The 56,807-nt window shown below is 73.3% G+C and carries 53 protein-coding genes and 1 pseudogene (1 of these 54 running past the window's edge); 38 read left to right on the forward strand and 16 right to left on the reverse strand.

Annotated elements, in window-relative coordinates:
• Together ABZ883_RS15625 and ABZ883_RS15630 are read left to right on the forward strand one after the other, a co-directional pair.
• Positions 1–457 (forward strand): annotated as a pseudogene (locus ABZ883_RS15625) (hypothetical protein); the annotation flags it as partial.
• Between the two features lie 23 nt (positions 458–480).
• Entirely contained in the window at positions 481–1,353 is an 873-nt protein-coding gene (locus tag ABZ883_RS15630) for a hypothetical protein (protein ID WP_360906480.1), read from the forward strand.
• A gap of 59 nt (positions 1,354–1,412) precedes the next feature.
• Here the strand turns inward: ABZ883_RS15630 and ABZ883_RS15635 are convergent, their stop codons facing one another.
• Positions 1,413–2,702 (reverse strand): DUF1015 domain-containing protein, encoded by a 1,290-nt coding sequence (locus ABZ883_RS15635; protein WP_360906169.1) that lies wholly within the window; start codon positions 2,700–2,702, stop codon positions 1,413–1,415.
• A 72-nt stretch (positions 2,703–2,774) separates the two neighbouring features.
• On the opposite strand from ABZ883_RS15635, the gene ABZ883_RS15640 reads away from it, so the two are divergent.
• Positions 2,775–3,806: an HAD-IIA family hydrolase gene (locus tag ABZ883_RS15640; RefSeq protein WP_360906170.1), complete on the forward strand. Its 1,032-nt coding sequence runs from the start codon at positions 2,775–2,777 to the stop codon at positions 3,804–3,806.
• Between the two features lie 18 nt (positions 3,807–3,824).
• Here ABZ883_RS15640 and ABZ883_RS15645 read toward each other — a convergent pair whose 3' ends face one another.
• Positions 3,825–4,172: an SCP2 sterol-binding domain-containing protein gene (locus ABZ883_RS15645; RefSeq protein WP_360906171.1), complete on the reverse strand. Its 348-nt coding sequence runs from the start codon at positions 4,170–4,172 to the stop codon at positions 3,825–3,827.
• Positions 4,173–4,320: 148 nt separating this feature from the next.
• Between ABZ883_RS15645 and ABZ883_RS15650 the strand changes: the two genes are divergently transcribed.
• From ABZ883_RS15650 to ABZ883_RS15675, 6 genes are all read left to right on the forward strand, one after another.
• Complete coding sequence (locus ABZ883_RS15650; protein WP_360906172.1) at positions 4,321–5,313, forward strand: histone; 993 nt, start codon at positions 4,321–4,323, stop codon at positions 5,311–5,313.
• A gap of 19 nt (positions 5,314–5,332) precedes the next feature.
• Positions 5,333–5,536, forward strand: coding sequence for a hypothetical protein (locus ABZ883_RS15655; RefSeq protein WP_360906482.1), 204 nt, complete (start codon positions 5,333–5,335; stop codon positions 5,534–5,536).
• A 7-nt stretch (positions 5,537–5,543) separates the two neighbouring features.
• Positions 5,544–6,350 (forward strand): TlyA family RNA methyltransferase, encoded by an 807-nt coding sequence (locus ABZ883_RS15660; protein WP_360906173.1) that lies wholly within the window; start codon positions 5,544–5,546, stop codon positions 6,348–6,350.
• Positions 6,347–7,267, forward strand: coding sequence for an NAD kinase (locus ABZ883_RS15665; protein ID WP_360906174.1), 921 nt, complete (start codon positions 6,347–6,349; stop codon positions 7,265–7,267). Before ABZ883_RS15660 ends, ABZ883_RS15665 begins: the two co-directional genes overlap by 4 nt.
• A 38-nt stretch (positions 7,268–7,305) precedes the next feature.
• Positions 7,306–9,048, forward strand: a complete 1,743-nt coding sequence (recN, locus tag ABZ883_RS15670) for a DNA repair protein RecN (RefSeq protein WP_360906175.1) — start codon at positions 7,306–7,308, stop codon at positions 9,046–9,048.
• Positions 9,049–10,392: 1,344 nt separating this feature from the next.
• The gene (locus ABZ883_RS15675) at positions 10,393–11,529 is read left to right on the forward strand and encodes a glycosyltransferase family 4 protein (RefSeq protein WP_360906176.1); all 1,137 of its coding nucleotides are present in this window, start codon (positions 10,393–10,395) and stop codon (positions 11,527–11,529) included.
• Positions 11,530–11,569: 40 nt separating this feature from the next.
• Here the strand turns inward: ABZ883_RS15675 and ABZ883_RS15680 are convergent, their stop codons facing one another.
• Both ABZ883_RS15680 and ABZ883_RS15685 read right to left on the reverse strand, forming a co-directional pair.
• Positions 11,570–12,160 (reverse strand): hypothetical protein, encoded by a 591-nt coding sequence (locus ABZ883_RS15680; protein WP_360906177.1) that lies wholly within the window; start codon positions 12,158–12,160, stop codon positions 11,570–11,572.
• Between the two features lie 144 nt (positions 12,161–12,304).
• Positions 12,305–14,113, reverse strand: a complete 1,809-nt coding sequence (locus ABZ883_RS15685; protein ID WP_360906178.1) for a glycoside hydrolase family 15 protein — start codon at positions 14,111–14,113, stop codon at positions 12,305–12,307.
• Between the two features lie 400 nt (positions 14,114–14,513).
• Between ABZ883_RS15685 and ABZ883_RS15690 the strand changes: the two genes are divergently transcribed.
• The 11 genes from ABZ883_RS15690 to ABZ883_RS15740 all read left to right on the forward strand — a co-directional run bounded on the left by ABZ883_RS15690 (position 14,514) and on the right by ABZ883_RS15740 (position 27,618).
• The gene (locus ABZ883_RS15690; protein ID WP_360906179.1) at positions 14,514–16,166 is read left to right on the forward strand and encodes a CTP synthase; all 1,653 of its coding nucleotides are present in this window, start codon (positions 14,514–14,516) and stop codon (positions 16,164–16,166) included.
• A gap of 66 nt (positions 16,167–16,232) precedes the next feature.
• Entirely contained in the window at positions 16,233–16,856 is a 624-nt protein-coding gene (locus tag ABZ883_RS15695) for an NUDIX hydrolase (protein WP_360906180.1), read from the forward strand.
• A 168-nt stretch (positions 16,857–17,024) separates the two neighbouring features.
• Complete coding sequence (locus ABZ883_RS15700) at positions 17,025–19,304, forward strand: NB-ARC domain-containing protein (RefSeq protein ID WP_360906181.1); 2,280 nt, start codon at positions 17,025–17,027, stop codon at positions 19,302–19,304.
• A gap of 288 nt (positions 19,305–19,592) precedes the next feature.
• Positions 19,593–20,708 carry an alanine dehydrogenase gene (gene ald, locus ABZ883_RS15705; RefSeq protein ID WP_360906484.1) on the forward strand — a complete coding sequence of 372 codons (1,116 nt, stop codon included), beginning with the start codon at positions 19,593–19,595 and terminating at the stop codon, positions 20,706–20,708.
• Positions 20,709–21,073: 365 nt separating this feature from the next.
• On the forward strand, positions 21,074–22,156 hold the full coding sequence (locus ABZ883_RS15710; protein WP_360906182.1) for a ParA family protein: 1,083 nt from the start codon (positions 21,074–21,076) through the stop codon (positions 22,154–22,156).
• Complete coding sequence (locus ABZ883_RS15715) at positions 22,141–22,788, forward strand: hypothetical protein (RefSeq protein ID WP_360906183.1); 648 nt, start codon at positions 22,141–22,143, stop codon at positions 22,786–22,788. The genes ABZ883_RS15710 and ABZ883_RS15715 overlap by 16 nt, the downstream gene beginning before the upstream one ends.
• A 60-nt stretch (positions 22,789–22,848) precedes the next feature.
• A complete protein-coding gene (locus tag ABZ883_RS15720; protein ID WP_360906184.1) occupies positions 22,849–24,006 on the forward strand; it encodes a segregation/condensation protein A in 1,158 nt (385 codons plus the stop codon).
• Positions 23,999–24,658 (forward strand): SMC-Scp complex subunit ScpB, encoded by a 660-nt coding sequence (gene scpB, locus ABZ883_RS15725; protein ID WP_360906185.1) that lies wholly within the window; start codon positions 23,999–24,001, stop codon positions 24,656–24,658. Before ABZ883_RS15720 ends, scpB begins: the two co-directional genes overlap by 8 nt.
• Complete coding sequence (locus tag ABZ883_RS15730; RefSeq protein ID WP_360906186.1) at positions 24,658–25,725, forward strand: pseudouridine synthase; 1,068 nt, start codon at positions 24,658–24,660, stop codon at positions 25,723–25,725. Before scpB ends, ABZ883_RS15730 begins: the two co-directional genes overlap by 1 nt.
• Before the next feature lie 106 nt (positions 25,726–25,831).
• On the forward strand, positions 25,832–26,608 hold the full coding sequence (locus ABZ883_RS15735; RefSeq protein ID WP_360906187.1) for a nucleotidyltransferase domain-containing protein: 777 nt from the start codon (positions 25,832–25,834) through the stop codon (positions 26,606–26,608).
• Between the two features lie 20 nt (positions 26,609–26,628).
• Positions 26,629–27,618, forward strand: coding sequence for an ADP-ribosylglycohydrolase family protein (locus ABZ883_RS15740; RefSeq protein WP_360906486.1), 990 nt, complete (start codon positions 26,629–26,631; stop codon positions 27,616–27,618).
• Here the strand turns inward: ABZ883_RS15740 and ABZ883_RS15745 are convergent.
• From ABZ883_RS15745 to ABZ883_RS15765, 5 genes are all read right to left on the reverse strand, one after another.
• Positions 27,577–28,287, reverse strand: coding sequence for a nucleotidyltransferase domain-containing protein (locus ABZ883_RS15745; RefSeq protein ID WP_360906188.1), 711 nt, complete (start codon positions 28,285–28,287; stop codon positions 27,577–27,579). The two genes, ABZ883_RS15740 and ABZ883_RS15745, sit on opposite strands and share 42 nt — an antisense overlap.
• A gap of 18 nt (positions 28,288–28,305) precedes the next feature.
• Entirely contained in the window at positions 28,306–28,704 is a 399-nt protein-coding gene (locus ABZ883_RS15750; RefSeq protein ID WP_360906189.1) for a Rieske (2Fe-2S) protein, read from the reverse strand.
• Positions 28,701–29,297: a DUF6529 family protein gene (locus ABZ883_RS15755; protein ID WP_360906190.1), complete on the reverse strand. Its 597-nt coding sequence runs from the start codon at positions 29,295–29,297 to the stop codon at positions 28,701–28,703. Before ABZ883_RS15755 ends, ABZ883_RS15750 begins: the two co-directional genes overlap by 4 nt.
• A gap of 67 nt (positions 29,298–29,364) precedes the next feature.
• Positions 29,365–30,024, reverse strand: coding sequence for a hypothetical protein (locus ABZ883_RS15760; protein ID WP_360906191.1), 660 nt, complete (start codon positions 30,022–30,024; stop codon positions 29,365–29,367).
• A gap of 88 nt (positions 30,025–30,112) precedes the next feature.
• On the reverse strand, positions 30,113–30,475 hold the full coding sequence (locus ABZ883_RS15765) for a DUF952 domain-containing protein (RefSeq protein WP_360906192.1): 363 nt from the start codon (positions 30,473–30,475) through the stop codon (positions 30,113–30,115).
• Between the two features lie 110 nt (positions 30,476–30,585).
• On the opposite strand from ABZ883_RS15765, the gene aroH reads away from it, so the two are divergent.
• The 5 genes from aroH to der all read left to right on the forward strand — a co-directional run bounded on the left by aroH (position 30,586) and on the right by der (position 35,043).
• A complete protein-coding gene (gene aroH, locus ABZ883_RS15770) occupies positions 30,586–30,948 on the forward strand; it encodes a chorismate mutase (RefSeq protein WP_360906193.1) in 363 nt (120 codons plus the stop codon).
• On the forward strand, positions 30,945–32,030 hold the full coding sequence (locus tag ABZ883_RS15775; RefSeq protein WP_360906194.1) for a prephenate dehydrogenase: 1,086 nt from the start codon (positions 30,945–30,947) through the stop codon (positions 32,028–32,030). The genes aroH and ABZ883_RS15775 overlap by 4 nt, the downstream gene beginning before the upstream one ends.
• 146 nt (positions 32,031–32,176) lie before the next feature.
• Positions 32,177–32,854, forward strand: a complete 678-nt coding sequence (gene cmk / locus ABZ883_RS15780; protein ID WP_360906488.1) for a (d)CMP kinase — start codon at positions 32,177–32,179, stop codon at positions 32,852–32,854.
• Positions 32,851–33,510, forward strand: a complete 660-nt coding sequence (locus ABZ883_RS15785; protein ID WP_360906195.1) for a lysophospholipid acyltransferase family protein — start codon at positions 32,851–32,853, stop codon at positions 33,508–33,510. The genes cmk and ABZ883_RS15785 overlap by 4 nt, the downstream gene beginning before the upstream one ends.
• Positions 33,511–33,585: 75 nt before the next feature.
• Entirely contained in the window at positions 33,586–35,043 is a 1,458-nt protein-coding gene (gene der, locus ABZ883_RS15790) for a ribosome biogenesis GTPase Der (protein ID WP_360906196.1), read from the forward strand.
• 21 nt (positions 35,044–35,064) lie between these two features.
• Here der and ABZ883_RS15795 read toward each other — a convergent pair whose 3' ends face one another.
• Entirely contained in the window at positions 35,065–35,316 is a 252-nt protein-coding gene (locus ABZ883_RS15795; RefSeq protein ID WP_360906197.1) for a hypothetical protein, read from the reverse strand.
• Between the two features lie 177 nt (positions 35,317–35,493).
• A complete protein-coding gene (locus ABZ883_RS15800) occupies positions 35,494–36,279 on the reverse strand; it encodes a hypothetical protein (RefSeq protein ID WP_360906198.1) in 786 nt (261 codons plus the stop codon).
• A gap of 540 nt (positions 36,280–36,819) precedes the next feature.
• Between ABZ883_RS15800 and ABZ883_RS15805 the strand changes: the two genes are divergently transcribed.
• On the forward strand, positions 36,820–37,470 hold the full coding sequence (locus ABZ883_RS15805) for a transglycosylase family protein (RefSeq protein ID WP_360906199.1): 651 nt from the start codon (positions 36,820–36,822) through the stop codon (positions 37,468–37,470).
• A gap of 116 nt (positions 37,471–37,586) precedes the next feature.
• Positions 37,587–38,093, forward strand: coding sequence for a transglycosylase family protein (locus ABZ883_RS15810; protein WP_360906200.1), 507 nt, complete (start codon positions 37,587–37,589; stop codon positions 38,091–38,093).
• A gap of 173 nt (positions 38,094–38,266) precedes the next feature.
• Here the strand turns inward: ABZ883_RS15810 and ctaD are convergent, their stop codons facing one another.
• Positions 38,267–39,934 (reverse strand): cytochrome c oxidase subunit I, encoded by a 1,668-nt coding sequence (gene ctaD / locus ABZ883_RS15815; RefSeq protein ID WP_360906201.1) that lies wholly within the window; start codon positions 39,932–39,934, stop codon positions 38,267–38,269.
• 242 nt (positions 39,935–40,176) lie between these two features.
• Here ctaD and ABZ883_RS15820 point away from each other — a divergent pair, with 242 nt between their 5' ends.
• The 3 genes from ABZ883_RS15820 to ABZ883_RS15830 all read left to right on the forward strand — a co-directional run bounded on the left by ABZ883_RS15820 (position 40,177) and on the right by ABZ883_RS15830 (position 41,929).
• Positions 40,177–41,091: a bifunctional DNA primase/polymerase gene (locus ABZ883_RS15820; RefSeq protein ID WP_360906202.1), complete on the forward strand. Its 915-nt coding sequence runs from the start codon at positions 40,177–40,179 to the stop codon at positions 41,089–41,091.
• A gap of 4 nt (positions 41,092–41,095) precedes the next feature.
• Positions 41,096–41,485: a DUF779 domain-containing protein gene (locus ABZ883_RS15825; RefSeq protein WP_360906203.1), complete on the forward strand. Its 390-nt coding sequence runs from the start codon at positions 41,096–41,098 to the stop codon at positions 41,483–41,485.
• A 219-nt stretch (positions 41,486–41,704) separates the two neighbouring features.
• Positions 41,705–41,929, forward strand: coding sequence for an I78 family peptidase inhibitor (locus tag ABZ883_RS15830; RefSeq protein ID WP_360906204.1), 225 nt, complete (start codon positions 41,705–41,707; stop codon positions 41,927–41,929).
• Positions 41,930–42,039: 110 nt separating this feature from the next.
• Here ABZ883_RS15830 and ABZ883_RS15835 read toward each other — a convergent pair whose 3' ends face one another.
• Positions 42,040–42,984 (reverse strand): phosphatase PAP2 family protein, encoded by a 945-nt coding sequence (locus ABZ883_RS15835; RefSeq protein WP_360906205.1) that lies wholly within the window; start codon positions 42,982–42,984, stop codon positions 42,040–42,042.
• Positions 42,985–43,551: 567 nt separating this feature from the next.
• Between ABZ883_RS15835 and ABZ883_RS15840 the strand changes: the two genes are divergently transcribed.
• Both ABZ883_RS15840 and ABZ883_RS15845 read left to right on the forward strand, forming a co-directional pair.
• Entirely contained in the window at positions 43,552–45,183 is a 1,632-nt protein-coding gene (locus ABZ883_RS15840) for an MFS transporter (RefSeq protein ID WP_360906206.1), read from the forward strand.
• A 79-nt stretch (positions 45,184–45,262) separates the two neighbouring features.
• Positions 45,263–46,447 carry an acyl-CoA dehydrogenase family protein gene (locus ABZ883_RS15845; RefSeq protein ID WP_360906207.1) on the forward strand — a complete coding sequence of 395 codons (1,185 nt, stop codon included), beginning with the start codon at positions 45,263–45,265 and terminating at the stop codon, positions 46,445–46,447.
• Between the two features lie 34 nt (positions 46,448–46,481).
• On the opposite strand, the gene ABZ883_RS15850 is transcribed toward ABZ883_RS15845, so the two are convergent.
• Positions 46,482–46,931: a cell division protein SepF gene (locus ABZ883_RS15850; RefSeq protein ID WP_360906208.1), complete on the reverse strand. Its 450-nt coding sequence runs from the start codon at positions 46,929–46,931 to the stop codon at positions 46,482–46,484.
• A 294-nt stretch (positions 46,932–47,225) separates the two neighbouring features.
• Between ABZ883_RS15850 and ABZ883_RS15855 the strand changes: the two genes are divergently transcribed.
• The 3 genes from ABZ883_RS15855 (at position 47,226) to ABZ883_RS15865 (ending at position 51,016) form a co-directional block, all read left to right on the forward strand.
• Positions 47,226–48,449: a DUF5685 family protein gene (locus ABZ883_RS15855; RefSeq protein ID WP_360906209.1), complete on the forward strand. Its 1,224-nt coding sequence runs from the start codon at positions 47,226–47,228 to the stop codon at positions 48,447–48,449.
• Between the two features lie 489 nt (positions 48,450–48,938).
• Positions 48,939–50,000, forward strand: coding sequence for a S1 family peptidase (locus ABZ883_RS15860; RefSeq protein WP_360906210.1), 1,062 nt, complete (start codon positions 48,939–48,941; stop codon positions 49,998–50,000).
• 125 nt (positions 50,001–50,125) lie between these two features.
• Positions 50,126–51,016: a S1 family peptidase gene (locus tag ABZ883_RS15865; RefSeq protein WP_360906211.1), complete on the forward strand. Its 891-nt coding sequence runs from the start codon at positions 50,126–50,128 to the stop codon at positions 51,014–51,016.
• Here ABZ883_RS15865 and ABZ883_RS15870 read toward each other — a convergent pair.
• On the reverse strand, positions 51,010–52,143 hold the full coding sequence (locus tag ABZ883_RS15870) for a winged helix DNA-binding domain-containing protein (RefSeq protein ID WP_360906212.1): 1,134 nt from the start codon (positions 52,141–52,143) through the stop codon (positions 51,010–51,012). The genes ABZ883_RS15865 and ABZ883_RS15870 overlap by 7 nt on opposite strands.
• A gap of 61 nt (positions 52,144–52,204) precedes the next feature.
• Between ABZ883_RS15870 and ABZ883_RS15875 the strand changes: the two genes are divergently transcribed.
• Entirely contained in the window at positions 52,205–53,167 is a 963-nt protein-coding gene (locus ABZ883_RS15875; RefSeq protein ID WP_360906213.1) for a YafY family protein, read from the forward strand.
• Between the two features lies 1 nt (position 53,168).
• On the opposite strand, the gene ABZ883_RS15880 is transcribed toward ABZ883_RS15875, so the two are convergent.
• Positions 53,169–54,698 carry an alpha/beta hydrolase gene (locus ABZ883_RS15880; RefSeq protein WP_360906214.1) on the reverse strand — a complete coding sequence of 510 codons (1,530 nt, stop codon included), beginning with the start codon at positions 54,696–54,698 and terminating at the stop codon, positions 53,169–53,171.
• 98 nt (positions 54,699–54,796) lie between these two features.
• Here ABZ883_RS15880 and ABZ883_RS15885 point away from each other — a divergent pair, with 98 nt between their 5' ends.
• Positions 54,797–55,717 (forward strand): MerR family transcriptional regulator, encoded by a 921-nt coding sequence (locus ABZ883_RS15885; RefSeq protein ID WP_360906215.1) that lies wholly within the window; start codon positions 54,797–54,799, stop codon positions 55,715–55,717.
• Between the two features lie 759 nt (positions 55,718–56,476).
• Positions 56,477–56,807, forward strand: partial view of a slipin family protein gene (locus ABZ883_RS15890; RefSeq protein ID WP_360906490.1) — the beginning only. 575 nt of this gene lie beyond the right edge of the window; 331 of the gene's 906 nt are visible here — the first part of the coding sequence; the start codon lies at positions 56,477–56,479; its stop codon lies beyond the right edge, outside the window.

Here is a 56,807-nt window from a genome sequence, read left to right on the forward strand (position 1 = left end):
GATCGGCGTGATGAGCGTCCGCGTTACGACCGTCCCCGTGAGGACCGGCCGCGTCAGGACCGTCCCGGTGACGACCGTGGCGGGTTCCGCCGCGACGACCGTCCGCGTTACGACCGTCCTCGTGAGGACCGTCCTCGTGAGGACCGTCCTCGTGAGGACCGGCCGCGTGAGGACCGGCCGCGTGATGATCGTGGTGGGTTCCGTCGTGACGATCGGCGTGATGAGCGTCCGCGTTACGACCGTCCCCGTGAGGACCGGCCGCGTCAGGACCGTCCCGGTGACGACCGTGGCGGGTTCCGCCGCGACGACCGTCCGCGCGGTCCGCGCAGGGACGACGACCGCGGTGGCCGGCGTCCGTCCGTGCAGGGGCGGGGCCGGTTCGCGGACACGCGGGGCCGTGACGACCGTCGTGAGGAGCGGGAGCCGATCAAGCGGCTGCCGATCCCGGAGGACGTGACGGGGCAGGAGATCGACCCGAGCGTGCGGCAGGAGCTCATGAGCCTGCCGAAGACGCTGGCGGACGACGTGGCGCGCAACCTGGTGATGGTGGCCCGGCTGCTGGACGAGGACCCGGACGCGGCCTACGCGTACTCCCGTGTGGCGCTGCGGCTCGCGTCGCGTGTCGCCGCCGTGCGTGAGGCGGCCGGTTTTGCGTCGTACGCGACGGAGCGGTACTCCGAGGCGCTGGCCGAGTTCCGGACCTGCCGACGGATGACGGGCACGGTCGACCTGTGGCCGGTCATGGCGGACTGCGAGCGCGGTCTGGGCCGCCCGGAGCGCGCGCTGGAGATGGCGGGCGCCCCCGAGGTGCACAAGCTGGACCGCGCCGGCCAGGTGGAGATGCGTCTGGTGGCCGCCGGTGCCCGGCGCGACATGGGCCAGAACGAGGCCGCGGTCGTCACGCTGCAGAGCTCCGAGCTGGCGTCGAACGCCGTTCACCCGTGGACGGCACGGCTGCGCTACGCGTACGCCGACGCCCTGCTCTCGGTGCACCGTGAGGACGAGGCCCGCGAGTGGTTCGCCAAGGCGGTGGAGGCCGACCACACCGGAAGCACGGACGCCTCCGACCGACTGGCGCAGTTGGACGGCGTGGCGTTCGTGGACGTTCTGGACGACGACGACGACAACAACGACGACGACCAGGCCGTCCCCGAGGACGACGCGGATGAGCTGTCCGGTGCCCGTGCGGACGACGAGGACGAGGACGACGACGAGGACGACGAGGAGTCTGCGTCGGACGAGCGTCCCGCCGCTCCGGCTGAGGAGCCCGAGGTCGACCTGACCGACGAGGCCGATCCGTCGGCGTTCCTGGAGAACCCGTTCAAGGAGCCCTCGCGCGACACCGAGGACTGACGGACAACGAGAAGGGCGGCACCCGCGCGATGCGGGTGCCGCCCTTCGGCGTTTGTCCGTCAGGCCGGCGTGCCGTCCGGCTCCAGACTGCGCAGGACCAGGCCGGAGGCCGGCTTGGGCCCGAACGAGGTCGACTTGCGCGGCATCGTGACACCCTGGCGGGCGAGTTCGTGGACAACGCTCTCGCGCACCGGGTGGATGAGCACAGCGGTGCCGCCCAGGCGTTCGGCGTGCGCCACGGCCGCTTCGGTGTCGTGGATGTACTGGATGTGCTCGGGGCCGTCGGGGACCTCCCACACGCGGTCGAGCAGCAGGCTGTGCAGCACGGTCGCGTCCAGTCGCCGCCATGCCTCGGGGCGGTCGTGCGGGACGGTCAGGGCGGTCAGGTCCGGGTCGGGCCGGTCCAGCAGGTGGAAGCCGTTGTCGCCGCTCAGGACGAAGGCGTTGCCCTCGGCCGCGGCGTCCTCCAGGGCGGCCAGGGCCTGTGGGAGGGCGTGCGGCAGCTCGCGGACCCGGAAGGCCTTGCGCGCGGCCTCCAGGGCCTGGGCGACGGGCAGTTGGGGCAGCACGCGGTGGATCGCGCGGACCCGCAGCGGGTAGCGGGCGGTGTCGACGAGCAGGACGAGTCCGTAGTCCCAGGGGCTCGGGCCGTTCTGTTCGGCCTGGAGCCGCAGGTAGGTGGCCCAGCGGTGATGGCCGTCGGCGATGAGCGCCTGGTGGTGCGAGAGGTCGTCCCGGACGGCCGCGATGGCGTCGTCGTCGGTGATCGCCCACAGGCGGTGCCGGATGCCGTCCTCGGTGGTCGTGGCGAGCAGCGGGGCGTCCTGGACGGTGTGTTCGACGATCCGGCCGGCGGGCCCTTCGCCGCCGCGGTACGACAGCAGCAGCGGTTCGAGGTTCGCGGCCGTGGCGCGCATGAGGGCGGCGCGGTCGGCGACCGGGCCCGGCATGACGTCCTCGTGGGGGAGGACGACGCGCTCCTCGGGCGGGGTCAGCCGCAGGGCGCCGATGAGTCCCCGTTGCAGGTGCCCGCCGTCGCGCTGCTCGTAGACGTACAGGGCGGGGGAGGGGTCCAGGGCGAGGACGCCGTCCTTCTGCCACTGGGACAGCGTGGAGGCCGCCTTGAGATGCCGGCCGTCCGGGGGCTCGGCACTGGGCAGGATGAGCCGCACGACATTGTGGGGGTCGGCGGTCTCCAGGTGCCGCTGTCCCTCGGGCCGGACGACGACGTCGTACGGTGGCGAGGTGACCGCGGCCAGGCTGCCGACCCGCTCGGGGACGTAGCGGAGCGCGCGGAACGGCGCGAGCCGCAAACCACCACCCGGTGCAGCGGATCCGGAAATACTCATCCGGGAATGCTACGCGGGTCATGTGCGCGGGGAGCGCCGAGTGATCGACAACATACGAGGAGCGACAGCCCGATGACGACCCACCGGATCGTGCCGGACGGCAGCGAACGGCCCCTGGACCAGGCGTACGACACGGCGCTGCTCGACCTCGACGGGGTCGTGTACGCGGGCGGCGACGCCATCGCGCACGCGGTCGACTCGCTCGGCGCGGCGCGCGGCCACGGCATGCACCTGGCGTACGTCACCAACAACGCGGCCCGCACCCCGCAGGCCGTCGCGGAGCACCTGACCCGGCTGGGCGTGCCCGCGGAGGCGTCGGAGGTCATCACCTCGGCGCAGGCGGTGGCCCGCCTGATCGCCGACCAGGTGCCCAGCGGGGCGCGGGTGCTGACGATCGGGGGCGAGGGACTGGCGGAGGCGCTGCGCGAGCGCGGACTGCGTCCCGTGGACTCCGCCGACGACGACCCCGCGGCGGTCGTCCAGGGCTACTCGCCCAAGGTCGGCTGGGAACAGCTCGCCGAGGCCGCGTACGCGGTCAACCGGGGCGTGCCGTGGTTCGCGTCCAACACCGACCTGACGATCCCGACCGCGCGCGGTACGGCGCCCGGCAACGGCGCGCTCGTGGAGGTCGTGCGGATCGCCACCGGCGCGACACCGCAGATCGCCGGCAAGCCGCTGCCCCCGATGCACCGCGAGACCGTCATCCGGACGGGGGCCGAGCGGCCGTTGGTGGTGGGCGACCGGCTCGACACCGACATCGAGGGCGCGCACGCAGGCGGCGTCGACTCGCTGCTGGTCCTCACCGGGGTCACCACACCGGCGCAGTTGCTCGCGGCGCCGCCCCGGCACCGGCCGACGTACGTGGACGCGGACCTGCGCGGGCTGCTGGCGCCGCAGCCCGAGGTGGCGGCGGCCGGCGGCGAGGGGGCGTACCGCTGCGGCGGCTGGACGGCACTCGCGGGCGACGGCGAGCTGCTGCTGGACGGGCAGGGCGGACCCATGGACGGGCTGCGGGCGCTGTGCGCGGCAGCGTGGACCACGGCGGGCGGCGGATCGTGCACCTTGGACGCGGAAAAGGCACTGGCCCGGCTGGGCCTGAGCTAGCCGGGGCCGGGGTGCGCCCTAGAGGAGCTTGCGCAGTCGCAGGAGGTCGCGCAGGGCCGCCTCCAGCTTGACCCGGCCGCTGCCCCAGGCCTTCGCGAAGTGCAGCCTGCCTTCGACGAGCGCGACCAGGTCGTCACCGGCCATGGTGAGCCTTATCTGCGCGCGCTCGTCCGGCGTGCCGGGCACCGTGACGACATCCTGGATGCGGCCGTCGGCGAGGCGGCCCACAAAGGTGATGTCGAGGTCGGTGATGCGGCAGCTCAGCGAGCGGTCGAGGGCGGCCGCGCTGCGCATGTCGCCCTCTGCCTTGGCGAGGTTCTCCGACAGCCGGTCGAGTGCGCTGCGGCACTCCTCGATGGTCGCCATCGGTTGTGCGTCTCCCGTTCGGATGCTGACGTGTGCTGATCGACGGTACCGCAGCCGACCCTTGGCAAGGTGCGGGCCGCTACGGGGTAGCGTCATGACCAACGAGAAGCACGGAGACCGGTGAACCCGAAGGTGAGGAGTGAGGGCGATGCGGGACGCGCTGCGGACCTGCCTGCAGATTGCGGGCGGCCTGACCGAGGCCACCCGGCGACGGGCGGTCGGGGCGGCGAGAGAGCTGCTGGACCAGGCGGGGATAGACGTCGAGGAAGTCCAGCGCTCGATCGGCCGGCGTATCCCGGCGGAGGTCCAGACGCTCGCCGATGAGCTGATGCGGGCGGGCCGCGCCAACCGGGACCTGCTCGTCGGGCTCATCCGCGAGGAGATCGACAAGGCGATGACCCGGGTGAGCCGTCTGGCGGACGACGTCACGCGGGTCGGGGTGGTGCTGGAGGCGCTGGAGCGGCGCATCCGCAACCTGGAGGGCGAGGGACGGCCCGAGCCGGCCGCCGACGGCTCCGGCGCGGCCGGTACGGCCGGTACGGGGGACGTGGACGGCGGGGAGGCCGAACCGGGGCTCTACGTGCCCCCGCAGCCGCCCGTCGAGCACGTGCCGGTGGAGGGGGAGGAACCGCCCGCCAAGAGTGCCGCGCCCACGGCGCGCAAGAATGCCGCTCCCGCGACGGCACCGACGACCCCCAAGAAGGCGGCAACGCCGTCCAGGACACCCGTCGCCGCGCCCACCGCGCGCAAGAACGCCGCCCCCGGGGCGGTGCCCGCCGCGCCGAAGCCCGCGACTCCGACGGTGAGGAAGGCCGCGGCCAAGAAGGCGGTGTCCGCCGCCGAGTCGGCACCGGCGAAGACGGCCCCTGCGAAGAAGACCGCGGCCAAGAAGGCGGCCCCTGCGGCCGGGGCAGCGGCCAAGAAGGCAACCGCCACCAAGAGTGCGGCCAAGACGACCGCCGCGAAGAAGGCCGCGTCCGCTGTGAAGGCGGCTCCCGCGGGCCAGGCCCCGGCCAAGAAGACGACCGCCACCAAGAGTGCGGCCAAGACGACCGCCGCCAAGAGCGCGGCGAAGAAGACCGTCGCCAAGAAGACCGCGGCGAAGAGGACCACCGGGACGCGGGAGGCGGGCCGTGACTGAGGCGGGTGCGGCGGAGCCGCTGCCCGAGGCGACGCCCGGGCCCGAGGGGCCGCAGCCGCTGGGGGTCGTGGTGGAGGCGACGGGGAATACCGAGGTGGACGGTGTGCTTGTCCGCCTGGAGGACGCCGATGCGCTGCCCACCGAGGACCACATCGAGGTGTACGAGGATGTACACCGTGGGCTGCGCGACGCCCTCACGAGACTCGACGACAACAGGAGCTGAACCTCACGTGGCACGACGCCGACTCGACGCCGAGCTGGTGCGCCGGAACCTCGCCCGCTCACGGGAGCACGCCGGGCAGCTGATCGCCGCCGGCCGGGTGACCGTGGGCGGGACGACCGCGACGAAGGCCGCCACCCAGGTGGAGACCAGTGCGCCGGTGGTCGTGGCGAAGGACGGCTCGGACCCCGACTACGTCTCCCGCGGCGGGCACAAGCTCGCCGGGGCACTGGCGGCCTTCGTGCCGCTGGGGCTGGGCGTGGCGGGCCGCCGGGCGCTGGACGCCGGGGCGTCGACAGGCGGGTTCACCGACGTACTGCTGCGCAACGGCGCCGCGCACGTCGTGGCGGTGGACGTCGGCTACGGCCAGCTCGCGTGGTCGTTGCAGAGCGATGAACGTGTCACCGTCAAGGACCGTACCAACGTACGCGAGTTGACGCTCGAGCAGATCGACGGCCGGCCGGCCGACATCATCGTCGGCGACCTGTCCTTCATTCCGCTCGGGCTCGTCCTGCCCGCCCTCGTCCGCTGCTCCGCGCCCGGCGCGGACCTTGTCCTCATGGTCAAGCCGCAGTTCGAGGTCGGGAAGGAACGGCTGGGCAGCGGCGGTGTCGTGCGCAGCCCTCAGCTGCGCGCCGAAGCCGTACGCCAGGTCGCCGGACAGGCGGCCGAACTGGGACTGGGGGTGCTGGGTGTGACCGCGAGCCCGTTGCCGGGACCGTCGGGGAATGTGGAGTACTTTCTGTGGCTGCGCGCCGGGGCACCGGAACTGGACCCGGCCGACGTCGACCGCGCCGTGGCGGAGGGGCCCCGTTGAGCGAGACACTTCAGACGCAGGAACGCACCGTCTTCCTGCTGGCGCACACCGGCCGGCCGGCCGCCGTCCGCAGTGCGGAGCGGGTGGTGCAGGGCCTGCGGCGCTGCGGGATCGGCGTGCGGGTGCTGGCCGAGGAGGCCGAGGAGCTCACGCTGCCGGACAGCGGCGCGGTGGAGCGGGTGCAGGAGATCGGCCCGGAGACGGTCGAGGACTGCGAGTTGATCATCGTCCTCGGCGGTGACGGCACCCTGTTGCGCGGCGCGGAGTTCGCCCGCGCCTCGGGCGTGCCGATGCTGGGCGTCAACCTGGGCCGCGTCGGCTTCCTCGCGGAGGCGGAGCGGGACGACCTGGACAAGGTCGTCGACCGGGTCGTCACGCGCGACTACGAGGTCGAGGAGCGCATGACGATCGACGTCCTGGTGCGCAACGACGGCCGGGTCGTGCACACCGACTGGGCGCTCAACGAGGCGTCGGTGGAGAAGCAGGCGCGCGAGCGCCTGCTGGAGGTCGTCACGGAGGTGGACGGCCGTCCGGTGTCCCGGTTCGGCGGCGACGGGGTGGTCATGGCGACCCCGACCGGATCGACGGCCTACGCCTTCTCGGCGGGCGGCCCGGTGGTCTGGCCGGAGGTCGAGGCGCTGCTCATGGTGCCGATCAGCGCCCACGCGCTGTTCGCCAAGCCGCTGGTCACCTCGCCGAGGTCGGTGCTCGCCGTCGAGGTGCAGCCCAAGACACCGCACGGTGTCCTGTGGTGCGACGGGCGGCGGTCGGTGGACCTGCCGGCCGGCGCGCGCGTCGAGGTGCGGCGGGGTGCCGTGCCGGTGCGGCTGGCGCGGCTGCACCACGCCTCGTTCACCGACCGGCTGGTCGCGAAGTTCGCCCTTCCGGTGGCGGGCTGGCGGGGCGCGGCGCACTGAGGGGTGAGGCCCGTCGCGCGGCGGGCCGCAAACCTCGTATGGTCGTATCCGTGTTGGAGGAAATGCGGATCAGGTCGCTGGGAGTCATCGAGGACGCCGTGGTGGAGCTGTCGCCCGGCTTCACCGCGGTGACCGGCGAGACCGGTGCGGGCAAGACCATGGTCGTCACGAGCCTCGGGCTGCTCCTGGGCGGCCGCGCCGACCCGGGTCTTGTCCGGATCGGCACCAAATCGGCGTCCGTCGAGGGACGGATCACGCTGAGCGCCGATGCGCCCGCCGCCGTGCGGGCCGAGGAGGCGGGTGCCGAGCTGGACGACGGCGCGCTGCTCATCAGCCGTACCGTCTCGGCGGAGGGCCGCTCCCGGGCGTACGTGGGCGGCCGCACGGTGCCCGTGGGGCTGCTGGGCGAACTGGCGGACGAACTGGTGGCCGTGCACGGCCAGACCGACCAGCAGGGGCTGCTGCGGCCCGCGCGCCAGCGCGAGGCCCTGGACCGGTACGCGGGCGACGCCGTCGCCGTGCCGCTGGTCAAGTACGGCGCCGCCTACCGGCGGCTGCGCGAGGTCGCGGGCGAGCTGGACGAGCTGACCACCAGGGCCCGGGAGCGGGCCCAGGAGGCGGACCTGCTGCGCTTCGGCCTCGAGGAGGTCGCGAACGCCGAGCCGCTGCCCGGCGAGGACACCGAGCTGGCCGCCGAGGCGGAACGGCTGGGCCACGCCGAGGCGCTCGCCTCGGCCGCCACGCAGGCGCACGCCGCCCTGGCGGGCAACCCCGAGGACCCCGAGGGTGTCGACGCCGGGATGCTCGTCGCGGGCGCCCAGCGCGCCCTGGACGCCGTACGCTCGCACGACCCCGCGCTGGCCGCGCTGTCCGACCGGATCGGCGAGATCGGCATCCTCCTCGGGGACGTCGCCGGGGAGCTCGCCGGCTACGCCGACAACCTGGACGCCGACCCGCGGCGGCTGGCCGCCGTCGAGGAGCGGCGTGCCGTCCTCGCGCACCTGACGCGCAAGTACGGGGAGGACATCGACGCGGTTCTGGCGTGGGCGGCCACGGGCGGCGCCCGGCTGGTCGAGCTGGAGGGCGACGACGAGCGGATCACGGAGCTGACCGTCGAGCGGGACGCCCTGCGGGCCGAGCTCGGCGACCTCGCGCAGGCGCTCAGCGACGCCCGCGCGGAGGCGGCGGACCGTTTCGCCGGGGCCGTCACCGCCGAGCTCGCCCAGCTCGCCATGCCGCACGCCCGGGTCACGGTCGCCCTGCGGCAGACGGACGACCCCGAGGGCGTCGTGGTCGGCGGGCGGACGGTCGCCTTCGGCGCGACCGGCGCCGACGAGGTGGAGCTCCAGCTCGCGCCGCACCCGGGCGCACCGCCCCGGCCGATCTCCAAGGGCGCCTCCGGCGGTGAGCTCTCCCGTGTGATGCTCGCGGTCGAGGTGGTCTTCGCCGGGTCCGACCCGGTGCCCACGTATCTCTTCGACGAGGTCGACGCGGGTGTCGGCGGCAAGGCGGCCGTCGAGGTCGGCCGGCGCCTCGCCAAGCTGGCGCGGACCGCGCAGGTCGTGGTCGTCACCCACCTTCCGCAGGTGGCGGCGTTCGCCGACCGGCAGCTGCTGGTCGAGAAGACCAACGACGGCTCGGTGACCCGCAGTGGCGTGCGAGTCCTGGAGGGCGAGGAGCGCGTGCGCGAGCTGTCGCGCATGCTCGCGGGCCTTGAGGACTCCGAGCTGGGGCGCGCCCACGCCGAGGAACTGCTCGCGGCGGCCCGCGAAGCCCGCTGAGCCGCTGCGCGGCACGACCCAGGGCCGGGGGTGGCGCGCCCCCGGCCCGGCCGCGCGGGCTTGCCTCTTGCGCGGCCTGAGCTGTTGCGGCGGGGCGGGGCCCTGGTCGCGGCGCGCCTTCCGGCCGGGCCGGGCCGGCGGGCTTGCCTCTTGTGCGGCCGGCGTGGTCGGCCTGGGTTGTCACGGCGGGGCGCGGCCTTGGTCACGCTGACCGGTCCGTGACAGCCACGGAATTGCGTGCCCGGCAGGCCGGCGGCGGCGGTTTGGGCTGTCGCGTGCGGATCGCGTCCGCGGATCCGGCTGTGAGGGCCGCGAGAGCGTGTGGGCGGCTTGTCGCACCCTGCACCGGGGCCATCGGCCGCGGACCGTGTCCGTGCATCCGGCGTTGACGGCGGCGAATCCGTGCGCACGGTCCGGGGGTCGTGCCTCGGGACCGGGGTGTCCTGGACGGGCGCCGTGTGAGCCGACGCCATGCCTTGGGCCGTTGCGAGCGGATCGGCCTCCGTGGCTCCGGTTGTGACGGCGACCAATCCGTTCCTGCGCGCGTGGGTGTGCCGGGTGGGTGGGCGGTTCGTCGGCGTGGCCCAGCAGGTTGCCGTGCTGGGCTTGGGCTGTTGCGTGCGGACGGTGTCCGGTGCTCCGGCTGTGGGGGCAGGGAAGGTGTCCGCGTGGGCGGGTGACGCCCTGCCGCGCCGGGCGATCGGCGAGCCGGGGTGGTGGCTTGGGCCGAGATGGCGACGGAGCTGTAGGGGTCGCTGCGTGAGCCGGGGCGGTTGGGTCGTCGCGCGGGCCGGTATGCCCGGGTGGGTGGGCGGTTCGTCGGCCTGGCTCGCAGGCTGCTCTGGTCGGCTTGGACTGTCGCGTGGTGACCGTCTCCGGTGATCCGGCTGGGAGCCGCGTGGGCAGGTCACGCCGTGCCTGGGCGAGCCGGGGCGGCGGCTTCGGCCGCCCGCTGCGGACCGCGTCGGCGACTCCGGCTCTGACGGTGGCCGATCTGTGCGACCAGGACGTGGCCCGCAGGTTGCGGTGGCGGCTCGGGCTGTCGCGTGCTGACCGCCTCCGTTGATCGCGCTGTGAGGGCGGGTAACCGGGGCGGCGGCGAATCCGTGTGCGTGGGCCAGCGGGTCATCCGCCTGGGCCGTCGTGCGGGGAGAGGGCGACGGCGGGCCGGTTCGGCGGGGGCGGCGTGGCGGATGCTGACGCACTCGTAAGGGTGGTCCCGCGTACGTGCGACCGGGCGCGCGCCGCGCAGCGCTCCCTGGATGGCGTATTGGCCTGGCATCCTGGAGGGCAGCACACTGCAAATCCCCTTCATCCGATGCCGAGTCAGGAGTCCGACCGCGCGTGAGCAGTACTCCGAGCCCCCTGCACGGGCAGCTGCACGCCGTCCATGTGCTGGGTGAGACGGGGAGGGCCCATGTGGCCTCGGTCGCGGGCGGGTTGGTGGCGCGCGGTGTGCAGGTGACGGTCTGCGGGCCGGGCGCGGCGGAGGAGCGGTACGGATTCGCCGCGGCCGGGGCGCGGTTCGCGCCGGTGGAGATCGCCCGCCGTTCCGATCCGCGCGTGGACGCGGCGGTGGTGACGGCTCTGCGTGCGGCCTGCGCCGGGGCGGACGTCGTGCACGCGCACGGCCTGCGGGCCGGCCTGCTGGCCGCGGTGGCGTTGAGCGGGCGGCGTACTCCGCTGGTGGTGACCTGGCACGGCGCGGTCTTCGCCGAGGGGGCCCGCAAGCCGCTCCTGCGGTTGCTGGAGCGGCGGGTGGCGCGGGCCGCGTCCGTGGTGCTGGGCGCGTCCTCGGACCTGGTGGACCGGGCCCGCGCGGTCGGCGCCCGGGACGCCCGGCTGGCGCCGATCGGCGTTCCGCTGCCGCCCAGGACCGCCGCGACCTCCGAGGCGGCCGCCGAGGCGGAGCGGCGCCGGCAGAAGGCGCGGGACGAATTCGGCGCGGGGGAGAGCCCGTTGCTGCTGGCGGTCGGCCGGCTGGAGCCGCACAAGGGGTACGGTCAGCTGCTCGACGCCGTGCACGGCTGGACGCGGCTGGACCCGCAGCCGCTGCTGCTGATCGCGGGTGAGGGGTCGCTGCGCCCGGAGCTGCAGCAGCGGATCGACGCGGGGAAGCTGCCGGTGCTGCTGCTCGGCATCCGTGACGACGTGCCCGAGCTGCTGGCCGCCGCCGACGCCGTGGTGCTGCCCTCCCGTTGGGAGGCCCGCTCGGCCGTCGCGCAGGAGGCCCTGCACGCGGGGGTCCCGCTGGTCGCGACCGCCGTCGGCGGCACGCCCGAACTCGTGGGTGACGCCGCAGCGTTGGTGCCCTACGGCGATCCGAAGCGGCTCGCCGACGCCGTCGTGGGCCTGCTCGGCGACCCGGCGCGGCGCGCCTTACTGGCCGCCGCCGGTCCCGCCCAGGCGGGCACGTGGCCGACCGAGGATGACACGGTGGCCCAAGTGCTCAGCATCTACGACGAGTTGTCCTCGCTCTGATCGCCCTGGGATTCGGCGGCCGTTCCTCGCATCGAAATGGCTAGGTTTCATAGAGGATCTCCTCCATGCCGCAGTACACGGCGACACCGAGCGCGCCGATGGTGAGCCACAGGTACAACTGCCCATGGGCGAGGTCTTCGGTGGGGTGCGTCTCGAAGTGGCCGCTGGGATCGTAGGCCACTGCCAGGGGTTGTCCGGGCTGTGCCCGAGCGACCCATGAGGTCGCGACATCGGCTTCGTCGTGGGGGCAGTCCAGACGGTGATTGTGGAATGTCCGCTCGTGTTCGTTGATGGTCACCACGTCGCTGGTCACGGCCGTCACCGTGCACGTGACCTCCCGCCCCCAGCCGACCAGCGCCCACTTGTCGGTCCCCACGGCCGTGGCGTGGTAGACGGTCGCCAGCGCGGCGACGGTCAGCCCGCACGCGAGCGCATGCCTGTATCGCTCCCAGCGCCAGAACAGGGCCACCCCGGAGACGGCCAGGATCGCGGGTATGAACAGGAGGGACCACAGCCCGGTGTCGGCCAGTGCCCCGCCGTGGACATAACCGGCGAGCAGGCACAAGCCGAGGACGGCCACGGGCATACCCACGGCGGCCGACAACTGCACGGCCAGGGTCCGTCTTCCCACGCGGCTCATGGTAAGTGCACAGTCCTCGCCGCATCTTCGGATCCGGTCGACCCACGGGTCGGAACCGTCACCCTGTCCGAAACGGCCCGCCGTGGACATCACGGCGGGCCGTTTCGGACGAGGGATCCGGGATCCGACAGGCGCTCAGCCGCCGTACGCGCCGCTCGCGGTCAGCCGCAGCGCGGTGTCGATCAGCGGGACATGGCTGAACGCCTGCGGGAAGTTGCCGACCTGGCGCTGCAACCGCGGGTCCCACTCCTCCGCCAGCAGGCCGAGGTCGTTGCGCAGGGCCAGCAGCCGCTCGAACAGCCGGCGCGCCTCGTCGACCCGGCCGATCATGGCGAGGTCGTCGGCGAGCCAGAACGAGCAGGCGAGGAAGGCGCCCTCGTCGCCGGGGAGGCCGTCGAGGTTCTCGCCGCCGGGCGGGGCGTCGGTCGGGTAGCGCAGGACGAAGCCGTCCTCGGTGGACAGTTCGCGCTGGATCGCCTCGATGGTGCCGATGACGCGCTTGTCGTCCGGCGGAAGGAAGCCGACCTGCGGGATCAGCAGCAGCGACGCGTCGAGCTCGCGCGAGCCGTAGGACTGCGTGAAGGTGTTGCGCTCCTTGTCGTAACCCTTCTCGCACACGTCCCGGTGGATCTCGTCGCGCAGGTCGCGCCAGCGCTCCAGCGGGCCGTCGACCTCGCCGGACTCGATGAGCTTGACGGTGCGGTCCACGGCGACCCAGGCCATGACCTTGGAGTGCACGAAGTGCCGGCGCGGGCCGCGGACCTCCCAGATGCCCTCGTCGGGCTCGTCCCAGTGGTCCTCGAGGTAGTGGATGAGCCGGAGCTGGAGCAGGGAGGCGTAGTCGTTGCGGGCCAGGCCGGTCATGTGGGCCAGGTGCAGCGCCTCGGTGACCTCGCCGTAGACGTCGAGCTGCAGCTGGTGCGCGGCGCCGTTGCCGACCCGGACCGGGGTGGAGCCCTCGTAGCCGGGCAGCCAGTCCAGCTCGGTCTCGCCGAGCTCGCGCTCGCCGGCGATGCCGTACATGATCTGCAGGTTCTCCGGGTCGCCGGCCACCGCGCGCAGCAGCCACTCGCGCCAGGCGCGGGCCTCGTCCCGGTAGCCGGTGCGCAGCAGCGACGACAGGGTGATCGCCGCGTCGCGCAGCCAGGTGAAGCGGTAGTCCCAGTTGCGGACGCCGCCGATGTCCTCGGGCAGGGAGGTGGTCGGCGCGGCCACGATGCCGCCGGTGGGCCCGTACGTCAGCGCCTTGAGGGTGATCAGGGAGCGGACCACGGCGTCCCGGTAGGGGCCGTGGTAGGTGCACTGGGCGACCCACTCGCGCCAGAAGTCCTCGGTGGCCTCCAGCGAGGACTCGGGTTCGGCGAGCGGCGGCGGCTCCTTGTGCGAGGGCTGCCAGCTGATCGTGAAGGCGACGCGGTCGCCGGGGGCCACGGTGAAGTCGGCGTACGTGGTGAGGTGCTCGCCGTAGGTCTCGACATCGGTGTCGATCCAGACGGAGTCCGGGCCGGCGACGCCGACGATGCGGTCCCCGACCTTGTGCACCCACGGCGTGACCCAGCCGTAGCTGAAGCGCATGCGCAGTGCCGAGCGCATCGGGACGCGGCCGCTCACGCCCTCGACGATCCGGATCAACTGGGGGGCGCCGTCACGCGGCGGCATGAAATCGATCACACGGACCGTTCCGCGCGGGGTGTCCCACTCGGACTCCAGCACCAGGGAGTCGCCGCGGTAGTGGCGCCGGGTGGCGGCCGGCGGCTGCGTACCGTGCGGGAAGGCGGGGCCGAGCCTCCAGTAGCCGTGCTCCTCGGTGCCGAGCAGGCCCGCGAAGATCGCGGGGGAGTCGAAGCGGGGCAGGCACAGCCAGTCGACCGTGCCGTCCCGGCACACCAGGGCGGCGGTCTGCATATCGCCGATGAGTGCGTAATCCTCGATACGCCCGGCCACGTGGGTCTCCAGTCGAACGACGGCGGCGCCCCTTGGGACTGGGGCGGTGATTGCGGTCTGTGGATCTTTCGACGAGCTCTTTCCCGGGAGCAGGCGGGGTGGTGCCGTGCCGGTTCACTCGCATCGAATCGATGTGTCCGAGCAGGATACGACGACAACGCGGGCGGTGCGGAAGCCCCGACGGATCTTGCTGAGCCGGTCGGGTGCATTTTGTCGTACCAATGTCCCGGCGACCTCGCTTTTCATCAGAGAGCCGTCCTCCGCGGCTGGTGCGCGTCACTGATACCCTGGTAGCCCGTGGGCCGGTGGCCTGAACCACTGAACCGCCGCGACGACACCACCCCTCTTCACCGCCATGGTGCCGTCCCGACCACCACCTCGCGACCACGGGAGCCCCCTCTTGGCACTGCCGCCCAAATCCACGACGACCAAGCACCTCTTCGTCACCGGGGGTGTCGCCTCCTCGCTCGGCAAGGGCCTGACGGCCTCCAGCCTGGGAGCGCTGCTCAAGGCCCGGGGCCTGCGGGTCACCATGCAGAAGCTCGACCCGTACCTCAACGTGGACCCGGGCACGATGAACCCCTTCCAGCACGGTGAGGTGTTCGTCACCGACGACGGCGCCGAGACGGACCTGGACATCGGCCACTACGAGCGCTTCCTGGACGTGAACCTCGCCGGTTCGGCCAACGTCACCACCGGCCAGGTCTACTCCTCGGTGATCGCCAAGGAGCGCCGCGGCGAGTACCTCGGCGACACCGTGCAGGTCATCCCGCACATCACCAACGAGATCAAGTCCCGCATCCGGCGCATGGCGACCGAGGACGTGGACGTGGTCATCACCGAGGTCGGCGGGACCGTGGGCGACATCGAGTCGCTGCCCTTCCTGGAGTCCGTCCGCCAGGTCCGCCACGAGGTCGGCCGGGACAACGTCTTCGTGATGCACATCTCGCTGCTGCCGTACATCGGCCCCTCCGGCGAGCTGAAGACCAAGCCGACGCAGCACTCGGTGGCCGCGCTGCGCAGCATCGGCATCCAGCCCGACGCGATCGTGCTGCGCGCCGACCGCGACGTGCCGACGTCCATCAAGCGCAAGATCTCCCTGATGTGCGACGTGGACGAGGAGGCGGTGGTCGCCGCCATCGACGCCCCGTCGATCTACGACATCCCCAAGGTGCTGCACACCGAGGGCCTGGACGCCTACGTCGTCCGCCGGCTGAACCTGCCGTTCCGCGACGTGGACTGGACGCAGTGGGACGACCTGCTCAAGCGGGTCCACGAGCCCGAGCACGACCTGACGGTCGCGCTGGTCGGCAAGTACATCGACCTGCCCGACGCGTACCTGTCGGTGACCGAGGCGCTGCGCGCCGGCGGCTTCGCCAACAACGCCAAGGTCAACATCAAGTGGGTCACCTCCGACGACTGCAAGACCCCGGCGGGCGCCGCGCGCCGGCTCGGCGACGTCGACGCGATCTGCGTGCCCGGCGGCTTCGGTGACCGCGGCGTGGAGGGCAAGGTGTCGGCGATCACCTACGCCCGGGAGAACGGCATCCCGCTGCTGGGCCTGTGCCTGGGCCTGCAGTGCGTGGTCATCGAGGCGGCCCGCAGCCTCGCCGGCATCAAGGACGCCAACTCCACCGAGTTCGACCCGGCGACCGCCCACCCGGTGATCTCCACCATGGCCGAGCAGCTCGACATCGTGGCCGGCCAGGGCGACCTGGGCGGCACCATGCGGCTCGGGCTGTACCCGGCCAAGCTCGCGGAGGGGTCCATCGTCCGCGAGGTGTACGGCGGCGAGCCCTACGTCGAGGAGCGCCACCGCCACCGCTACGAGGTCAACAACGCCTACCGGGGCGAGCTGGAGAAGAAGGCCGGTCTGCAGTTCTCCGGCACCTCGCCGGACAACAAGCTGGTCGAGTACGTCGAGTACCCGCGCGAGGTCCACCCGTACCTCGTCGCCACCCAGGCGCACCCCGAGCTGAAGTCCCGGCCGACGCGCCCGCACCCCCTGTTCGCGGGTCTGATCGCGGCCGCCGTCAAGCGCCGCCAGGGCTGATCGGTACGGTGGACGTGGCGGGCCGGCGGCCCGGCCTGCCACGGCACCGCGTACGGAGGGCACAGCATGCTGCAGGACACCCCTGAGGAGTGGCGGACCACGGCCACCGCCACCCCCTTCACCGGGAAGAAGACCGGTGTCCGGACCGACGACGTCGTCATGCCCGACGGCGGCGTCGCGAAGCGCGACTACCAGGTCCACCCGGGCTCGGTGGCCGTGCTGGCCCTGGACGACGAGGGCCGGGTGCTGGTCCTCAAGCAGTACCGGCACCCCGTACGGATGAAACTGTGGGAGCTCCCCGCCGGACTGCTGGACATCCCCGGCGAGAACCCGCTGCACGCGGCCCAGCGCGAGCTGTACGAGGAGGCGCACGCCAAGGCCGAGGACTGGCGGGTGCTGGTCGACCTCTACCCCTCGGCCGGCGGCTCCGACGAGGCGGTGCGGGTCTTCCTCGCCCGCGGCCTGTCCGAGGTGGAGGGCGAGCGCTACGCGGTGTCGGAGGAAGAGGCCGACATGGAGCAGGCCCGGGTCCCGCTGGCCGACCTCGTGCAGGACGCCCTCGCGGGCCGTCTGCACAACAACTGCTTGGTGACGGGCGCGCTGGCGGTGCAGGCCGCGCTCGCAGGGGACGGTCTGGACGCGCTGCGGCCGGCGGAGGCGCCGTGGCCCGCGCGGCCGTACGCCGTCTGAAGCACCCCGGCCGGGACCCGGACGGGCCCGTCCGGATCGGCTCCCGGTAGGACCATCGGATCGTCCGGGTGGGTGATCATTGATGCTCCCGGCCGCGTCGCGCCAGGGGGTCGGACCCGCCCCGTGAACTAGGCTCGTCCCGTTCTCATTCAGAACGGGAGTGGGCCCGTGGCGGATCACGTGCTGGACGCCGACGCATCGGTGGCGGCCTCGGACGACGGCCTCCGGGAGCCGTCGGTGCAGACCCCCGCCCCCGGCACGCTCCCGCCCGACGTGCCCCATTTTGTCGGCCGCCGCCGTGAGCTCGAGGAGCTGCGGGCCGACATCGACCGGCCGGGCCTGGCGACACTGCGCGGCCGGAGCCCCGACGGGAGCCGTGTGCTGCTGGTCGCGGGCCGGCCCGGCTCCGGCCGCACCTCGCTGGCGCTCCGTCTCGCCCATGACGTCGCGGCGCGCTACCCCGACGGGCAGTTCTTCGTGCGGCTCAGCGACAACGAGGGCGAACCCGTGCCGTCCGACCAGTCCGCGCGCGCCCTGCTGCGGGCGCTGCGGGCCGACGCGGAGCCGGGGGCGGAGGGCGCGGAGCTGTCCGCGGCGCTGCGCACCGCGCTCGCAGGACGCCGGGCGGTGCTCGTGCTGGACGACGTGGCCGACCCCCGGCAACTGCTCGACCTGCTCCCCAAGGGCTCCGGCAGTCTGTTCGTGGCCACCGCGGAGGGGCCGCTGCCCGGCGTGCCCGACGTACGGCCGTGCACCCTGGGCGGACTCGACCCGGCCGCCTGCGTGGACCTGCTCGCCCAGGCCGTCGGGCGGGTCCGGATCACCAACGACCCCAAGGCAGCCGAGGCGCTGGCCCACGAGTGCGGCGGCCATCCCGCGGCCCTCCGCCTGATCGGCGCGTGGCTGGCGACCCAGCCGCGCACCTCCGTGGCCGACGCGACCCGCCGCCTGCACGACATCCGGATCGACTCCCCGGCCCCCGCCCCGGCCGCGGCCCGCGACTCCGCGCCGGGCGCCGCGACCTCCGGGGACGGGGTGCTGCGCGAGGACGTCGGCCGCCGCGGTGCCGCGGACGTCCTGCCGGTGGACGAGCGAGCGCGGGTGGTGGCCCGCAGCGCGCCCGCACCCGCGAAGGCCACCGCCCTTACGGCGGCGGCCGGGCCGCGCGCCACCGCCCCGCCGGAGCTGCTGCGCGCCTTCCGCTTCGTGTACGGGGCCCTCGCCCCTGCCGTGGCCCGGATGCTGCGGCTGCTGGCACTGGCCCCGGCGGGCCTGGTGGACGCGCAGACCGCCTCGGCGCTCGCGGGCTGCTCGGTGGGCGAGGCCGAGGCGACGCTGGAGAACCTGACCGGCTGCGGGCTGCTGCACACGGAGCAGCCCACGAGCGCCGACGCCCCGCTGCCCCGGCAGTACCGCGTGCCGGGCTGGCTGACCCCGTCGCTGCGCGAGCTGCTGCGCGACACCGACCGGCCCGGTGAGACGCAGCTCGCCCGGGCCCGGATGCTGGAGCGCACCGTACGGCTGCTGCACGCCTGCCGGCTGGGCCTGGAGGAGGCCGGCACGGAGCCGGACGGGCTGCCCAAGTCGCTGCGCTTCGCGGACCGCGCGGCCGCGGCGGCGTGGCTGCGCGACCGGCTGCCGGTGCTGCTGGCCGCCGCCCGGCTGGCCGTCGCCGACGGCGAACTGGACACCCTGGCCCGGCGGCTGATGGCCGCGCTCGTGCGCGCGCTGGCCGCCGACCCGGGCGGCGGCGAGAACGCGGCGGAGCGCTACCAGTTGCACCACCTCGTCCTGGACGTGGCCCAGCGGCGCGGACTGCACCGCGAGAAGGCCGCGGCCCTGCTCAACATCGGCGACCTCGACGTGGAGGGCGCGCGCCCGCTCGACGCCCTCGACCGCTACCGGGCCGCGCTCGTCGCCGCCCGCGAGGGGTTCGACGGGGACGCCGAGGGCCGCGCCCTGGAGGCGATCGCCGGCACCTATCTGGAGCTGGACGACCCGCAGCGCGCGTCCGACTGGTACGGCAGGGCGCTCGCCCTGCGACAGGCGCGTGGCGAGCTGGTCCACGCGGCCAGGCTGCACGGCCGGCTCGGCGCGCTGCAGACGTACGCCGGGCGGTACGGGCCCGCGCTGCGCGAGTGGCGGGCGGCGGTGACCGCGTACCGGCGGCTGAAGGACCTGCCGTCCCAGGCCCGCGCGCTGACCGAGGTGGCCCGGGTGCAGGAGTACGCCGGCCATCCCGAGGACGCGCTGCGGACCTGCCGCGACGCCCTGTACTGGGCACGGCAGGCGGGGGAGCGGCGGCTGGAGGGCGCGGTGCTGCTGCGGATGGCCGACACCCTGGACCGGCTGGGCGATCCGGCGGGCGCGCGGTTGCAGCGGGCGGCCGCCCGGCGGCTGCTCCCGGCCTCCGAGATCCCCCGCACGGCGGGCGCCGAGGAGGGCTGACGCCCCAAGGGGCACAGGCTGACCGGCCGCTACCTACGAAACTGCCAATGCCTTCCAAGAAAGTAGTCACTTTGTAAGGCTGGACAGCGAGTCTTCCTTCACTACACTTGGTCACACCGCGAACATCGCGGTCAGGTCCGACGTACCCTGACAACGACTGATATCGACTGGTACTGGCTGGTATCGGCTAGTGCGGGCCGGTGTCAGCCGGCCCCGACCGGCGTGCCGGGTGTCGGAGACCTGGGCACTGGCAAACCCGACGCTCCCCACACAAGGACCGTGATCGACGTGAAGGTCGGCATCCCCCGCGAGGTCAAGAACAACGAGTTCCGCGTGGCCATCACCCCCGCCGGCGTGCACGAGCTCGTCCGAGGCGGCCACCAGGTCTTCGTCGAGCAGGACGCCGGCCTCGGCTCCTCCATCCCGAACGAGGAGTACGTGGCCGCCGGGGCCACGATCCTCCCCACCGCCGACGAGGTGTGGGCGACCGCCGACCTGCTGCTGAAGGTCAAGGAGCCGATCGCCGAGGAGTACCACCGGCTCCGCAAGGACCAGACGCTCTTCACCTACCTGCACCTGGCCGCGTCCCGCGAGTGCACCGACGCCCTCCTGGAGTCGGGCACCACCGCGATCGCGTACGAGACGGTCGAACTGGCCAGCCGCCAGCTGCCGCTGCTCGCCCCGATGTCCGAGGTGGCCGGCCGTCTCGCCCCGCAGGTCGGCGCGTACCACCTGATGCGCTCGGCCGGCGGCCGCGGTGTGCTCCCCGGCGGCGTGCCGGGCGTGGCCCCGGCGAAGGCCGTCGTCATCGGCGGTGGCGTCTCCGGCTGGAACGCTGCGCAGATCGCCATCGGCATGGGCTTCCACGTCACGCTGCTCGACCGCGACATCAACAAGCTGCGCGAGGCGGACAAGGTGTTCGGCACCAAGGTGCAGACCATCGTCTCCAACGCCTTCGAGCTGGAGAAGGCGGTCCTGGACGCCGACCTGGTCATCGGCGCCGTCCTCATCCCGGGTGCCAAGGCCCCCAAGCTGGTCACCAACGAGCTGGTCTCCCGCATGAAGCCGGGCTCCGTGCTCGTCGACATCGCCATCGACCAGGGCGGCTGCTTCGAGGACTCGCGTCCCACCACGCACGCCGAGCCGACCTTCACGGTGCACAACTCGGTCTTCTACTGCGTCGCCAACATGCCGGGCGCGGTCCCCAACACCTCGACGTACGCGCTCACCAACGCGACGCTGCCGTACATCCTGGAACTGGCCAACCGCGGCTGGCGCGAGGCGCTGCGCCGGGACGCCGCGCTCGCCAAGGGCCTCAACACCCATGAGGGCCAGGTCGTTTACGGTCCCGTCGCCGAGGCGCACGGCATGGACTCGGTGGACCTGACGTCGCTGCTCGCGTGATCGTCGGCTGAGTCGACTGATCGACTTTTTGGTCCGGCGTCAACGCGCCGCCCCTCCGGTACCCACGGCCGGGCCCTGCCAGTTCAGGGCCCGGCCGTTCGCGTGGAACCATACCGTTTTGCCGATTCGTCCCTCGGCGAAACATCGGCGGCGCCCCCGTTACGCCCTTGACAGCGGCGTGTTCGGTTGCCGACACATCGTGCCGTGTCCGGTGGATTGTGTTGCTGTGAACCACCGACACGCCATAGAGTCGCCAACCGTCGGCATGCTGCAACGCTGACCTATTGAGAAGTTTCCTGGTCACCAAGGAGGTAAGACGACTTGTGAATGAGTCGACATTTGCTCCCGGGGGTGGTCAGCCAGGAATGACCGTTCAGGCCGAGGGTTCCGCGAGGCTGGAGGCGGTGGGCTCCGTGGCCGTCCGCACCTTCGAGGCGCGCCGGCCCGGGCAAGGCAACCAAGGCAACGAGGCACGCACCCCGATTCCCATGGCGCACTACGAAGAAGAGCTGCAGGACGGTCAGTTCTACGACCCCGACGCCGAGTACGAGCCCGACCCGGAGTACGCGGCCACCCTCGCGCCCGACGCGGCCCGTCAGCGGCGTGAACGCGTCGGCCCCACCGGCCGCCCGCTGCCGTACTTCCCGATCCCCGGCCCGCTGACCGACCACGGCCCGGCGAAGATCATCGCCATGTGCAACCAGAAGGGCGGCGTCGGCAAGACGACGTCGACCATCAACCTCGGTGCCGCACTGGCCGAATACGGCCGCCGTGTGCTGCTGGTCGACTTCGACCCGCAGGGCGCGCTCTCCGTCGGTCTCGGCGTCAACCCGATGGAACTGGACGTCACGGTCTACAACCTGCTGATGGAGCGCGGGCTCTCGGCCGACGAGGTGCTGCTGAAGACCGCGGTGCCCGGCATGGACCTGCTGCCCAGCAACATCGACCTGTCCGCCGCCGAAGTGCAGTTGGTCAGCGAAGTGGCCCGCGAGTCCTCGCTGCAGCGCGCGCTCAAGCCGCTGCTGCCCGACTACGACTACGTCATCATCGACTGCCAGCCCTCGCTGGGCCTGCTGACCGTCAACGCGCTCACCGCGGCGCACCAGGTGATCGTGCCCCTGGAGTGCGAGTTCTTCGCGCTGCGCGGTGTCGCGCTGCTGACCGAGACCATCGAGAAGGTCAGGGAGCGGCTCAACCCCGAGCTGGAGCTGGACGGCATCCTCGCCACGATGTACGACTCGCGGACCGTGCACAGCCGCGAGGTCCTGGCGCGCGTCGTCGAGGCCTTCGACGACCACGTCTACCACACCGTCATCGGGCGGACCGTGCGCTTCCCGGAGACCACCGTGGCCGGTGAGCCGATCACCACGTACGCGTCCAACTCGGTGGGCGCGGCCGCCTATCGCCAGCTCGCCAGGGAGGTGCTCGCCCGGTGTCACGCCGAGTGAGTCTCCCGGGGGCCGACGAACTGTTCCGGACCACCGGGGGGCGGGGGCTCCAGCCCTCGGCTCCGCGGCAGCACGCCAACGGTGAGACTCCCGGTGACAGCGCGGACCGCCCCCTGAGGCCCGTCCCGGCCCCCGCGGGCCCGTCCGCCGCCGAGGAACCGGAGGCGGCGGAGGAGGCACCGGTACAGGAGTCCGCGGCCCCCGCCGAGGCCGCCGAGCACACCGGTCGGGACGGCGAACCCGCCCCGGCCGCGCGTCCCGTGCCGGAACAGGCCTCCCCGGCCGTCCAGCCGGGCCGCCGCACCCTCCAGCCGCCCGCCGGGTCCCCCGGGCCGGCCTCCCCCTCCGCGGCCGCCCCGCAGCCCGTGCAGCCGGCCCAGCAGCAGCGCCGCAAGTCCGGGCGCGCACCGCGCCGGCCCAGCGGCCGCGAGCGCCACGACGAGAAGATCACGGTCTATGTCTCCGCCGAGGAGCTGATGGACCTCGAGCACGCCCGCCTCGTCCTGCGCGGCGAGCACGGCCTCGCCGTGGACCGGGGCCGCATCGTCCGGGAGGCCGTCGCCGTCGTCCTCGCCGACCTGGAGTCCCGCGGCGACGCGAGCATCCTCGTCCGCCGCCTCCGCGGCCGCTGACGCCTCCGGCGCGATACGGTGCCGTCCTCCGCACGGCTCCGCAGCACGACCTGGACCTGAATGCCCTCCGACGACTCCGTCAGCTCCTCCCGCTCCCGCCGCCTCCTGGGCCGCGGTCCCGGCACGGCACCGCCGCCCCCGGACGCGGAGCCGCCGGCGCCCGCGACCCCGGCGGCCCCCGGCGCCGCCGACACGGACGGACCGGCCCTCCTCGCGCCGGCCGCCGAACCTCCCGCGGAGCCCGTGGAGCCGTCCGTCGTCCTCCCGGCCCCCGCCGAGGCCCCTGAGGCCGTCCCTGAGGCCCCCGCCGCCGTACCCGCGCCCGTCGCGCCCACCGCCGTCCCGGAAGCGCCCCACGAGGCGCCGGACGCCCCCGAGGGCGCGCCCGCGGCCGCGGGGGAGGGGGACGGGAAGTTCACCGTGCGGCTGGCGAACTTCGAGGGCCCCTTCGACCTGCTGCTCCAGCTGATCTCGAAGCACAAGCTGGACGTGACCGAGGTCGCGCTGTCGAAGGTCACGGACGAGTTCATGGCGCACATCCGCGCCATGGGGCCGGACTGGGACCTGGACCAGACCACTGAGTTCCTGGTGGTAGCCGCGACGCTGCTGGACCTGAAGGCGGCACGACTGCTGCCCGCCGCGGAGGTCGAGGACGAGGAGGACCTGGCGCTGCTGGAGGCGCGGGACCTGCTGTTCGCGCGGCTGCTCCAGTACCGCGCGTACAAGCGGATCGCGGCGATCTTCGCGGACCGCCTGGAGGCGGAGGCCCTGTACTACCCCCGGACCGTGGGACTGGAGCCGCACCACGCGGAACTGCTCCCCGAGGTGGTGCTGAGCATCGGCCCGGAGCGCTTCGCGCAGCTCGCCGTCAAGGCGATGCAGCCCAAGCCGAAGCCGCAGGTGTACGTGGACCACATCCACGCGCCGCTGGTGAGCGTGCGGGAGCAGGCCGAGCACGTGATCGCCCTGCTGCGCGAACGCGGGGAGGCCAGTTTCCGCGAGCTGACCTTCGACGCGCCGGACACGCTGACGGTCGTCGCCCGCTTCCTGGCCCTGCTGGAGCTGTACCGCGAGAAGGCGGTCGCACTGGACCAGGAGGAGGCCCTGGGGGAACTCCAGGTCCGCTGGACGGGCGGCGAGAGCGCGCCGGAGCAGCCGCTCGTCACCGATGAATTCGACCAGGACCCCGCGGCGAGGAAGGACGGGAAGGATGACTGACGGATCCGCGGAGGGGACCGCCCCCGGGGAGCGCGCCGGGGAGCCGCCCGCCGGGCTGCTCACGACCGCCGACCTGGAGCTGCGCCCCGCGCTGGAGGCGGTCCTGATGGTCGTGGACGAGCCGGCGACCGAGGAGGCCCTCGCCAAGGTGCTGGACCGCCCGCGCCGCGAGGTCGCCGCCGCGCTGCGCGAGCTGGCCGAGGAGTACACCGCCCAGAACCGCGGCTTCGACCTGCGGCTCGTCGCCGGTGGCTGGCGTTTCTACACCCGGCCCGCCTTCGCGCCGGCCGTGGAGAAGTTCGTCCTGGACGGCCAGCAGGCCCGGTTGACGCAGGCCGCGCTGGAGACCCTGGCGGTCGTCGCCTACCGCCAGCCGGTGTCCCGTTCGCGGGTCTCGGCGGTGCGCGGCGTCAACTGCGACGGTGTGATGCGCACCCTGCTGCAGCGGGGTCTGGTCGAAGAGTGTGGGACGGAACCCGAGACAGGTGCGATCCTGTACAGGACGACGAACTACTTCCTGGAGCGAATGGGCCTGCGCGGCCTGGACGAGTTGCCCGAGCTCGCGCCCTTCCTCCCGGAGGCGGACGCCGTCGAGGCGGACTCCCTGGAGGGCGTCCCCTCATTCGACCCGGACTCGACGACGGAAACTTGATGCGAAGCAGTAGCGGCAGCGGCAGGAACAGCGGTGGCAACCGGAACAACCGGGGCGCCGGTGGTGGTACGCCCGGGTCGAGGTCCGGCGGTGAGCGCGACGACCAGCAGAAGCGCCCGCGCCGGCCCCGTCCCGAGGAGCGCCGCTACGACGTCGGCGCCGATGCTCCCGGCGCAGCCGGGAAGGGCAGGGGCGGCGCCGGCCGGCCCGGCGGTGCCTCCGGCAAGCCCCGCAAGTCCGTCCCGGCGCGTCCGCGGGAGCTCGACGCGCAGATCGAGGAGCGCAACCGGGCGCGGCACGACAAGCCCAAGCTGAACCTGCCCAAGACCTTCCCCGGCGCCGAGCAGGAGGGCGAGCGGCTGCAGAAGGTGCTGGCCAGGGCGGGCATGGGCTCGCGCCGCGCGTGCGAGGAGCTGATCGCGCAGCGCAGGGTCGAGGTCAACGGCGAGATCGTCACCGAGCAGGGCCTGCGCGTGGACCCGGACCGGGACGAGGTGCGTGTCGACGGACTGACCGTGGCGACGCAGTCGTACCTGTTCTTCGCCCTGAACAAGCCGGCCGGCGTCGTCTCCACGATGGAGGACCCGGACGGCCGCCAGTGCCTCGGCGACTACGTCACCAACCGTGAGACCCGGCTCTTCCACGTCGGGCGGCTGGACACCGAGACCGAGGGCATCATCCTGCTCACCAACCACGGCGAGCTGGCCCACCGCCTCACCCACCCGCGCTACGGCGTGCAGAAGACGTACCTCGCCGCGATCAACGGTGTGCTGCCGCGGGACATCGGCAAGCGCCTCAAGGACGGCATCGAGCTGGAGGACGGCTGGGCCCGCGCCGACAACTTCCGCGTCGTGCAGCAGACCGGCAAGAACTACCTCGTCGAGGTGACCCTGCACGAGGGCCGCAAGCACATCGTGCGCCGCATGCTGGCCGAGGCCGGCTTCCCGGTGGACAAGCTGGTGCGCACCGGCTTCGGCCCGATCGCGCTCGGCGACCAGAAGTCCGGCTGGCTGCGGCGGCTGACCAACACCGAGGTCGGCATGCTCATGCGCGAGGTCGATCTCTGATCCCGGTGGCCGGTCGTGGGTGCGCGGGAGACGGGCAGGTCTTCTGATCGACTTCTCATCCCATAAAGACTTTCCCGCAGGCCCCACCTGCGGGAAGGATGGGGCGATGACCATCCACGCCGAGCGGCTGCGCGAAGCCGGGCTCCCCGAACTCACCCCGGTGATCGCCCGGCAGGGGCACCGGCTGCTGTTCGCCACCGTCTCGGGGGCGCACCTGTACGGCTTCCCCTCCGACGACTCGGACGTGGACGTACGCGGCGTCCACCTCCTGCCGCTGCCCGAACTCATCGGGCTGCGGGAGGGGGAGGAGACCCAGACCCGGATGTGGGAGCAGGACGGCCTCGAACTCGACCTGGTCACCCACGACCTGCTGAAGTTCGCGCGCCTGATGCTGCGCCGCAACGGCTATGTGCTGGAGCAGCTGCTGTCCCCGCTGGTGGTGCACACCAGCGGGGTCCACGCCCAGTTGGTCGACCTCGCGCCGGGCGTCGTCACGCACCGGCACGCGCACCACTACCGCGGCTTCGCCCGCACCCAGTGGGAGCTGTACGAGAAGACCGGCGAACTCAAGCCGCTGCTCTACACGTTCCGCGTCCTGCTCACCGGCATCCACCTCATGCGCACCGGCACCGTCGAGGCCCATCTGCCGACCCTGCTGGACCTCCAGGCCGCGCCGGGGTACGTCCGCGACCTCATCCGGGACAAGGCGCACGCCGAGCACGGCCTGGCCATGGACCTCGACCCGCGCCGCGTGCGCGCCGACGTCGAGGCGCTCCAGGCGGCCCTGGACGAGGCCGAGCAGGCCTCTCGGCTGCCCGCGGAGCCGACCGCGTACGACGCGCTGCACGACCTGGTGGTCCGCACCCGGCTGGCGGCGGCGTGAGGCGGCCGGCCGCCGGCGCGATGGCCGGACTCGCCATCGGCGACGCGCTCGGCTTCCCGACCGAGTTCAACGACGTCCCCTCGATCCTCGCCAAGTGCGGCCCGTGGCGCGCCATGGAGCTGCCGCGCCCCGCCGTCGTCACCGACGACACGCAGATGACGCTCGCCTTCGGGCGCGGCCTGCGCACCGCCATGGACCGCGGCCCGCTCACACCGTCCCGGCTCGCCCGGCCGGTGCGGGAGGAGTACGTCGACTGGTACCACTCGCCCGACAACAACCGCGCCCCCGGCCGCACCTGCCTGGTCGCCTGCGAGAAGCTGAACCACCCGGACCGGCGCTGGCAGGAGGCCAGCCAGACCGGCTCCAAGGGCTGCGGGGCCAACATGCGCGTCGCCCCCGCGGGACTCGTCCCCGGGCTGAGGCCCGGCGACCGGGCCGGCGTCGCGCAGTTGCAGGCCGCGCTGACCCACGGACACCCCACGGCGCTGGCGGCGAGCGACCTGACCGCGTACGCCGTGCACGTCCTCGCGCAGGGCGCGGCGCCCGCCGAACTGCCCGCTCGCTTGCGGGCGTACGCGCACGAGAACCGCGGGACCTACCACGAGTGGTGGCTCGGCGACCTGTGGCGGTTCGCGCACGACCACAGCCCCGACGACTTCGTCCGCCGCGGCTGGGACGAGTGCCTGGAGGTCCTGGACCGCCTGGACGCGGCGCTCGCCGCGCCCGACCGGGAGGCGGACCCGTGCCTGGCCACCGGGGCGGGCTGGATCGCCGAGGAGGCGCTGGCGACCGGGCTGCTGTGCTTCCTGCTCTTCCCGGACGAGCCGCTGATGGCGGTGCGCCGGGCCGCGTGCACCTCCGGGGACTCCGACTCGATCGCCTGCCTCACGGGGGCGTTCGCGGGCGCCCACCTCGGCCTGGCGGCGTGGCCCGGGGAGTGGGTGGCGCGGATCGAGTACCGCGAGGAGCTACTGGCCCTCGGTGACCTCTGGGACGGCGGCACCGGCTGACGCCCGGCGGACGCGCACGAGGAAGTCCTCGACGCGCGCGCGGTCCGGTCCGGCCGGGAGCGGGGAACGGGTCGCGGCGGCCGCCGTCTCCTCGTGGAGCCGGTTCATCCACGCCTCCGCCTCCGGCCAGGGGACCTCGCCGCGCTTGACGTCCAGCAGGCGGGTCCGCAAGTCACCGACGTCGACGCGCAGTTCACCGGTGCGCAGCAGGTCGCGTGCGGAGACCAGCAGGCGCAGCAGATGCATCACGTGCTTCCAGCGCGGTGCGCCGTGGTTGCGCAGATCCCCCTCCAGCTTCGCGCGCTGGCCCATGGCGTAGCGGGTGAAGGTCTCGTGGACCTGCCGGGACAGGAAGGCGCCGCGCAGCTCCAGCAGTTCCCGGCCGGTGGCGTCGGCGTGCTCGACGAGCGGGGAGTGCAGGCACTCCAGGATGTTGGGGTTGGCGCGCAGGGCCAGTTCGCAGAAGCGCTCCAGCTCCCAGGAGAACTGCTCCGGCGCGGGGCCGTCCACGTGCGTCGGGGGCTTGGCGAAGCGCCAGAACAGCGCGGTGGGCGCGACGAAGACCCCGCGGCGGTCGGTGTCGCTGCCGTCGGTCGCCAGGCCGAAGGCCCGCGAGCCCATGACGCAGGCGTAGACGGTGTGGTGGCGTACGAGGTCGTGGTCGCGCATGGGGCGCGATCGTACGCGTCAGGCGAGCCGGACCTCACCGGATTTCACGGTGACCGGCCGCGGCTCCAGCGGCCGGGGGGCCGGCCCGGCGGCCACCGAGGCGTCGGCGACCTTGAACTTGCTGCCGTGGCAGGGGCAGTTGATCGTGCCGCCGGAGACGTCCTTCACCACGCAGCCCTGGTGCGTGCAGACCGCGGAGAATGCCTTGAACTCGCCGGCGGCCGGCTGCGTCACCACGATCCTCCGGTCGGCGAGGACCGTGCCGCCGCCGACCGGAACCGCGTCGGCCCGCACCAGGACCTCGCCCGCGCCCGCCGCCGGCGGCGACCCGGCGGCCCCGGCCGGCGGGTTCTCGTCGCCGTACTTGGCGCACCCCGCGAGCGCCGCCAGGGACAGCAGCAGCGCACGCCGCCTCATGTCGTGATCCCGTTGGTGCGGAAGAACCACAGGGCGGAGGTCAGCCACAGCACGGTCAGCACGGTGAAGACCAGCCCGCCGACGACCGGGAGCAGCCACCCCGGCAGCCTTTCGGCGCGCAGCAGCAGCATCTTGGCGCTGAAGGCGCCGAAGAAGAAGCAGCCCAGCAGCGAGTGCCACAGCACCCGGGGGCTGTAGGTCTGGTAGCCCAGCGCGTACAGGCAGTGCACCGCGACCGGCACCGACAGCAGGAAGGCGATCCGCCCCGACCAGCGGTGCAGCGCCCCGGTCCAGGACGGCGCGCGCAGCCCCGGCAGCTTGCCGTACATCGCCAGCGCGGAGACGAGCTGGACGAGGGCGAAGGCGAAGGCCGAGGTGGCGAGCCACGACTTGACCGCCCCCGTGCCGGAGAAGCCCGCGAGGTTGAAGGCGGTGCCCGCGGGGTCGTGCAGCCTGCCGTACGCGCCCAGCCCGACGCCCACCGCGGCGGCGGTGAGGGCGGGCACGAGGTACACGGCGGCGGCGCGCAGACCGCCGCCGCGCGGCGGCGGCACCGGGAAGGACGTGGTGGCGGCGTTCGGGTCCACGCTCATGGGACGCTCCTGCTCCTGCCTGCGGGACGAACACATGGGGACGAACACATCGGGGACGGCCGGACGGTCAGGGGATGGGCAGTGCGGTGAGCCGTTCGCCGTCGACGGTCACCGCGCCGGACCCGGTGTCGATGGGAGGCGCGGCGGACGGCTCGCCGTCGCGCGAGACGATCCCGATCTGCGCGCCGCCCTGGAGCACGATCCAGCCGCCGACGACCCTGGCGCCGCGCACCGAGGCCGTCGTCCGGTACAGGCCGGACGGCTTGACCGCCTTGCGCGCCTCGAAGGGCTGCCGCAGGCCGGTCAGTTCGACGTCGCCGCTGATGGTGGTGGAGCGCAGGGTGCCCTCCAAGCGGGCTCCATGGTCGCCGGTCAGCCGCAGGGTGCCGTCGTCCCCGACGTCGCCGCGCAGCCACGCCTCCTTGGTGCGGCCGTCGCAGACGTAGGCGATCGCCTTGCCCTTGCGCAGGGCGAGGGCGACGCTCGCCGCGCCGTCGGCGGTGCGGCCGGCGTAGTCGGCGTCGGGCGGGGCGCCGCGCGTCGAGGGGGCCGGCGAGGGCGGTGCCGTCGGCGGCAGCGACGGCGAGGGCGCGGAAGAGGCCGAAGGCGCCGAGGAGGGGGCGGGCGCAGAGGAGGCCACGTCCCCCGTGGTCGCGTTGAGCGACAGCATGATCAGCGCCAGGGCCAGCCCGGCGAGGAGCGTGTAGAGCGGTCCGGAACGCTGCATGTCCGCCTCCCCCGGGGCCGTGCGGCCCGGGCACCATGGAAGCGGACTCCCCGCCCCGCGTCCAGGGCGTATTCGGACATAACGGCGCCTACGACCACACCGCGAGCGCCACCGCCCGGCCGTCACCGTCCCGGCGCACCTCCAGCATCCCGGCCACCGCGCTGCGGTTGATGCGCCCGTACACGTGCGGGAAGCGGGTCTCCGGCGGGACGCCGGGCGGCGGCACCGGTTCGGCCTCCTCCCACAGCACGCGGGCCTCCAGCGCCCGCTCGTCGATCAGCAGCACCATCAGCGGGCCAGGCGTGCGCCGGTAGAAGGCGTCGGCGACCGCGAGGGTCACGTCCTCGTCGGGCGAGCAGTGGACGAAGCCGTCCTCGGCGAGCGACGAGGGGGCGTACGGCCGGTCCGGGTCGCGCAGCCAGTCGTCCAGGGGAACGAGGTGGTAGATCATGCCCAAGTTGTACCGCGCCCGTCTCGCGGGACGGGCGTGTCCGCCGCGTCCGGGCCGCCGCGACTACGCTGACCAGGTACGTGCGGGGCGAGGACACAGGGAGCAGGGACGTGGCGGTACGAGCGGTCCGCGGAGCCGTGCAGTTGGAGCGGGACGACGCGGAGCACATGCACGGACAGGTGGCGGAACTGCTCACCGCGATCCTGGAACGCAACGCCATCGCGGTGGACGACCTGATCAGTGTCTGGTTCACGGCCACCCCCGATCTGCACAGCGACTTCCCGGCGGTCGCCGCGCGCAAGCTCGGCATCACCGACGTGCCGCTGATCTGCTCCCAGGAGCTCGACATCACCGGCGCGATGCCCCGGGTGGTCCGGATCCTCGCGCACGTCGAGAGCGATCTCACCAAGGGCGAGATCTCCCATGTCTACCTCGGCGCCGCCGCCGCCCTGCGCAAGGACATCGCCCAGTGAGGACCGCCCTCGTCATCGGCACCGGCCTCATCGGCACCTCCGCCGCGCTCGCGCTGGCCGCGCGCGGCGTGGAGGTGCACCTGGAGGACCACGACCCGCGCGCCGCCCGTACCGCCGCCGCCCTCGGGGCGGGCACCGACGAGCCGCCCGCCGGCCGGGTCGACCTGGCGATCGTGGCCGTGCCGCCGGCCCATGTGGCCACGACCGTGGCCGAGGCGCAGCGCCGCGGCCTGGCCCGCGGCTACCTCGACGTCGCCAGCGTCAAGGCCGGGCCGCGCCGCGACCTGGAGGCCCTCGGCTGCGACCTGACGTCGTACATCGGCACCCACCCGATGTCCGGCCGGGAGCGCTCCGGCCCGCTGGCCGCGACCGCGGACCTCTTCGAGGGCCGCCCCTGGGTGCTCACCCCGACCCCGCGGACCGACACCGAGGTCCTGAACCTGGCCCTGGAGCTGGTCGCGCTCTGCCGCGCCGTGCCGGTGGTCATGGACGCCGAGGCGCACGACCGCGCCGTCGCCCTCGTCTCGCACACCCCGCACCTGGTGTCCAACATGGTCGCCGCGCGCCTGCAGAACGCCGAGGACAGCGCGGTGCGGCTGTGCGGCCAGGGCATTCGCGACGTCACCCGCATCGCCGGCTCCGAGCCCGGCATGTGGATCGACATCCTCTCGGCCAACCCGGGGCCGGTCGCCGACGTCCTCGCCGAGATCGCCGCCGACCTGACCGACACCGTGGAGTCGCTCCGGGCGCTGCAGTCCGCCGACGACGCCAAGCGCCGGGCCGGCGCGGGCGGCATCGAGGACCTGCTGCGCCGCGGCAACGCGGGCCAGGCCAAGGTGCCCGGCAAGCACGGCTCCGCGCCCAAGGCCTACGAGGTCGTCGCCGTGCTCATCGGCGACCAGCCGGGCGAGCTGGCCCGCCTCTTCGCCGACGCCGGGCACGCGGGCGTCAACATCGAGGACGTCCGCATCGAGCACTCCACCGGCCAGCAGGCCGGCCTCGTCCAGCTCATGGTCGAGCCCGCGGCCGCCGCCCGGCTGTCCGCCGCCCTCCGCGAGAAGGGGTGGAATCTGCGGGCCTGAGCCCGGGCCCCGCGCGCGTTCCCCATGGCGGGACGGCAAACGTGGTACGGAGCCGAATGGGTGGCCCGGTAACCTTGTGGGGATGGCGTTCGCCAGCAGCACAAGGCTCCGCGTACAAGGAAGGTCCCCCGACTGTGTCGAATCCGGTGATCGTCGCGATCGACGGCCCCTCGGGCACTGGCAAGTCCAGCACTTCGAAGGCGGTCGCGGCCCGGCTCGGGCTGAGCTACCTCGACACCGGTGCCCAGTACCGGGCGATGACCTGGTGGATGCTGAGCAACGGCGTGGACGTCGGCGACGCCGCCGCGGTGGCCACGGCCGCCGAGAAGCCGGTGATCATCTCCGGTACGGATCCGTCCGGGCCGACGATCACGGTGGACGGTATGGACGCCTCGGGCCCGATCCGCACCCAGGAGGTCACCGGCGCGGTCAGCGCCGTGAGCGCGGTGCCCGAGGTGCGCACGCGGCTGGTGGAGCTCCAGCGCTCGGCGGCCACGGGCGCACCGGCCGGCATCGTCGTCGAGGGCCGGGACATCGGCACCACGGTGCTGCCGGACGCCACTCTCAAGGTCTTCCTCACCGCCTCGCCGGAGGCCCGCGCCGCCCGCCGCGGCGGCGAGCTGACGGCCGCCGGCAACGGCGCGGTGGACCTCGCGGCCACCCAGGCCGCCCTCGTCCGCCGGGACGCGGCCGACTCCGGCCGCAAGACCTCCCCGCTGGCCAAGGCGGAGGACGCCGTCGAGGTCGACACCAGCGACCTCACCCTCGACCAGGTGATCGACCGCATCGTCGCCCTGATCGGGGAGAAGCGGGACGCATCGTGACCAGCGCGTCCGGGGTTCCGGGGCCGAAGGGGGTGGCCGTCGGCCGCCGCCTCGGCATCGGGATCATCAACGGCCTGTGGCACCCCCGGGTGCTCGGCGCCTGGCAGGTGCCCGCCTCGGGCCCGGTGATCCTCGCCGTGAACCACGCGCACTACGTGGACGGCCCGGTGCTCATGGGGACCTCCCCGCGCCCGGTGCACTTCCTGATCAAGAAAGAGGCGTTCATCGGGCCGCTGGACCCGTTCCTGCGCGGAATCGGCCAGCTCCCGGTGGACCGGAAAAGCACCGACCGCACCGCCGTGACGGCCGCCCTCGGCGTGCTGGAGCGCGGCGGGGTGCTCGGCATCTTCCCGGAGGGCACCCGGGGCGAGGGCGACTTCGCGGAGCTCCGCGCGGGCCTTGCCTACTTCGCGGTGCGCTCCGGCGCGCCCATAGTGCCGGTCGCGGTGCTCGGCACGACCCGGCCGGGTCGGCTGATCCGCGGCCTGCCGCCGTTCCGCGGCAAGGTGGACATCGTCTTCGGCGAGCCCCTCGAGGCCGGGGACGGCAGCGGACGCCGCACCCGGACCGCGCTCGACGCGGCCACGGAGCGCATCCAGAAGCACCTGACCGCCCATCTGGACCACGCCCGGCGCAGCACGGGCCGCGTGTCGTAGCGCCGGCCTGATCCACACCGGGGCAGACGGCCCCTGCCGGGCCCCGCACATTTGACGATCGACGGAGAAGCTTTCATGGACATCGAGAACGAGTACGGCGAAGTCGGCGCGCTCGGCGACGCCGAGTACGCCGAGTTCATGGAACTCGCCGCCGAGGAGGGCTTCGACCTCGAGGACGTCGCCGGTGACCTGGCGGCGGCGGGCCACGGCCCGCTGCCGGTGCTCGCCGTCGTCGGCCGGCCGAATGTCGGCAAGTCGACTCTGGTGAACCGGATCATCGGCCGCCGCGAGGCGGTCGTCGAGGACCGCCCCGGTGTCACCCGCGACCGCGTCACCTACGAGGCCACCTGGAACGGGCGCCGTTTCAAGGTCGTCGACACCGGCGGCTGGGAGCAGGACGTGCTCGGCATCGACGCGTCCGTCGCGGCGCAGGCCGAGTTCGCGATCGAGGCCGCCGACGCCGTGGTCTTCGTCGTGGACTCCACGGTCGGCGCCACGGACACCGACGAGGCCGTCGTCAAGCTGCTGCGCCGGGCAGGCAAGCCGGTCGTGCTGTGCGCCAACAAGGTCGACGGCCCCTCCGGCGAGGCGGACGCGGCGCTGCTGTGGAACCTGGGCCTCGGCGAGCCCTTCGCGGTCTCCTCGCTGCACGGCCGCGGCACCGGCGACCTGCTGGACGCCATCCTGGAGGCGCTGCCCGAGGCGCCCATGCAGACCTTCGGCAACACGATCGGCGGCCCGCGCCGGGTCGCCCTGATCGGGCGCCCGAATGTCGGCAAGTCGTCCCTGCTCAACAAGGTGGCGGGCGAGGAGCGGGTCGTCGTCAACGAGATGGCCGGCACCACCCGCGACCCGGTCGACGAGCTGATCGAGCTCGGTGGGAAGACCTGGAAGTTCGTGGACACCGCCGGCATCCGCCGCCGGGTCCACCTCCAGGAGGGCGCGGACTACTACGCCTCGCTGCGCACGGCCGCGGCCCTGGAGAAGGCCGAGGTCGCCGTCGTCCTCGTGGACGCGAGCGAGACGCTGGCCGAGCAGGACACCCGGATCATCTCGCTGGCCGTCGAGGCGGGCCGCGCCATCGTCATCGCCTACAACAAGTGGGACATGATGGACGAGGAGCGCCGCTACTACCTGGAGCGCGAGATCGAGAAGGATCTCGTCCAGGTGCAGTGGGCGCCGCGGGTGAACGTCTCCGCCCTGACCGGGCGGCACATGGAGAAGCTCGTCCCCGCCATCGAGACCGCCCTCGCGGGCTGGGAGACCCGGGTCCCCACCGGCCGCCTCAACGCCTTCCTGGGCGAGCTGGTCGCCGCCCACCCCCACCCGATCCGGGGCGGCAAGCAGCCGCGCATCCTCTTCGGCACCCAGGCCGGCACCAAGCCCCCGCGGTTCGTGCTCTTCGCCTCCGGCTTCCTGGAGGCGGGCTACCGCCGCTTCGTCGAGCGGCGGCTGCGCGAGGAGTACGGCTTCGAGGGGACGCCGATCCAGGTGTCGGTCCGGGTCCGCGAGAAGCGCGGCCGCAAGAAGTGACGCCCCGCCCGGGGGCCTGTCTCACAGGCCCCCGAGGCGGTTGTTCGGCAGGCCGGGGGGCAGCGCCGCGGGCTCCGTCAGATGGGTGCGGTGCCGCCCCGCCCGGTAGGCGGCGGACGACGGCAGATGCCGCGGGCCGAAGCCGTTGAACTGCAGTTCCTCCTCACCCGTGCGGTCGCCGGGGAGGGTGCGGAACAACCTTCGGTACTCCGAGTAGAGCGCATCGTAGATCGGCGTGCCCTCGCTCGTGGACGCCTCCTGCGCGGTGCGCATGGGGGGGATCGGGCTGCGGTACGGGGCTCGTGAGGAAGCGTCAAAGGTGTGCACGTCGTGCCAACGACCAGGAAATGTCACGGGATGCGGTTCGTACGGATGAATTACGCATATGCACCCGCACAGGCCAAAGGCGCGTACGGACTTCCGTACGCGCCTTGACGGGGACCGGTCGGATCAGGTGCCGGAGAGGGGCATCGTCGCCGCGACGAGCACCCCGCGCCCGCACGCCCGTTCCAGTGCCTCGCGCAGCAGGTCCTCGCGGGGCTGCTGGCCGATGGTGCCGTGCGGGGCGGCGTAGACGTACACCTCGTTGGACTTGTTGACGGCCGCGCGCCAGCCCTCGCTCACCGCGAGCGGCTGATGCGCCTGCCACCACGCACCCGCCGTGCCGGGCTGGAGGATGGCGTGCAGCTGGCCCATGGCGAGCAGCACGGACCAGCCGGGCAGCGGGGCGGGCGGCGCGCTGAGGTCGCCGACCGGCACGAAGCCCTGCTCCATCAGGATCGGCAGGAAATCATCGCCGAAGCCGCCGGGACCGCCGGGGCTGTTCTCGCCGGGCCGGGCGATCGGGCCGGTGGGCTCGATGACCAGGGCCGGGCAGACCTGGTCCTTGATCAGGATCAGTCCGCAGGTGATGCCGAGCACCGCCTGGCGCGGCGCGGCGCCGGCCGCACCGGGCGCCTGGCTGCCGGAGATGCTCTCCACGGCGCCCTGCAGTTGCTCCTCCGAGACCGGCACGACCTGCGAGGGGATGCACGTGGCGTGCGCGAAGGCGAGCACCGCGGTCTCCTCGCCGACGAAGAGCACGGTGCTGGTGCGCTCCGTCGAGGTGTCTCCCGGCGTGCGGCAGGAGGTGCAGTCATACGTGCCCGGCGCGCTGTCGCCGGCCAGCAGGCGAGCCGCCTCCTCATCGCCGATCTCGGCTCGTACCTCGTCGCTGACGTCGAGCATGGGCGGCACGAAAGCCTCCTTGGAATGTACGGCTACAGGCTCCTTTGCCGGGCCTTGCCCGGCACACAGTGACAACGGCCGATCTGTGGCGGGAGTCACGGGTTGGTTCGCTCGCACTGCTCTTGCTGCGTGCACAGGGTGAACGGCCGTGCGGAGCCGGTCACTCCTTGTCCAACGATGGCCCCTCCCGGGCCCGGTGTGCATGTGAAAGACGTCACAGGCCGCATATTCCCTGTGTTGACATGCGCTGATAAAGCCCGATCAATCGGGTGTCCTGAATGCGGCCTTACTCCAGGTAACCGTCAACTGGCCTGCGGAAAAGGGGATTTGTTTGGCGACAGGGGGTTGCGCTGCCTAGATTTGCCCGCCGTGTGCAGAGAGCACCACCCGGGAGAGCTCGCACGGAGGGTGACGGCGGATCAGTGAACCGCCGTTCAGCGAGCGAGGGGGACGGGGCACCGCGTCCAATGCGCGGGGCTGTTGTCCGCCGGGTGCCGCACGGCATGTGCGGCGCCATGGGGGAAGCCCGGGTCCGTGGAGAGGGATTCCATGGCCGTAAACGCCAAGTACCGACAGACCGCACTGCTCGCCGGCGCAGCCGCGCTGACCCCGCTGGCCCTGCTGGCCGCCGCGGGGCCCGCCAAGGCCGCCGACAGCGGGGTCTGGGACCGCATCGCACGGTGCGAGAGCGGCGGGAACTGGCACATCAACACCGGCAACGGGTACTACGGGGGACTTCAGTTCTCCGCCGGTACCTGGCGCGCCTACGGCGGCACCGCCTACGCGGCGACCGCGGCAGGAGCGAGCCGGGAGCAGCAGATAGCCGTCGCCACCAAGGTGCAGCGGTCGCAGGGCTGGGGAGCCTGGCCGACCTGCTCCGCCCGTGCGGGGGCGTACGGCAGCGCGCCGGGCGGCGGTTCGGCCCCGGCGGCACGCAAGGCGCCGAAGGCGCACAAGGCGCACAAGCCGTCCAACGTGGCCAAGGCCCCCGCGGCGTCCGGGCACTCCGCCCCGCGCCACGGCGACCGCGGGCACCAGCGGGTCGAGGGACACGGCAACTACCGTGTCCGGCCCGGTGACACGCTCAGCCGCATCGCGGCCGACCACGGCACCAGCTGGAAGAAGCTGTACGCGGTCAACGCGTCCGTGATCGGCGCCGATCCGAACCTGATCTACCCCGGTCAGCGGCTCTCCGTCTGAGGCCGCGGAACCCGTCCGCACCGCGCCCGCCCGGTCGTGCTCCGACCGGGTGGGCGTCGTGCCCCCCGGGCGCGGCGGACGGCGGCCTCCACCGCGTGGTCCCTAGCGTGCCCCCCATGTCCCCGACGTCCCCCCGCCGCCGCGCCGCCGTATTCGTCCTGCTCGCCCTGTGGCCCGCCCTGGCGCCCGGCCGGGCGTTCGCGGACCCGGTCGCGCACGCCCCGGTCTGGCAGGACGTGGCGCAGTGCGAGTCCGGCGGCCGCTGGGACGCCAACAGCGGCAACGGCTTCTACGGCGGCCTCCAGATCTACCAGCCCACCTGGGTCTCGTTCGGCGGACTGGACTTCGCCGACCGGGCCGACCTGGCCTCCGCCGACGGGCAGATCACCGTGGCGGAGGCGATCCTGCGCAGCCAGGGCTGGCAGGCCTGGCCGACCTGCTCGCGCAAGCTGGGCCTGTTCGGGCGGGCCCACGCCGTCCAGCCCGGCGACACCCTGCAGAGCGTTGCCGAGCGCTTCTCCGTCGCCGGCGGCGCGGCCGAGCTGATCCGGCTCAACGAGGCGACTGTCGCCCCCGAGCCGCTCGCCCCGCTGGCCCCGGGGACGCTGATCCGCCTGCCGTAGCCGGGCGTTCGGCCCCCGGCTCGACCAGATCCCTTCCCCGCTCCGGGGGAAGGATGTGACGACCGGTGACTGGGCGGGCGGACGGTCCGCGGCAGCGGCGACGACGACGGGAGCGCACGCACATCCCGTCCGGCGGGTCGGGCCGCCGGCGAAGCGGGCGGCGCAGCCCCAGGTCACGGCGCGTCCGACGGCGCCGTCCGCCGTGCCACCGCCGGGTGGTGGAGATCGAAGGCGGGGGACTCGGAGCGGATCCGCGGCAGCGCCGTGAAGTTGTGGCGCGGCGGCGGGCAGGAGGTGGCCCATTCCAGGGACCGGCCGAAGCCCCAGGGGTCGTCCTCCTCGACCTTCGCGCCGTGCCGCGCGGTCTGCCAGACGTTGCAGAGGAACGGCAGCGTCGAGATGCCCAGCAGGAACGCGCCGATCGTCGAGACCGTGTTGAGCACGGTGAAGCCGTCCGCCGCCAGGTAGTCGGCGTACCGCCTCGGCATCCCCGCCACCCCCAGCCAGTGCTGGACCAGGAAGGTGGTGTGGAAGCCCACGAACAGCGTCCAGAAGTGGATCCGCCCCAGCCGCTCGTCGAGCATCTTCCCGGTGAACTTGGGCCACCAGAAGGAGAAGCCGGCGAACATCGCGAACACGACGGTCCCGAAGACCACGTAGTGGAAGTGGGCGACGACGAAGTACGAGTCGCTGACCTGGAAGTCCAGCGGCGGCGAGGCCAGGATCACCCCCGTCAGCCCGCCGAACAGGAAGCTCACGAGGAAGCCCACCGCCCACAGCATGGGCGTCTCGAAGGAGAGCGAGCCGCCGAGCATCGTGCCGATCCAGTTGAAGAACTTCACCCCGGTCGGCACCGCGATCAGGAAGGAGGTGAAGGAGAAGAACGGCAGCAGCACCGCGCCCGTGACGAACATGTGGTGCGCCCACACCACCATCGACAGCCCGGTGATGGCCATCGTCGCGCCGATCAGGGTGGTGTAGCCGAAGACCGGCTTGCGGGAGAAGACCGGCAGGATCTCGGTGATGATGCCGAAGAACGGCAGCGCGATGATGTAGACCTCCGGGTGGCCGAAGAACCAGAACAGGTGCTGCCACAGCAGCGCCCCGCCGTTCGCCGCGTCGAAGACCACCGACCCGAAGTGCCGGTCCGCCTCCAGGACGAGCAGCGACGCAGCCAGCACGGGGAAGGCCATCAGCACCAGGACCGAGGTGAAGAGCACGTTCCAGGTGAAGACCGGCATCCGGAACATCGTCATGCCCGGCGCCCGCATCCCGACGATGGTCGCCACGAAGTTGACGGCGCCCAGGATCGTCCCGAAGCCCGCCAGCGCCAGCCCCATGATCCACATGTCGGCGCCGATCCCGGGGGAGCGGGTCAGGCTGTTCAGCGGCGCGTAGGCGAACCATCCGAACGACGCGCCGCCGGTCGGCGTGAGCAGGCCGCCCAGCACGATCAGCCCGCCGAACAGGAACAGCCAGTACGACAGCATGTTCAGCCGGGGGAAGGCGACATCGGGGGAGCCGATCTGCAGCGGCATGATCTCGTTCGCGAAGCCCGCGAAGGTGGGGGTCGCGAAGAGCAGCAGCATGATCGTGCCGTGCATCGTGAACAACTGGTTGAACTGGTCGTTCGTCATCAGCTGCAGCCCCGGGCGGGCCAGTTCGGCGCGCATCAGCAGGGCCATGGCGCCCGCCGCGAGGAAGAAGCAGAACGAGGTGATCAGGTAGAGATGCCCGATCTTCTTGTGGTCGGTGGTGGTCAGCCAGTCCACCATCACACGCCCCGGCCGCCGCGGCGTCCGCGCCCGCTCGTCGGTGGCCGGCGCCGCGTACGTCCCCATCCGCGCGCTCCCTCGTGATCGGAGTTCCTGCCGGTGTGTGCACCGTAGCCCGGGGCGGGCGTGCGGACGGCGCGCCTCGCCCACCGCGCGTGGCACGGCCGCGGGGGGCGCGCGGGGGCGTGCGGAGACGGGCGGCTGCGCGCTTCGGATCGATTCGGGGCTGCTCCGGGCCCCATTGAGCACGGCGTCGAACGAAAGTACGATAAAGGTGTCATGCCGTAGCGCAGCGAGGGGGGCACCCCGTGACGCACCCGGACTTCCACTGCGCGCTCGCCTGCGCGCTCGCGGCCGCCCGGCGCGGCTTCCCGGTCATCCCGCTGTCCCGCACCAAACTGCCCGTCGTGCGCTCGCCGCACCGCGGTGAGACCGGCGGCGGGATGTGCCGCGGCCAGTGCGGGCGGTTCGGCCACGGGGTGCACGACGCCTCCACCGACCCCGTGCGGATCGCCGAGCTGTTCGCGGCGGCGCCCTGGGCCTCGGGGTACGGCATCGCCTGCGGCCGCCCGCCGCACTATCTGATCGGTCTCGACCTGGACCGCAAGGGCGGCGCCGACGGCCTCGCCGATCTGGTCGACCTGGCGGCGCGTCAGGGCTTCTCGGTGCCCTGGACGCGTACGGTGCTCACCCCGAGCGGGGGACGGCACCTGTGGCTCACCGGGCCGCCCGAGGTCGTCGTCCCGAACTCCGTGAGCCGGCTGGGCCGCGGGATCGACGTCCGCGGGAGCGGCGGCTATCTCGTGGGCCCGGGCTCGGTCACCACCGCGGGGCGCTACCGCTGGGACCCGCCGACGGCGTCGATGCCGCCCGCCGCCGTGCCGCGGCGGCTGCTGCGGCTGCTCATGACGCCGTCACCGAAACCGTGGGCGGCACGCGCGGGGGCCGCCGGGGCCGCCAAAAAACAGCGCGTGGGGGCCACGACGGCGGGCCCGCTGATCCGCTTCGTCCTCGACTCGCTGGAGGGGGAGCGCAACGAGCGGCTGTTCTGGGCGGCCTGCCGGGCCTTCGAGAACGGCCACGGCGAGGACGTGGCCGCCGAGATGGTCGGCGCCGCCGTCCGTACCGGTCTGCCGGAGCGCGAGGCGGCCGCCACGGTGGGCTCGGCACGCAGACATGTCCTGCGGGGGTCTGGCGGCCCGGGCGTCGCGGGAGCACGCTGACGGCATGACCTCAACCGTATCGAGTGCCGGACGGGTCGCGATCACCGACGACGCCGCGGGGCTGCTGCGGCGCCTGGCGGACGAGCACGGCCCGTTGATGTTCCATCAGTCCGGCGGCTGCTGCGACGGCAGTTCGCCGATGTGCTACCCGCAGGGGGAGTTCCTCACCGGGGACTCCGACGTGCACCTGGGCGATCTCGGCGTCCCGGGCATCGACCCGGTGCCGGTGTGGATGTCGCGGGATCAGTTCGCGTACTGGAGCCACACGCATCTGACGATCGACGTGGTGCCGGGGCGCGGCAGCGGCTTCTCGCTGGAGGCGCCCACCGGCAACCGGTTTCTCATTCGGTCGCGGTTGCTGACCGACGACGAGCTGGCGGCTCTGGGGATGTGATGTGAGGGAAGTGTGAGGGCCGTTTCCGGTAATTCCTGGACTGCCGGAGCCGGTTTTATCGGCGCCGGACGGCATGAATTCCAGGGGTGACGGGAAAACGGGATGCCGCGCGTGTGAACGGTGCACGCCAAACAAGTCTCGGCATTCTGTGACAGAAGTGTGACGACGGCGCGTCGGCGTGTCTTCCGTCACGGCTCGTGTGCGCCTACCGTGGCTCATATGGCTGACGACCCGGGCGGCACGCCCCACGCACCGCAACCCCAGGACCCGCCGGACGCCTATGTCGGCCTCGCGGCGGACGAGGCCGAGCGCCGTGCCACGCAGCGTGGCTGGAGCAGTGTCCGCTCCCTCCCGCCGGGCGCGATCATCACCATGGAGTACCGCGCGGGGCGGCTGAACTTCACCGTCGACGGCGGCCGGGTGACCCGCTGCTGGGCCGGCTGACGCGCTCCGCGCCCCCGTACGCCGACGGCCTCGGCACCCCCTCTTCAGGGGTGCCGAGGCCGTCGCCGTGATCCGGGGAGGGCCGGGTGCGCAGCGGCCCTCCTGGGGGGTCAGCCGGTGGTGCCGCGGCCGCGGCCGGCGCCGCTCTGCCCGAGCGGGCCCTGCCGGGTGGTGGAGCGTTCGGCGGGCGGCCTGCGGCTGCCCGCGGGGGTGACCGGGCTGCGCTCGTGGCGGGTGGTGTGCGGACGGACCGCGTGGTGCGCCACCCCCGGCGCCGGGTTCGGCGTGCGGCCGCTGACCACCAGGCTGTCCCGGTCCGCCTCGGAGTCCTCCGCGACCTGCGGGGCGGCCATGGCCGGGCTGACCGGACGGACGGTGGCGGGGAGCACGGAGGTGCCCCGGCGGCGGGCCCAGGCGCTGGTGATCCACTGCTCGGAGGAGGCCATCAGGGGCTCGAACCAGGGCAGCGCCAGCAGGATCAGCAGGCCGGCGGCCCAGCCGAGCAGCACGTCGCTGACCCAGTGGGTGCCCAGGTAGATGGTGGTCATGCCGACGCCCAGGGCGAGCAGCGCCGCGATGACCGACGTCACCCGGCGGACCCACGGAGTGGTGGCCAGATAGGCGAGAACGCCCCAGGTCACGACGGCATTGGCGGTGTGGCCCGAAGGAAATATATCGCCGCCGGCGAAGAGTTCGGCGGATCCCGCTGTGGTCGCGTAGTGGGGCCCGAGCCTGCCCAGCCCGTACTTCACCGATCCCACGGTCACGTTCAGCAGCAGGAGCGAGGTGCCCAGCACGAGCAGCGGGTGCAGGGTGCGCTGCCGCCAGGCGCGCCAGCCCAGCCAGACCGCCACGATCACGGCGGTGGGGCCGCGCTGGCCCAGGACGACGAAGTAGTCGAGGAAGGCGTGGATCTGCGGCCACTGCTTGTACGGCCGGAACATCATGACCTGCCAGTCCAAGGTCACGAGTTTGGACGTGGTCAGCACGGCTACGACGATGGCCACATACGCCACCAGCGTCGAACCGAACAGCAGTCCGCGTGTTCGGCTCATGCGCGGGAGCGCCTGGGCTGTCTCGGGCTCCGCCGGACGGCGAAGCTTGTCATCGGTACGCACTCAATCGACGTTACAGCGTGTGATGGGTGAGTTCGGCCTGAAGAGGCCCTTCGTAATGACGATGTGATGTGGACTGCGTCTCAGTGCACCCATTGGAGGTACGCCCGCGGGGTGCATTGAGCCAAATGCGCGAACTCCTGGATTTCGCGTTTGGAAGATGCTCCGACCGATGACCGGAAATCCCGTGTTCGATTTTCCTCCTCCGGTTTATCGCTGACTGCGCGAGGGTTTTCCTCCGGGTCGACTGGCGTTCGCCTGCCGTTCATGATCACTGCCGGTCACCGGGCGGCTCCGCTCCGGGCGGCCGGACATGTCCGGCAGGTCCGCCGTGCCCTCGCCGGGCGTGACGGGGACCACGCCGGAACGGCGACCCGCGCCCCCCACCGGCCTCCGGGACTCGCGTAGTGTGTCGATCTCACTCGCCCTCGTCGCTGGGTTCCCCCGGGACCGTTCCCCATCGTCCTGCCCGGCCGCACCGCGAGCGCACCGCTGGGAGGTACGTACATGACCGGGACGACCTCGCCCGGCATCCCCGGGCCGGCCGCCGTCCCCCGGCGGCGCAGCCGACCGGTCAGCCGCTGGACCGTCCTCATCGTCCTCTGCGTCAGCCTGCTGCTCGTCGCACTCGACGCGACCGTGCTGCACGTCGCCGTCCCCGCCGTGAGCGAGGACCTGCGTCCCAGTGCGATAGCGCTGCTGTGGATCGTCGACGCCTATCCGCTCGTCGCCGCGTCCCTGCTGATCCTCTTCGGCACCCTCGGCGACCGCGTCGGCAGACGCCGCATCCTGCTGCTCGGGTACGCGATCTTCGCCGTCGCCTCCGCGGTGGCGGCGTTCGCCCCGACCCCGGAGATCCTGATCGGGGCCCGGGCGCTGCTCGGTGTCGGCGGCGCGATGATCATGCCGGCCACGCTGTCGATCCTCCGCCAGGTCTTCCCCGACCGCCGGGAGCGGGCGGTGGCCATCGGCGTGTGGAGCGCCGTCGCCGCCGTCGGCGCGGCGGTCGGGCCGGTCCTCGGCGGGTTCCTCGTCGAGAACTTCTGGTGGGGCTCGGTCTTCCTGATCAACATCCCCCTGATGGTGGTCATCCTCCCGGTCGCCCGCTGGCTGCTGCCGGAGTCCCGCGGTGATCAGGACGGCCCGTGGGACGTGGTCGGCGCGCTGATGGCGGCCCTCGGTGTGCTCGGCGCGATCCTCGGGGTGAAGCGGCTCGGCGGCGGGGCCGCGGTGTACGAGCCCTCCGTACTGGTGCCGCTGCTCGGCGGCTGCCTGCTGCTGGTGCTCTTCGTACGGCGGCAGAACCGGCGCGAACACCCGCTGATCGACATAGGGATGTTCCGCCGCCCGGCGTTCGGCACCTCCGTGGGGTGCATCGTCCTGGCGCTGCTGGCCCTGGTCGGCCTGGAGCTCATCGCCGTCCAGTACCTCCAGCTCATCCTGGGCCTCAGCCCCCTGGAGACCGGACTGCGGCTGCTGCCCCTGACGTTCGCCGCCATGGGCGCCGGACTGCTCGGCTCCCGGATGCTCACCCGCTTCGGGCCGCGGGCCATGGTCGCCGGAGGCTTCGTCATCACCGCGGTCGCCGTGCTCGGACTCACCCACATGGGTCAGTACGACCGGCCCTGGGTGCTGACGGGCTGCTTCGTGCTCCTCGGTTTCGGCCTGGAGACCACCTTGTTCGCGGCGTACGAGTCGATGCTGAGCGAGGCACCGGCCGAGCACGCCGGCGGCGCCGCCGCGATCGGCGAGACCTCGTACCAACTCGGCGCGGGCCTCGGTATCGCCCTGCTCGGCAGCGTCATGAACGCCGCCTACGCGCCGGGCGTCGCCCGCACCCACGGCGTGCCCGCCGACGCGCGGGCCGCGGCGGGCAAGTCGCTCGGCGAGGCCTACAAGGTCTCCGACCGCCTCGGCGGGACGGCGGGCGCCTCCCTGCGCCACGCCGCCCGGCACGCCTTCGTGCACGGCCTGCACATCACCCTCGTCGTCAGCGCCGCGCTGCTCCTGCTGGGGGCGGTGGCCGCGCTGCGGCTGCCGCGCCGCATGGAGTGCGCCGCACGCCAGACGACGTCCTCCGCGGCCGGGCTCCCCGCGCAGCGCGACCACGCGATGACCGCGGTGGAGGCCTCCCGCTGAACCGGGAGCGGGCTCTTTACCCGGACCCGCCGCACAAGTAGCTTCGGGCGTGGAGCCCGTGATCACCGGAGGGACGACGATGTCCGCTGGAAAGCCGCAGTTCGACCCGCACGACCCGCTGGGTCTCGACGACCTGCTCGGCGACGAGGAGCGCGCCGTGCGGGACACCGTGCGCGCCTGGGCCGCCGACCGCGTGCTGCCGCACGTGGCGCAGTGGTACGAGCGCGGCGAACTGCCGGTCATCCGCGAACTGGCCCGTGAACTCGGCTCGATCGGGGCGCTCGGGATGTCGCTCACCGGCTACGGCTGCGCCGGGGCGACCGCCGTCCAGTACGGCCTGGCCTGCCTGGAACTGGAGGCCGCCGACTCCGGCATCCGCTCGCTGGTCTCGGTCCAGGGATCGCTGGCGATGTACGCCATCCACCGCTTCGGCTCCGAGGAGCAGAAGCAGCAGTGGCTGCCCCGCATGGCGGCCGGCGAGGTGATCGGCTGCTTCGGGCTCACCGAACCCGACCACGGCTCCGACCCGGCCGGCATGCGCACGTACGCCAAGCGCGACGGCTCCGACTGGGTCCTCACCGGCCGCAAGATGTGGATCACCAACGGCTCCGTCGCCGGGGTCGCCGTCGTCTGGGCCCGCACCGACGAGGGCATCCGCGGCTTCGCCGTCCCCACGGACACCCCGGGGTTCTCCGCTCCCGAGATCACGCACAAGTGGTCGCTGCGCGCCTCGGTCACCAGCGAACTGGTCATGGACGACGTCCGCCTGCCCGCCGACGCGGTACTGCCGGAGGTCACCGGTCTGCGCGGGCCGCTCAGCTGCCTCAACCACGCCCGCTACGGCATCGTCTGGGGCGCGATGGGCGCCGCCCGCAGCAGCTTCGAGGCGGCACTGGAGTACGCGCGGACGCGCGAACAGTTCGGGCGGCCGATCGGCGGCTTCCAGCTCACCCAGGCCAAGCTCGCCGACATGGCGGTCGAACTCCACAAGGGCATCCTGCTCGCCCACCACCTCGGCCGCCGGATGGACGCGGGCACGCTGCGGCCCGAACAGGTCAGCTTCGGCAAGCTCAACAACGTCCGCGAGGCGATCGAGATCTGCCGCACGGCCCGCACGATCCTGGGCGCGAACGGGATCTCGCTGGAGTACCCCGTCATGCGGCACGCCACCAACCTGGAGTCCGTGCTCACCTACGAGGGCACGGTGGAGATGCACCAACTCGTCCTGGGCAAGGCCCTCACGGGCCTGGACGCCTTCCGCTGAACGGGCCCGGGGGCGGGGACCCCGAGCGGCTGCCTCAGCTCTGGTTGAAGAAGCCGTCGCCGCCGCGCTTGCTGTCGGCGTTGACGACGAGGTAGTCGGGCGGGGTCAGCAGGAAGACCCGGTTGGCCACCCGCTCGATGGAACCGCGCAGACCGAAGGTGAGGCCGGCCGCGAAGTCCACGACGCGCTTGGCGTCGCCGGAGTCCATGGCCGTGAGGTTGACGATGACCGGGACGCCGTCCCGGAAGAGCTCGCCGATGCCGCGGGCGTCCCGGAAGCCGTCCGGGGTGACCGTGGCGATGCGGCGCCCCTGCTCCTGCGCCGACTCGGAGGCCACGCGCACACGGGGGTCGGTGACCCAGGAGTCGCTCGGGGCCGGCTCGGCGCCCTCGCCGTAGTCGGCGTACTCCTCGTCGTAGTACTCCTCGCCGCCGTTGTCGTCGACGAGGCCCAGCCAGGCGCTCGCGCGTCGTACCGAACCCATGGACGCCTCCTCTCTCACACACGGTCAGTTTGCCGTCCGCGTCCCTATCGTCGTCCATGATGCGGAGGATGCGCCAAGTGGATACCCGGCAGGGCGGGGATTCGTGACATACCTGGTGCATTAATCTGCCCGGAAGTACCCGGTTGACGCAGGCGATACGGGCATCTGACGGATCATCGGAAAGTTTCCCGCCCGGGAGGGTGACGTCGCGCGGCCGGATAGCCGAATCGGCTGACCTATAACATGACCAGCGGATGAGGGGTCCATCGCGGCACGAGACGTGTGGGGGAAGCGATGTTCGGAATCGTCAGGCCGTGCCGGCACCGGCTGCCGGAGCCTCTGCGTACCTCCTGGACGGCCCATCTGTGCGGGCTCTGCCTCGCGCTGCGGGACGACCACGGGCAACTGGCCCGCGCCGCCACCAATTACGACGGCCTGATCATCTCGGTGCTGGTCGAGGCGCAGACCGCCCTCGGTGCGGGTGCGGGTGCCGTTTCGGGCGGCGTACAGGGGGCGGCTGTGCCGGCTGTGTCCCGCAGGACCGCCGGGCCGTGCCCGCTGCGGGCCATGCGGACCGCTCCGGTCGCCAAGGGGGAGGGCGCACGGCTGGCCGCGGCGGTCTCCCTGGTGCTGGCCTCGGCCAAGATGCGCGACCACGTGGCCGACGGCGACGGACTGCTGGCGCGCCGCCCGATGGCCGCGGCCGCGCGCACGGTGGCCCGGCGCTGGGACCGCGCGGGGGCCGCGACCGGAGCGGCGCTCGGCTTCGACACCGCGGTGCTCGTGGACGCCGTCGACCGGCAGACCGCCATCGAGGCGGCCGCAGGCCCCGGCACCGCGCTGCTCACCGTCACCGAGCCCACCGAGACCGCGACGGCCGCGGCCTTCGGCCACACCGCGGTGCTGGCCGGACGGCCGCACAACCGCGCGCCGCTGGAGGAGGCGGGCCGCCTCTTCGGCCGGCTGGCCCACCTGCTGGACGCGGTCGAGGACCTGGACGCGGACGCCGCCGCCGGCGCGTGGAACCCGCTGGCGGCCACGGGTACCGGCCTGGACGAGGCCCGGCGGCTGTGCGACGACTCCGTACGCGGCGTCCGACTGGCGCTGCGGGACGTGGAGTTCACGGACGGGCGGCTCGCCCATGAGCTGCTGGCGCACGAACTGCGCCGCTCGGTGGAGCGTGCGTTCGGCGCGGGGTGCGAGCATCAGGCCGCGGGGCGGGGGCCGGGAACGGGACCGGGGCAGCCTCCGTCGTCGCCGTCGCCGTCGCCGTGGCTCGCCCCCGAACCCCCGCACCGGCCGGGCCCCGGACGGGGGTTGCTCGCGGGCTGCGCGGTGTGGACGGCGCTGTGCTGCACGTGCCAGATCTGCTGCCGCGACCATTACGAGGACCCCTGGTCGGGGAAGCGGCGCGAGGGGTGGTGCTCCAACTGCGACTGCGATTGTTCCGGGTGCGGGGATTGCTGCGATTGCGGCGACTGCTGTGATGGGTGTGATTGTTGTGGGTGCGACTGCTGAGGCCTGACGGCGTGACCGGGTTTTTTCCCCGCCCGCCCTCCCGTGTGCCCTGTGAAGTCAGGGCGCCCCGACGCGCGTTGTGGGGTGGGCCGGGTTCGGGGCCTCCGGGGCTGCCATTCTGGACAGCACATTTAGGTGCCTCAGGTGCTTTCCGTTGATCACTCCGGGTTGTGCACCCAAATATGCTCCACAGTCCAGAACGCCACCCTCCCCCAGCTACCGCTGGGAGGTGCCCCCAACTCCCCCGCCCCCTCCGTTTCGTCCTGCGCCTGATCCCCCGTGGGGGGTGTTGAGCGGCACCGTGCTCGGGGTGGTGGTGCGAGGGCGGCTGAAAGGTGCCCTTGTGCGATTGTGCGCGGCTCTTGAATACTCCGGTATGCGCAGCGGCTTGACAGGGGCACGCCACCCCCCACGGTGGTGGAGTCCCCGCTGCGCCTCACCGGCTCGCGCTACGCGGGTCAACTTCCGTTCCCCCACAGGAGGACAAGCGTGAGGATCAAGCGCACGACGCACACCCCCGCCCCCAGACGTGTACGGCTGATCGCCATCGCGTCCGGTCTGCTCGCGGCCACCGCGCTCACCCTGCCCGCCGCGCAGGCCGCACCGTCCCCCAAGGCCTCTCCGGAGGCCGCCACGGCGCTCGCCGCGTCGCTGGGCACCGGCTCCACGGCCGGTTCGTACTACGACGCCAAGGCCAAGGCCATGGTCGTCAACGTCACCACCACCAAGGCCGCGCAGGCCGTCAGCGCCGCCGGTGCCGTGCCCAAGATCGTCGCCCACAGCACCGCGCAGCTGAACCAGGCCGGTGCCGCCGCCCTGGCCGCGGATGTCGCGGGCACCTCGTGGGTCATCGACCCCACGAGCAACCGCCTGGAGATCACTGCCGACAGCACGGTCACCGGGGCCGAACTGTCCAAGGTGCAGCAGGCCACCGCCCCCTACGGCGCGGCCGTCACCTTCCGGCGGACGGCGGGCACCTTCAAGCGGCTGATCGCCGGCGGCGACGCCATCTACGGCGGTGGCTACCGCTGCTCGCTCGGCTTCAACGTCCGCAGCGGCAGCACGAACTACTTCCTGACCGCCGGTCACTGCGGCGAGGTCGCCTCGACCTGGTACTCCAACTCCAGCCAGTCGACGGTGCTGGGCAGCAACGTCAGCTACAGCTTCCCGACCAACGACTACGCGCTGGTCCGGTACACCAACACCTCGGTGGCCAAGGGCGGCACGGCCGGCAACACCGACATCACCAGCGCCGGCAACGCCTTCGTGGGCCAGGCCGTCCTGCGTGACGGTTCCACCACCGGCATCCACAGCGGTACGGTCACCGGCCTCAACGCCACCGTCAACTACGGCGGCGGCGACGTGGTCTACCAGATGATCCGCACCAACGTCTGCGCCGAGGGCGGCGACTCCGGCGGTGCCATGTACACCTCCGGCGGTGTCGCGCTCGGTCTGACCTCGGGCGGCAGCGGCAACTGCTCCACCGGCGGCACCACGTTCTTCCAGCCGGTCACCGAGGCCCTGAGCGCCTACGGCGTCAGCGTCTTCTGACCCTTCCACCTCGATGTGCCCGGCGGCTCCGGCCGCCGGGCACATCGGCGTACTGCCCTCTTGTCCGCAAGCCGTACGGTCGCAATACTCCGCGAGGCACCGCATAACCTCGTAGGGGGGCACAAATGAGGAACAAGGGGCGCAGGGACACCACTTCGCACAGCGGCACTGCCAGAGGGGCGGGGTACCTTGCCGTGCTGCTCGGACTGCTCGCGGCCACCGTGTCCGCCCTGCCCGCCGCGCAGGCGGCTCCCTCGCCCGCGCAACTCGCGGCGGTGGTCCGCGCGGCGGAGTCCGCCGACGTCCCCGGCAGCGCCTGGTCCGTCGACTCTGACGGCACGCTGGTCGTGGTCACCGACGCGACGGTCTCCAGCGCAGGGCTCGACGCGCTGCGCCGCGCCGCGGGACCGTACGGCGGCGCCGTCCGCTTCGAACGCGCCCCCGGCGTCCTCCGCCGCTTCGCCTCCGGGGGCACCGCGGCCTACGGTGGCGGCTTCCGCTGCTCGGTCGGCTTCAACGTCCGCTCCGGGGGCGTCCACTACTTCCTGACGGCGGGTCACTGCGGTGCGGCCGCGGACCGCTGGTACGCCGACGCCGCCCAGACGCGCCCGCTCGGGACCACCGTCGCCCATCGCTACCCGGTCGACGACTACGCGCTCGTGCGCTACGACACGGCGAAGGGCCACCCCGGCTCGGTCGGCCGGCAGGACATCAGGAAGGCCGCCGCCGCGTACGTGGGCGAGGCCGTCAAGCGCGCGGGCTCCACCACCGGCGTGCACAGCGGCACCGTCACCGGGCTCGGCTTCACCGTCAACTACGGGGGCGGCGACATCGTCCGCGGCCTCGTCCGCACCGACATATGCGCCGAGCCCGGCGACTCCGGCGGCCCGTTGTACGACGGCACGAAGGCGCTGGGCCTGACCTCGGGCGGCAGCGGCGACTGCGCGAGCGGCGGCACGACCTTCTACCAGCCGCTGCCCGAGGTGCTGAAGGCGTACCGGGTCGCCCTCTACTGACCGGCGAAGCGCACCTGACCTCCCGTCGTCCCCGGCGCCGCGAACGCCAGCAGGCGCTCGCCCTCCGCGGCGAGCGCGTCGCGCGCCGCGGACGGCAGGGGCGCGTACGGCAGGAGATGGAGCACGGCCGTGCCGCGCGACGACTCCATCCGCCACAGCCCGGCGACGAAGCCGTCGTGGAGGAAGAAGCCGCGGTTGCTGCCGCTGCCGGGGAGGGCGGGGACGGGGGAGGAGGGGCCGGGCGGCACGATCCGCGAGCGGTCGGCGTGCGACAGCACGATGTTGTCGTACTGCGGCAGGAAGCGGGGCGGGGCCGGTGTCCCGGGAGCGGGGAAGGGCGCGCCGGGGACGTCGTACAACTCGGCGCCGTACTCGTCGCGGTAGACCCGCAGCCCGGGGCGGAGCCGGTCGATCACCGCACGCACCCCGGTGAGCCCGGACCACACGGCGACGTCCCTGACCGCCGCGGGGCCGAACGCGGCGAGGTAGCGCAGCACCGTCCGCTCCGGGCCGCTGTCCCCGGCGGCCTCGAAGGTCCGGCCGAGCCACTGCTCGGCCGGGGTCTGCAGCGCGGCGCCCGGCGTCCGCCACAGTCCGCGCGGCGGCGGCTGGACCGTGGGCACGCGGGCGGTCACCGCCAGGCTCAGGGGGAGCCGTTCGCGCTCCGGCCACCGCTCGCGCAGGCCGTCGCCGAGCCGGCTCGCGGACAGCGGGCCGGCGGCCAGGAGCACGCGGCCCGCCTCGGCGACCTCCGCGAGATCCAACCCGTCGAGCTGCCGCCGGAACTGCCCGAGCAGCCGCCGTTCCAGGACGTCCTGGACGACCGGGCGCAGCACCATGCAGTCCTCGGCGGTCACCAGGTGAACGGTCCAGCGCAGCAGGGACATCCGGACCGCGCGGCGGTCCGCCAGCATCCCCGACAGCTCGCCCGGCTCGAAGTCCGCGATCCGCGACCACAGCGCCACGTACGGGTCCTGCGGCTCCTGCGCCTGAAGCCCCACCAGGTGCCCGAGCACGTGCTCCGCGCTCACGTCCGCCCGCCGCAGCAGGAACTGGCGGGCCAGCAACGAGCGATTGAGGGTGAGGCGGTCCAGGGCGGTGCCCTCGGGCACGGTCTCGGTCTCCATGGCGGCACCGTATCCACGATTGCGGTCAGAGGCTGTCCGCGACGGCTGCCAGACTGGGCACGTGCTGGAAACCTCCGCCCGCCTGCTGCGGCTGCTCTCCCTGCTCCAGTCGCGGCGCGACTGGACCGGCCCCGAGCTGGCCGGACGCCTCGAGGTCACCGCCCGGACCGTGCGCCGCGACGTGGAACGGCTGCGCGCGCTCGGCTACCCCGTGCACGCCTCGCCCGGTACCACCGGCGGCTACCGGCTGGGCGCGGGCGCCGCCCTGCCGCCGCTGCTGCTCGACGACGAGGAGGCGATCGCCGTCGCCCTGTGCCTGCGCACGGGCGCGGGCGGCAGCGTCGAGGGCATCGAGGAGACCTCCCTGAGGGCCCTGGCCAAACTGGAGCAGGTGCTCCCGTCGCGGCTCAGGCACCGGGCCCAGGCCATGGGGGCGGTCGCCGTCTCCCGTCCGATCGCGCAGCCCGACGCCGTCGCCCCGGACGTCCTGGCGATGATCGGCGCGGCCTGCCGCGACCGGGAACGCCTGCGGTTCGACTACCTCACGCACGACGGGACGGCCGGCCGCCGCACCGCCGAGCCGCACAGCCTCGTCCACCACGGCCGCCGCTGGTACCTGCTGGCCTGGGACACCGACCGCCAGGACTGGCGCACCTTCCGCGTCGACCGGATGGAGCCCAAGTCGCCCACCGGGCCGAGGTTCGCCCCGCGCCGGCCGCCCACGGACGCCGCCTCCTACGTCGCCCGCGGCGTCACCTCCCGCGCCTACCGGCACCAGGCCGTCGTGACCCTGCACACCTCCGCCGAGTCCATGGCCGAGCGGGCCTGGTGGGGTTTCGCCACCGTCGAGGCCGCGGGCCCCGACCGCTGTGTCCTGTACACCGGCGCGGAGTACCTGGACGTCCTCGCCCTCTACATCGGCACGCTCGGCGTCGACTTCGAGGTCCACGAACCCCCCGAACTGGCCGCCCACCTGCGCGAGGTGGCCGCCCGCCTGGTCCGCGGCGCGGGCGGCGAGGCGTAGCTCAGGGCGTGCGGAGGCCCAGGTGCCGCAGCACGGAGCCGGCGGCCCGGACGACGGCGGCGCGGGACTCCGCGGTGGGGTCGAGGGTCTCGAAGCCGTGGCGGCCGCCGGGCACGTCGACCACCTCGACGCGGGCACCACACCCCTCGGCGGCGGAGAGGAAGTCCGCGACCGTGGCGGCGATGTCCGGCGCCTCCCGCCCCACGCGGGTCAGCACCACCGGAAGGGAACCGGCCGTGCGCAGCGCGGCCGCGGGGCGGAAACGGGCTTCCACCATGCCCCAGTTCGGCAGCGGCGCGAGCACGGGGTAGGTCGCCGCGACGCACCGCAGCCAGGCGGGTGGCGCGGCCAGCCAGTCCGCCGCGAGCAGTCCGCCGCCCGAGAAGAACCACAGAGCCACGCGGTCGCCGTCGACGCGGGGGTCGCCGCGGACGAGCTCCACCGCCCCGGCGACGTCGTCGGCGGCACGCGCGAAGTCGGCCATGCCGTGCAGCCGGTGGTCCACGACCGCGCCGACCGCGCCCAGCCCGGCCAGGTAGCGGCCGTAGCCGACGAAGCAGGACCAGTCGCGCGGCGTCGGCCGCGCGCCGGCCGGGACCGGGCCGCCGTGCACGAGGACCACCGCGGGCCGGGGGCCGTCGGCGTCGGGCAGGTGCAGGTCGACCCGCCCGTGCCGCTCGCGGGGCCGCTCGGGCAGATCCATCAGGAAGGGCCGCAGGTGGGGCGGGAGTTCGGTCCCCGCCCCCCGGAGCCGGTACCCCTCGCCCGCGGCGGCCCGCAGAAGCACACCGGCCAGTTCGGCGGGGACGGACAGCATCGGCCAGTGCCCGGTGGCGAGTTCGAAGAAGGTGACCCGCGGGTCGACGAGCGCCCGCAGTCGCGGGTCACCGAAGCCGGCCAGTGCCTCGACCCGGTCGATGGTCGACCCGTTGGAGGTGCACAGGACGCCGGTGGAGGGCACCTTTGCCCCCGCCCCGGAGAGCCGGAGCGGCTGGGTGAACGTCCCCGCGGGCTGCGGCGCGGCGAGCCGGGCCATCCGGGCCAGCGCCTCCTCCGCCACGCCGTCGAGGCTGCCCCACCGCTGCCATCCGTCCCGGCCGGGCGGGGCGACGAGCCCGTCGTCCCCGGACCGTCCGGCGGTGTGCCGCAGCCGTTCGCCGACCGCCGGATCGGGCACGAGCGCCAGCGCCGGGTCGCCGTCCCGGGGGATCCCCGCGTCGAGGTGGACCACGCGGGCGACCCGCTCCGGGCGGCGGTCGGCGGCCCCGGCCACCGGGTGGATGCCGTAGCCGTGGCCGACGAGCACCACCTCGGACGCCGGGCCGGCGTCGTTCTCCTCGTCGATGACGCGCAGCACGTCGCGGACATGCATCTCCAGGTCCGTGCCCGGTTCCGCGACGGCGCCGCCCTCGCCCATGCCGGTGAGCGTCACCGGACGGGCCCGCGCGCCCGACTCCCGCAGCCGTGCCGCCACGTCGTGCCAGATCCAGCCGCCCGTGTGGGCCTCGGACACCAGGATGAACACCGTCATCAACGCCTCCCGTACGCGTGGTTCGCCGGACCCGGCGCCGTACCGGGTCCGTGCGTTCGCCGGTACCGTAGGAACTCCCCCTGAGGGAGGTTCAAGCCGTGCCGCCTGACGGGCTGTGGAGCATCGGTGAACTGGCCGAGCACGCCGGCGTCACCGTGAAGACCGTCCGCTTCTACTCCGACCGCGGCCTGCTGCCCGAGGCGGGCCGCAGCGCCGGGGGGCACCGCCGGTACGGCCCCGGCGCGCTCGACCGGCTCCGGCTGATCCGCTCCCTGCGCAGCCTCGACCTGCCGGTCCCGGACGTCGGCCGGCTGCTGGACCGGGAGGACGTCCTGGCGGACGCGCTGGAGGACGCCGTCGCCGGGCGGCTGCGCGAGCTCGGCAGCCAACTGTCCGCGCTGCGCTGGCGGGAGGCCGCCCTGCACGCCCTCCGCGACTGCGCCGCCGCGGAGCGCGCCGACCGGCTGCGGCTGATCGGCGCGCTGTCCACCCCGCCCAGCACCGCCCCGATGAGGCGCTTCTGGCGGCGCTGGCTGCCGCCGCGGCTGCCCGCCGGACTGGTCGGCCGGATCCTGGAGTTGTCCGTACCCGAGCCTCCCGGCGACCCGACGCCGGACCAGGTGCTCGCCTTCGCCCGGCTGCACGCCTTCACCACCGGCTCCTGCCCCGACGACGGCCGCCTGCGGCCCGCGGACCACTGGAACGGCGCCGGCGGCCGCCCCGCCGCGCTCTACGAAGGACTCGGGGAGGCGTACGACCTGGCCGCCGCGGAACTGCTGGCCGGACGGGAACCGCGCGAGGGCGACGCGCTGGACTGCTTCGTGTCCGCCTACGCCCTGGCGCACCGCACCCGGGACACACCCGCCTTCCGGCGCCTGCTGTCCGGACTGCTCGCCGCGGAGCCCCGCGCCGACCTGTACTGGCGGCTCGCCGCGCAGCTGTGGGGCCCGGCGCGGCCCACCCCGGGCGCCGCCGACGACTGGCTGCGCGCGGCCCTGCCGGGCCCGGACGCGGCCTGAGCCTGTCTTGCGCCGGCGACCCCGGGCACCGTCCGCCGCCGGGGCCCCGGCGGCGGCGACCCCGATGCCCTGGCCGGTGCCCGGCCGCCGTACGGGGCGCTCACCGCACCGCTTTCCGGGAGGGCCGCGAGATCTTCCCCCGCCGTTCCCGATGGCTCCGGCGACATCACCGCGCACGTGGTCCTGGAGGCCTGAGCCACCCCTGGCGCAGTCCTCACCACCCGGCGCGAGGCCGTGCCCGCCCCCATCAGGACGGCGAGGCGTCCGGTCAGGCCGCGACCGGGTTCGTGACGCGCTCACCTCGACGAACAGCTTCATCGCCCGCTTGACCTCCAGGACACCGAAAGCCCGACGGGCGCTCACTCAGGGAACGTGATGACGGGATGGCGCCCTCGGCGAGGAGCGCTACGGCGCGCTCGAAGTCGTGGCGCCGGCAGGCCCGTGCACCGGGCATCCTCGGCTCCCGCCGGAACACGCGGGTGCAGGTCGACGGGCCGCGGTGGCGAGGGGGCGGCCACCACCGCGAGCGTGCCAACGACCCGGGAGGTGCCCCCAGGCGCGGCACTCCCCCCGCATTCGGCCGGGGGTCCCCACGCCGCGTTGTCGCATCGCCCGAGAAGACGACTCCCCGCCGTGCGGGGCACCCCCGGCGGCAGCCCCGGGTACCGGTCCGCCGGATCGGGGCATCCTCGCCCGTATCCGGTGGATTGACCGCGAGGTACCGTGGAAGTACGCGATCCCGGACGGCAGGGGGCCGTGATGGTCGTCGAGTTGATAGCCGCCGTGCTCTCGGCCGGAGCACTGTACTTCGTGGCCGGGGCCCGCGTCGTGCAGCAATTCGAGCGGGGAGTGGTGTTCCGCCTCGGCCGGGTCAGGGGCGGGATCCGGGGGCCGGGGTTCACGATGGTCGTCCCGGTCGTCGACCGGATGCGGAAGGTGAATCTGCAGATCGTGACGATGCCGGTGCCGGCCCAGGAGGGCATCACCCGCGACAACGTCACCGTCCGGGTCGACGCGGTGGTCTACTTCAAGGTCGTCAACGCCGCTGACGCGATCATCAACGTCGAGGACTACCGCTTCGCGGTCTCGC

Origin of the sequence: Streptomyces sp. NPDC046977 (assembly GCF_040644455.1) — a bacterium.
Classification (GTDB): domain Bacteria; phylum Actinomycetota; class Actinomycetes; order Streptomycetales; family Streptomycetaceae; genus Actinacidiphila.

Bases quoted from the DNA above. Each gene is read 5' to 3' on its own strand.
- ABZ883_RS15810 (WP_360906200.1), top strand. From the start codon at position 37,587: ATGTCCCCGACGTCCCCCCGCCGCCGCGCCGCCGTATTCGTCCTGCTC.
- ABZ883_RS15640 (WP_360906170.1), top strand. From the start codon at position 2,775: ATGACGACCCACCGGATCGTGCCGGACGGCAGCGAACGGCCCCTGGAC.
- ABZ883_RS15765 (WP_360906192.1), bottom strand. From the start codon at position 30,475: ATGATCTACCACCTCGTTCCCCTGGACGACTGGCTGCGCGACCCGGAC.
- ABZ883_RS15710 (WP_360906182.1), top strand. From the start codon at position 21,074: ATGACCGTTCAGGCCGAGGGTTCCGCGAGGCTGGAGGCGGTGGGCTCC.
- ctaD (WP_360906201.1), bottom strand. From the start codon at position 39,934: ATGGGGACGTACGCGGCGCCGGCCACCGACGAGCGGGCGCGGACGCCG.
- ABZ883_RS15750 (WP_360906189.1), bottom strand. From the start codon at position 28,704: ATGAGGCGGCGTGCGCTGCTGCTGTCCCTGGCGGCGCTCGCGGGGTGC.
- ABZ883_RS15805 (WP_360906199.1), top strand. From the start codon at position 36,820: ATGGCCGTAAACGCCAAGTACCGACAGACCGCACTGCTCGCCGGCGCA.
- ABZ883_RS15835 (WP_360906205.1), bottom strand. From the start codon at position 42,984: ATGAGCCGAACACGCGGACTGCTGTTCGGTTCGACGCTGGTGGCGTAT.
- ABZ883_RS15735 (WP_360906187.1), top strand. From the start codon at position 25,832: ATGACCATCCACGCCGAGCGGCTGCGCGAAGCCGGGCTCCCCGAACTC.
- scpB (WP_360906185.1), top strand. From the start codon at position 23,999: ATGACTGACGGATCCGCGGAGGGGACCGCCCCCGGGGAGCGCGCCGGG.
- der (WP_360906196.1), top strand. From the start codon at position 33,586: ATGGACATCGAGAACGAGTACGGCGAAGTCGGCGCGCTCGGCGACGCC.
- ABZ883_RS15880 (WP_360906214.1), bottom strand. From the start codon at position 54,698: ATGACGGTGTTCATCCTGGTGTCCGAGGCCCACACGGGCGGCTGGATC.
- ABZ883_RS15730 (WP_360906186.1), top strand. From the start codon at position 24,658: ATGCGAAGCAGTAGCGGCAGCGGCAGGAACAGCGGTGGCAACCGGAAC.
- ABZ883_RS15795 (WP_360906197.1), bottom strand. From the start codon at position 35,316: ATGCGCACCGCGCAGGAGGCGTCCACGAGCGAGGGCACGCCGATCTAC.
- ABZ883_RS15865 (WP_360906211.1), top strand. From the start codon at position 50,126: ATGAGGAACAAGGGGCGCAGGGACACCACTTCGCACAGCGGCACTGCC.
- ABZ883_RS15695 (WP_360906180.1), top strand. From the start codon at position 16,233: ATGCTGCAGGACACCCCTGAGGAGTGGCGGACCACGGCCACCGCCACC.
- ABZ883_RS15855 (WP_360906209.1), top strand. From the start codon at position 47,226: ATGTTCGGAATCGTCAGGCCGTGCCGGCACCGGCTGCCGGAGCCTCTG.
- ABZ883_RS15850 (WP_360906208.1), bottom strand. From the start codon at position 46,931: ATGGGTTCGGTACGACGCGCGAGCGCCTGGCTGGGCCTCGTCGACGAC.
- ABZ883_RS15870 (WP_360906212.1), bottom strand. From the start codon at position 52,143: ATGGAGACCGAGACCGTGCCCGAGGGCACCGCCCTGGACCGCCTCACC.
- ABZ883_RS15650 (WP_360906172.1), top strand. From the start codon at position 4,321: ATGCGGGACGCGCTGCGGACCTGCCTGCAGATTGCGGGCGGCCTGACC.
- ABZ883_RS15845 (WP_360906207.1), top strand. From the start codon at position 45,263: ATGTCCGCTGGAAAGCCGCAGTTCGACCCGCACGACCCGCTGGGTCTC.
- ABZ883_RS15840 (WP_360906206.1), top strand. From the start codon at position 43,552: ATGACCGGGACGACCTCGCCCGGCATCCCCGGGCCGGCCGCCGTCCCC.
- ABZ883_RS15760 (WP_360906191.1), bottom strand. From the start codon at position 30,024: ATGCAGCGTTCCGGACCGCTCTACACGCTCCTCGCCGGGCTGGCCCTG.
- ABZ883_RS15645 (WP_360906171.1), bottom strand. From the start codon at position 4,172: ATGGCGACCATCGAGGAGTGCCGCAGCGCACTCGACCGGCTGTCGGAG.
- ABZ883_RS15745 (WP_360906188.1), bottom strand. From the start codon at position 28,287: ATGCGCGACCACGACCTCGTACGCCACCACACCGTCTACGCCTGCGTC.
- recN (WP_360906175.1), top strand. From the start codon at position 7,306: ATGGTCGTATCCGTGTTGGAGGAAATGCGGATCAGGTCGCTGGGAGTC.
- ABZ883_RS15830 (WP_360906204.1), top strand. From the start codon at position 41,705: ATGGCTGACGACCCGGGCGGCACGCCCCACGCACCGCAACCCCAGGAC.
- ABZ883_RS15720 (WP_360906184.1), top strand. From the start codon at position 22,849: ATGCCCTCCGACGACTCCGTCAGCTCCTCCCGCTCCCGCCGCCTCCTG.
- ABZ883_RS15825 (WP_360906203.1), top strand. From the start codon at position 41,096: ATGACCTCAACCGTATCGAGTGCCGGACGGGTCGCGATCACCGACGAC.
- ABZ883_RS15740 (WP_360906486.1), top strand. From the start codon at position 26,629: ATGGCCGGACTCGCCATCGGCGACGCGCTCGGCTTCCCGACCGAGTTC.
- ABZ883_RS15755 (WP_360906190.1), bottom strand. From the start codon at position 29,297: ATGAGCGTGGACCCGAACGCCGCCACCACGTCCTTCCCGGTGCCGCCG.
- ABZ883_RS15635 (WP_360906169.1), bottom strand. From the start codon at position 2,702: ATGAGTATTTCCGGATCCGCTGCACCGGGTGGTGGTTTGCGGCTCGCG.